Annotated in this window: 58 protein-coding genes and 1 pseudogene (2 of these 59 cut by a window edge); 30 read left to right on the forward strand and 29 right to left on the reverse strand. The window is 60.0% G+C overall.

The window, feature by feature from the left end:
• Positions 1-861, forward strand: the 3' portion of a protein-coding gene (locus AC0QDI_RS00300; protein ID WP_474664114.1) for a DUF4350 domain-containing protein. The gene continues 261 nt to the left of window position 1, outside the view; only the last 861 of its 1122 coding nucleotides appear in the window; the start codon falls outside the window, past its left edge; it ends in the stop codon at positions 859-861.
• Entirely contained in the window at positions 858-1895 is a 1038-nt protein-coding gene (locus tag AC0QDI_RS00305) for an AAA family ATPase (RefSeq protein ID WP_474664116.1), read from the forward strand. The genes AC0QDI_RS00300 and AC0QDI_RS00305 overlap by 4 nt, the downstream gene beginning before the upstream one ends.
• A gap of 107 nt (positions 1896-2002) precedes the next feature.
• Here AC0QDI_RS00305 and AC0QDI_RS00310 read toward each other — a convergent pair whose 3' ends face one another.
• The 3 genes from AC0QDI_RS00310 to AC0QDI_RS00320 are packed head-to-tail and all read right to left on the reverse strand — an operon-like array spanning position 2003 to position 5084.
• Positions 2003-2932 (reverse strand): DUF7982 domain-containing protein, encoded by a 930-nt coding sequence (locus AC0QDI_RS00310; protein WP_474664118.1) that lies wholly within the window; start codon positions 2930-2932, stop codon positions 2003-2005.
• On the reverse strand, positions 2929-3498 hold the full coding sequence (locus tag AC0QDI_RS00315; protein WP_474664120.1) for a DUF8163 family membrane protein: 570 nt from the start codon (positions 3496-3498) through the stop codon (positions 2929-2931). Before AC0QDI_RS00315 ends, AC0QDI_RS00310 begins: the two co-directional genes overlap by 4 nt.
• Complete coding sequence (locus AC0QDI_RS00320) at positions 3495-5084, reverse strand: DUF58 domain-containing protein (protein WP_474664122.1); 1590 nt, start codon at positions 5082-5084, stop codon at positions 3495-3497. Before AC0QDI_RS00320 ends, AC0QDI_RS00315 begins: the two co-directional genes overlap by 4 nt.
• Positions 5085-5251: 167 nt before the next feature.
• On the opposite strand from AC0QDI_RS00320, the gene AC0QDI_RS00325 reads away from it, so the two are divergent.
• Positions 5252-7351 (forward strand): DUF4129 domain-containing protein, encoded by a 2100-nt coding sequence (locus AC0QDI_RS00325; protein ID WP_474664124.1) that lies wholly within the window; start codon positions 5252-5254, stop codon positions 7349-7351.
• Between the two features lie 196 nt (positions 7352-7547).
• The gene (locus AC0QDI_RS00330; protein ID WP_474664126.1) at positions 7548-8870 is read left to right on the forward strand and encodes a MarR family transcriptional regulator; all 1323 of its coding nucleotides are present in this window, start codon (positions 7548-7550) and stop codon (positions 8868-8870) included.
• Positions 8871-9111: 241 nt separating this feature from the next.
• Here AC0QDI_RS00330 and AC0QDI_RS00335 read toward each other — a convergent pair whose 3' ends face one another.
• Both AC0QDI_RS00335 and AC0QDI_RS00340 read right to left on the reverse strand, forming a co-directional pair.
• The gene (locus AC0QDI_RS00335; RefSeq protein WP_474664127.1) at positions 9112-9513 is read right to left on the reverse strand and encodes a PIN domain-containing protein; all 402 of its coding nucleotides are present in this window, start codon (positions 9511-9513) and stop codon (positions 9112-9114) included.
• On the reverse strand, positions 9510-9758 hold the full coding sequence (locus AC0QDI_RS00340) for an antitoxin VapB family protein (protein WP_474664129.1): 249 nt from the start codon (positions 9756-9758) through the stop codon (positions 9510-9512). The genes AC0QDI_RS00335 and AC0QDI_RS00340 overlap by 4 nt, the downstream gene beginning before the upstream one ends.
• A 270-nt stretch (positions 9759-10028) precedes the next feature.
• Here AC0QDI_RS00340 and AC0QDI_RS00345 point away from each other — a divergent pair.
• The 3 genes and pseudogenes from AC0QDI_RS00345 to AC0QDI_RS00355 all read left to right on the forward strand — a co-directional run bounded on the left by AC0QDI_RS00345 (position 10029) and on the right by AC0QDI_RS00355 (position 14062).
• Positions 10029-11259: pseudogene (locus AC0QDI_RS00345) on the forward strand (RNA-guided endonuclease InsQ/TnpB family protein).
• Between the two features lie 88 nt (positions 11260-11347).
• Complete coding sequence (locus AC0QDI_RS00350) at positions 11348-12493, forward strand: DUF1616 domain-containing protein (protein WP_474664131.1); 1146 nt, start codon at positions 11348-11350, stop codon at positions 12491-12493.
• Between the two features lie 300 nt (positions 12494-12793).
• A complete protein-coding gene (locus AC0QDI_RS00355) occupies positions 12794-14062 on the forward strand; it encodes a glycosyltransferase family 2 protein (RefSeq protein WP_474664133.1) in 1269 nt (422 codons plus the stop codon).
• Between the two features lie 285 nt (positions 14063-14347).
• Here AC0QDI_RS00355 and AC0QDI_RS00360 read toward each other — a convergent pair whose 3' ends face one another.
• Together AC0QDI_RS00360 and AC0QDI_RS00365 are read right to left on the reverse strand one after the other, a co-directional pair.
• Entirely contained in the window at positions 14348-14512 is a 165-nt protein-coding gene (locus AC0QDI_RS00360; RefSeq protein WP_474664135.1) for an HVO_A0556 family zinc finger protein, read from the reverse strand.
• A gap of 109 nt (positions 14513-14621) precedes the next feature.
• The gene (locus AC0QDI_RS00365; protein WP_474664137.1) at positions 14622-14813 is read right to left on the reverse strand and encodes a hypothetical protein; all 192 of its coding nucleotides are present in this window, start codon (positions 14811-14813) and stop codon (positions 14622-14624) included.
• Positions 14814-15036: 223 nt separating this feature from the next.
• On the opposite strand from AC0QDI_RS00365, the gene AC0QDI_RS00370 reads away from it, so the two are divergent.
• Both AC0QDI_RS00370 and AC0QDI_RS00375 read left to right on the forward strand, forming a co-directional pair.
• Positions 15037-15810 carry an SDR family NAD(P)-dependent oxidoreductase gene (locus AC0QDI_RS00370; protein ID WP_474664139.1) on the forward strand — a complete coding sequence of 258 codons (774 nt, stop codon included), beginning with the start codon at positions 15037-15039 and terminating at the stop codon, positions 15808-15810.
• A 251-nt stretch (positions 15811-16061) separates the two neighbouring features.
• Positions 16062-16409, forward strand: coding sequence for a hypothetical protein (locus AC0QDI_RS00375; protein ID WP_474664141.1), 348 nt, complete (start codon positions 16062-16064; stop codon positions 16407-16409).
• 246 nt (positions 16410-16655) lie between these two features.
• Here the strand turns inward: AC0QDI_RS00375 and AC0QDI_RS00380 are convergent, their stop codons facing one another.
• Together AC0QDI_RS00380 and AC0QDI_RS00385 are read right to left on the reverse strand one after the other, a co-directional pair.
• A complete protein-coding gene (locus AC0QDI_RS00380; protein WP_474664143.1) occupies positions 16656-17675 on the reverse strand; it encodes an NADP-dependent oxidoreductase in 1020 nt (339 codons plus the stop codon).
• A gap of 101 nt (positions 17676-17776) precedes the next feature.
• Positions 17777-18178: a hypothetical protein gene (locus tag AC0QDI_RS00385; RefSeq protein WP_474664145.1), complete on the reverse strand. Its 402-nt coding sequence runs from the start codon at positions 18176-18178 to the stop codon at positions 17777-17779.
• A gap of 505 nt (positions 18179-18683) precedes the next feature.
• Here AC0QDI_RS00385 and aglF point away from each other — a divergent pair.
• A complete protein-coding gene (aglF, locus tag AC0QDI_RS00390; RefSeq protein ID WP_474664147.1) occupies positions 18684-19427 on the forward strand; it encodes a UTP--glucose-1-phosphate uridylyltransferase AglF in 744 nt (247 codons plus the stop codon).
• 9 nt (positions 19428-19436) lie between these two features.
• Here aglF and AC0QDI_RS00395 read toward each other — a convergent pair whose 3' ends face one another.
• Together AC0QDI_RS00395 and rfbB are read right to left on the reverse strand one after the other, a co-directional pair.
• A complete protein-coding gene (locus AC0QDI_RS00395) occupies positions 19437-19904 on the reverse strand; it encodes a GDP-mannose mannosyl hydrolase (RefSeq protein WP_474664149.1) in 468 nt (155 codons plus the stop codon).
• A 13-nt stretch (positions 19905-19917) separates the two neighbouring features.
• Positions 19918-20838 carry a dTDP-glucose 4,6-dehydratase gene (gene rfbB / locus AC0QDI_RS00400; RefSeq protein ID WP_474664151.1) on the reverse strand — a complete coding sequence of 307 codons (921 nt, stop codon included), beginning with the start codon at positions 20836-20838 and terminating at the stop codon, positions 19918-19920.
• Between the two features lie 53 nt (positions 20839-20891).
• Here rfbB and rfbD point away from each other — a divergent pair, with 53 nt between their 5' ends.
• Positions 20892-21785 (forward strand): dTDP-4-dehydrorhamnose reductase, encoded by an 894-nt coding sequence (rfbD, locus tag AC0QDI_RS00405; RefSeq protein WP_474664153.1) that lies wholly within the window; start codon positions 20892-20894, stop codon positions 21783-21785.
• A gap of 9 nt (positions 21786-21794) precedes the next feature.
• On the opposite strand, the gene AC0QDI_RS00410 is transcribed toward rfbD, so the two are convergent.
• The 4 genes from AC0QDI_RS00410 to AC0QDI_RS00425 form a co-directional block, all read right to left on the reverse strand.
• On the reverse strand, positions 21795-21974 hold the full coding sequence (locus AC0QDI_RS00410; RefSeq protein ID WP_474664154.1) for a hypothetical protein: 180 nt from the start codon (positions 21972-21974) through the stop codon (positions 21795-21797).
• A 2-nt stretch (positions 21975-21976) separates the two neighbouring features.
• Positions 21977-23050, reverse strand: coding sequence for a glucose-1-phosphate thymidylyltransferase (locus AC0QDI_RS00415; protein ID WP_474664160.1), 1074 nt, complete (start codon positions 23048-23050; stop codon positions 21977-21979).
• A gap of 3 nt (positions 23051-23053) precedes the next feature.
• A complete protein-coding gene (locus AC0QDI_RS00420; protein WP_474664164.1) occupies positions 23054-23524 on the reverse strand; it encodes a dTDP-4-dehydrorhamnose 3,5-epimerase family protein in 471 nt (156 codons plus the stop codon).
• A gap of 173 nt (positions 23525-23697) precedes the next feature.
• On the reverse strand, positions 23698-25143 hold the full coding sequence (locus AC0QDI_RS00425) for an oligosaccharide flippase family protein (RefSeq protein ID WP_474664166.1): 1446 nt from the start codon (positions 25141-25143) through the stop codon (positions 23698-23700).
• 523 nt (positions 25144-25666) lie between these two features.
• Here AC0QDI_RS00425 and AC0QDI_RS00430 point away from each other — a divergent pair.
• Both AC0QDI_RS00430 and AC0QDI_RS00435 read left to right on the forward strand, forming a co-directional pair.
• Positions 25667-27235 carry a hypothetical protein gene (locus tag AC0QDI_RS00430; protein WP_474665667.1) on the forward strand — a complete coding sequence of 523 codons (1569 nt, stop codon included), beginning with the start codon at positions 25667-25669 and terminating at the stop codon, positions 27233-27235.
• 155 nt (positions 27236-27390) lie between these two features.
• A complete protein-coding gene (locus tag AC0QDI_RS00435; RefSeq protein ID WP_474664168.1) occupies positions 27391-28086 on the forward strand; it encodes a class I SAM-dependent methyltransferase in 696 nt (231 codons plus the stop codon).
• 25 nt (positions 28087-28111) lie between these two features.
• Here AC0QDI_RS00435 and AC0QDI_RS00440 read toward each other — a convergent pair whose 3' ends face one another.
• Positions 28112-29245, reverse strand: coding sequence for a glycosyltransferase family 4 protein (locus AC0QDI_RS00440; protein ID WP_474664170.1), 1134 nt, complete (start codon positions 29243-29245; stop codon positions 28112-28114).
• Between the two features lie 202 nt (positions 29246-29447).
• Between AC0QDI_RS00440 and AC0QDI_RS00445 the strand changes: the two genes are divergently transcribed.
• Positions 29448-30632 carry a glycosyltransferase gene (locus tag AC0QDI_RS00445; protein ID WP_474664172.1) on the forward strand — a complete coding sequence of 395 codons (1185 nt, stop codon included), beginning with the start codon at positions 29448-29450 and terminating at the stop codon, positions 30630-30632.
• A gap of 156 nt (positions 30633-30788) precedes the next feature.
• A complete protein-coding gene (locus AC0QDI_RS00450) occupies positions 30789-31676 on the forward strand; it encodes a hypothetical protein (protein WP_474664174.1) in 888 nt (295 codons plus the stop codon).
• Here AC0QDI_RS00450 and AC0QDI_RS00455 read toward each other — a convergent pair.
• Positions 31667-32716, reverse strand: a complete 1050-nt coding sequence (locus AC0QDI_RS00455; RefSeq protein WP_474664176.1) for a glycosyltransferase family 4 protein — start codon at positions 32714-32716, stop codon at positions 31667-31669. The genes AC0QDI_RS00450 and AC0QDI_RS00455 overlap by 10 nt on opposite strands.
• A gap of 19 nt (positions 32717-32735) precedes the next feature.
• Positions 32736-34001 (reverse strand): sulfatase, encoded by a 1266-nt coding sequence (locus AC0QDI_RS00460; RefSeq protein ID WP_474664178.1) that lies wholly within the window; start codon positions 33999-34001, stop codon positions 32736-32738.
• A 104-nt stretch (positions 34002-34105) separates the two neighbouring features.
• On the opposite strand from AC0QDI_RS00460, the gene AC0QDI_RS00465 reads away from it, so the two are divergent.
• Positions 34106-35242, forward strand: a complete 1137-nt coding sequence (locus AC0QDI_RS00465; RefSeq protein WP_474664180.1) for a glycosyltransferase family 4 protein — start codon at positions 34106-34108, stop codon at positions 35240-35242.
• 31 nt (positions 35243-35273) lie between these two features.
• Here AC0QDI_RS00465 and AC0QDI_RS00470 read toward each other — a convergent pair whose 3' ends face one another.
• Entirely contained in the window at positions 35274-35453 is a 180-nt protein-coding gene (locus AC0QDI_RS00470) for a hypothetical protein (RefSeq protein WP_226042353.1), read from the reverse strand.
• A 349-nt stretch (positions 35454-35802) separates the two neighbouring features.
• Between AC0QDI_RS00470 and AC0QDI_RS00475 the strand changes: the two genes are divergently transcribed.
• On the forward strand, positions 35803-36849 hold the full coding sequence (locus AC0QDI_RS00475) for a hypothetical protein (protein WP_474664182.1): 1047 nt from the start codon (positions 35803-35805) through the stop codon (positions 36847-36849).
• Between the two features lie 367 nt (positions 36850-37216).
• On the opposite strand, the gene AC0QDI_RS00480 is transcribed toward AC0QDI_RS00475, so the two are convergent.
• Positions 37217-37453 (reverse strand): hypothetical protein, encoded by a 237-nt coding sequence (locus AC0QDI_RS00480; RefSeq protein WP_474664184.1) that lies wholly within the window; start codon positions 37451-37453, stop codon positions 37217-37219.
• A gap of 250 nt (positions 37454-37703) precedes the next feature.
• Here AC0QDI_RS00480 and AC0QDI_RS00485 point away from each other — a divergent pair, with 250 nt between their 5' ends.
• Both AC0QDI_RS00485 and AC0QDI_RS00490 read left to right on the forward strand, forming a co-directional pair.
• Complete coding sequence (locus AC0QDI_RS00485) at positions 37704-38228, forward strand: hypothetical protein (protein ID WP_474664186.1); 525 nt, start codon at positions 37704-37706, stop codon at positions 38226-38228.
• Positions 38218-39240 carry a DUF8008 family protein gene (locus AC0QDI_RS00490; protein WP_474664187.1) on the forward strand — a complete coding sequence of 341 codons (1023 nt, stop codon included), beginning with the start codon at positions 38218-38220 and terminating at the stop codon, positions 39238-39240. Before AC0QDI_RS00485 ends, AC0QDI_RS00490 begins: the two co-directional genes overlap by 11 nt.
• A gap of 359 nt (positions 39241-39599) precedes the next feature.
• On the opposite strand, the gene AC0QDI_RS00495 is transcribed toward AC0QDI_RS00490, so the two are convergent.
• Positions 39600-39722, reverse strand: coding sequence for a hypothetical protein (locus AC0QDI_RS00495; RefSeq protein WP_474664189.1), 123 nt, complete (start codon positions 39720-39722; stop codon positions 39600-39602).
• Between the two features lie 365 nt (positions 39723-40087).
• Here AC0QDI_RS00495 and AC0QDI_RS00500 point away from each other — a divergent pair, with 365 nt between their 5' ends.
• Positions 40088-40270, forward strand: coding sequence for an HVO_A0556 family zinc finger protein (locus tag AC0QDI_RS00500; RefSeq protein ID WP_474664190.1), 183 nt, complete (start codon positions 40088-40090; stop codon positions 40268-40270).
• Positions 40271-40397: 127 nt separating this feature from the next.
• On the opposite strand, the gene AC0QDI_RS00505 is transcribed toward AC0QDI_RS00500, so the two are convergent.
• A complete protein-coding gene (locus AC0QDI_RS00505; protein ID WP_474664191.1) occupies positions 40398-40922 on the reverse strand; it encodes a metal-dependent hydrolase in 525 nt (174 codons plus the stop codon).
• 5 nt (positions 40923-40927) lie between these two features.
• On the reverse strand, positions 40928-41434 hold the full coding sequence (locus tag AC0QDI_RS00510; RefSeq protein WP_474664193.1) for an OB-like fold-containing membrane protein: 507 nt from the start codon (positions 41432-41434) through the stop codon (positions 40928-40930).
• A gap of 267 nt (positions 41435-41701) precedes the next feature.
• Between AC0QDI_RS00510 and AC0QDI_RS00515 the strand changes: the two genes are divergently transcribed.
• Positions 41702-42169 carry a hypothetical protein gene (locus AC0QDI_RS00515; RefSeq protein WP_474664195.1) on the forward strand — a complete coding sequence of 156 codons (468 nt, stop codon included), beginning with the start codon at positions 41702-41704 and terminating at the stop codon, positions 42167-42169.
• 76 nt (positions 42170-42245) lie between these two features.
• Here AC0QDI_RS00515 and AC0QDI_RS00520 read toward each other — a convergent pair whose 3' ends face one another.
• Positions 42246-42803, reverse strand: a complete 558-nt coding sequence (locus AC0QDI_RS00520; RefSeq protein ID WP_474664197.1) for a DUF7504 family protein — start codon at positions 42801-42803, stop codon at positions 42246-42248.
• A gap of 578 nt (positions 42804-43381) precedes the next feature.
• Between AC0QDI_RS00520 and AC0QDI_RS00525 the strand changes: the two genes are divergently transcribed.
• Together AC0QDI_RS00525 and AC0QDI_RS00530 are read left to right on the forward strand one after the other, a co-directional pair.
• Positions 43382-43609, forward strand: coding sequence for an antitoxin VapB family protein (locus AC0QDI_RS00525; protein WP_474664199.1), 228 nt, complete (start codon positions 43382-43384; stop codon positions 43607-43609).
• Positions 43596-44006: a type II toxin-antitoxin system VapC family toxin gene (locus AC0QDI_RS00530; protein ID WP_474664201.1), complete on the forward strand. Its 411-nt coding sequence runs from the start codon at positions 43596-43598 to the stop codon at positions 44004-44006. The genes AC0QDI_RS00525 and AC0QDI_RS00530 overlap by 14 nt, the downstream gene beginning before the upstream one ends.
• Positions 44007-44070: 64 nt before the next feature.
• Here the strand turns inward: AC0QDI_RS00530 and AC0QDI_RS00535 are convergent, their stop codons facing one another.
• From AC0QDI_RS00535 to AC0QDI_RS00545, 3 genes are read right to left on the reverse strand one after another with little or no spacing between them, the layout of a single operon-like run.
• The gene (locus tag AC0QDI_RS00535; RefSeq protein ID WP_474665632.1) at positions 44071-45099 is read right to left on the reverse strand and encodes an NAD(P)H-dependent flavin oxidoreductase; all 1029 of its coding nucleotides are present in this window, start codon (positions 45097-45099) and stop codon (positions 44071-44073) included.
• Positions 45100-45121: 22 nt separating this feature from the next.
• Complete coding sequence (gene moaC, locus AC0QDI_RS00540; protein WP_474664203.1) at positions 45122-45643, reverse strand: cyclic pyranopterin monophosphate synthase MoaC; 522 nt, start codon at positions 45641-45643, stop codon at positions 45122-45124.
• Positions 45636-47084: an NAD(P)H-hydrate dehydratase gene (locus tag AC0QDI_RS00545; RefSeq protein ID WP_474664204.1), complete on the reverse strand. Its 1449-nt coding sequence runs from the start codon at positions 47082-47084 to the stop codon at positions 45636-45638. The genes moaC and AC0QDI_RS00545 overlap by 8 nt, the downstream gene beginning before the upstream one ends.
• A gap of 160 nt (positions 47085-47244) precedes the next feature.
• Between AC0QDI_RS00545 and AC0QDI_RS00550 the strand changes: the two genes are divergently transcribed.
• Both AC0QDI_RS00550 and AC0QDI_RS00555 read left to right on the forward strand, forming a co-directional pair.
• Positions 47245-48012 (forward strand): ABC transporter ATP-binding protein, encoded by a 768-nt coding sequence (locus AC0QDI_RS00550; RefSeq protein ID WP_474664206.1) that lies wholly within the window; start codon positions 47245-47247, stop codon positions 48010-48012.
• Positions 48009-49514, forward strand: a complete 1506-nt coding sequence (locus AC0QDI_RS00555; RefSeq protein WP_474664208.1) for a hypothetical protein — start codon at positions 48009-48011, stop codon at positions 49512-49514. The genes AC0QDI_RS00550 and AC0QDI_RS00555 overlap by 4 nt, the downstream gene beginning before the upstream one ends.
• A gap of 55 nt (positions 49515-49569) precedes the next feature.
• Here AC0QDI_RS00555 and AC0QDI_RS00560 read toward each other — a convergent pair whose 3' ends face one another.
• Positions 49570-49776 (reverse strand): hypothetical protein, encoded by a 207-nt coding sequence (locus AC0QDI_RS00560; RefSeq protein ID WP_474664210.1) that lies wholly within the window; start codon positions 49774-49776, stop codon positions 49570-49572.
• A gap of 562 nt (positions 49777-50338) precedes the next feature.
• Here AC0QDI_RS00560 and AC0QDI_RS00565 point away from each other — a divergent pair.
• Together AC0QDI_RS00565 and AC0QDI_RS00570 are read left to right on the forward strand one after the other, a co-directional pair.
• Positions 50339-51910 carry a sensor histidine kinase gene (locus AC0QDI_RS00565; protein WP_474664212.1) on the forward strand — a complete coding sequence of 524 codons (1572 nt, stop codon included), beginning with the start codon at positions 50339-50341 and terminating at the stop codon, positions 51908-51910.
• A 270-nt stretch (positions 51911-52180) separates the two neighbouring features.
• The gene (locus tag AC0QDI_RS00570; RefSeq protein ID WP_474664213.1) at positions 52181-53773 is read left to right on the forward strand and encodes a cobyric acid synthase; all 1593 of its coding nucleotides are present in this window, start codon (positions 52181-52183) and stop codon (positions 53771-53773) included.
• A gap of 57 nt (positions 53774-53830) precedes the next feature.
• Here the strand turns inward: AC0QDI_RS00570 and AC0QDI_RS00575 are convergent, their stop codons facing one another.
• Positions 53831-54220: a CopG family transcriptional regulator gene (locus AC0QDI_RS00575; RefSeq protein ID WP_474664215.1), complete on the reverse strand. Its 390-nt coding sequence runs from the start codon at positions 54218-54220 to the stop codon at positions 53831-53833.
• Between the two features lie 170 nt (positions 54221-54390).
• On the opposite strand from AC0QDI_RS00575, the gene AC0QDI_RS00580 reads away from it, so the two are divergent.
• From AC0QDI_RS00580 to AC0QDI_RS00590, 3 genes are all read left to right on the forward strand, one after another.
• Positions 54391-55089, forward strand: a complete 699-nt coding sequence (locus AC0QDI_RS00580) for a hypothetical protein (protein WP_474664217.1) — start codon at positions 54391-54393, stop codon at positions 55087-55089.
• Positions 55090-55204: 115 nt separating this feature from the next.
• Positions 55205-55456 carry an MTH865 family protein gene (locus AC0QDI_RS00585; RefSeq protein WP_474664219.1) on the forward strand — a complete coding sequence of 84 codons (252 nt, stop codon included), beginning with the start codon at positions 55205-55207 and terminating at the stop codon, positions 55454-55456.
• A 294-nt stretch (positions 55457-55750) separates the two neighbouring features.
• Positions 55751-56114 carry the beginning of a bacterio-opsin activator domain-containing protein gene (locus AC0QDI_RS00590; protein ID WP_474665634.1) on the forward strand. The gene runs 1658 nt beyond the window's last position, so only the first 364 of its 2022 coding nucleotides appear in the window; the start codon lies at positions 55751-55753; the stop codon falls past the right edge of the window.

A 56114-nucleotide genomic window follows, 5' to 3' on the forward strand; every position in this document is an offset into this window, starting at 1 on the left:
GTCATCGCGCCGGACGAACCCTATACAGGGGACGACGCCGAACGCGTTCGAGAGTTCGTCGCCGAGGGTGGAACACTGGTCGTCCTCGAGAACTTCGGTACCGACGGGAACGCCCTTCTCTCCGATGTCGGCGCCGAGGCGCGGGCCGACGGGCAGCTCCTGCGGGACGAACGCCACCACTTCCGCGGGCCGACGATGCCGGTCGCGACGGGCGTCGAGAACCACACGCTCACGGATGGTGTCTCCCAGCTAACTCTCAACTACGGGACGGCGATCGAACCCGGAAACGCGACGGTGCTGGTCGCGACGAGTGACTTCGCGTACCTCGGGCCCGAGGAAGACGAGCTTGACGACCAGGACGAACTCCGATCCTACCCGGTCGCGACGGTGGAGAACGTCAGCGAGGGACAGGTCGTCGTGATCGGCGACCCCAGCATCACGATCAATGCGATGTACGACGAGCCGGATAACGCCCCGTTCGTGCGCGGGCTGTACGCCGACGCCGATCACGTCGTCTTCGACCGCTCACACGCCGCCGACGTTCCCCCACTGACCGGTGCGGTGCTGACGATCCGCGACTCGCCGTTGCTCCAGTTGTTCGTCGGGACCATCGGAATCGGGCTCGTTGCGATACTCTCGCGAGTCAGCGTTCGATCCGGTCTCGAGGCCGCACAGGCCCGTCTTCCCGAGCGATACCGACCGGCCGGGAGTCGCCACAACGGACAGGGAGTCCCGAGCCTCTCGGACGCCGAGCGCGCAGCGTTCCTTCGCAGACGCTATCCCGACTGGGACGAGGACCAGATACAGCGAATGATAACAGCGTTTAACCATCCCCGTTCGGAAGAGGAGACCGACGAATGACCGGTACCACGGACCCGGCCGACGGGACGAGCGGTGATCCCGAAGAAATCTACGAGTCGCTACGCAGTGAGATCGACCGCGTTCTCATCGGCAACGACGAGGCCGTCGAGTACCTGACGATCGCGCTCTTGACCCGTGGGCACCTCCTGCTCGAGGGGGTCCCCGGCATCGCCAAGACGACGCTGGCGAACCTCTTCGCACGGACGACCGGCCTCGACTACAACCGGATCCAGATGACGCCCGACACTCTCCCGGCCGACATCACGGGAACGCACATCTACCGGCAGGGCGCGGGGACGTTCGAACTCCAGCGCGGTCCCGTCTTCGCGAATCTCGCGGTCGCCGACGAGATCAACCGCGCGACGCCGAAGACCCAGAGCGCGTTGCTCGAGGCGATGGAAGAGCGTCGCGTGACGATCGAGGGTGAAACGCTCTCGCTGCCCGACCCGTTTATGGTCGTCGCGACGCAGAACCCGATCGAAACCGAGGGAGTGTACCAGCTCCCGGAGGCCCAGCGCGATCGCTTTCAGTTCAAACTGACGCTGGAGTTGCCGGACCGAACGGACGAACGCGAGCTCCTGGACCGATTCGACGACGAGCCGGATCTCGGGCCCGACGACGTCGAGCAGGTCATCGATCCGCAGGCGCTCGTCGACGCGCGCCGGACCGTCCAGGCGGTTCACGTCGCGCCACCGGTCAAGGAGTACGTGCTCGACGTCGTCGCAGCGACGCGGGACCACGCCGACGTCTCTTACGGAGCCTCACCGCGTGCAACGCTGGCGTTTCTCAACGGTGCCAAGGCACGAGCCGCGATCAACGGCCGCGAGTACGCGATCCCGGACGACATCAAGTCGATGGCGGTGGCGGTGTTGCGCCACCGGCTCGTGCTGAGTACCGACGCCGACCTCAGCGACATCGACTCCGCAGATGTCGTCGCGGAGATCGTCGATACGATCGAGCCGCCGGGTGCTGAGACGGACGAAGCGTTCGACTCGGTCGCAGCGCGTGATGGCGGCAACAATCAGTTCGAATGAGGCGGTGATGTCAACCGACGCCCGTCCGGAGCAGTCCCGACACCGCTCACGCCGCTCCCGATTTCCCTCGCTTATCGCCACCACCGTTCTCGTCGTGTGCAGTCTCTTCACGAGTTGCTGTCTGTACCCACACCTGCCTCATACTCATCATCGTCCCATCGGCAGGTAACCAGCCAGTCCGACCGCTCGTCGCCCGGCGTGACCTCGAGTCGGATCGGTCGCTCGAGGCCGGTGACGAATCCGACTGCGAGGAACGAGGCGATCGGGTGATCGAAGCGGTCAACGGCGCCGAACGCGCTGGCAGTGATCGCGATGGTGGCTCGACCCGATTGGACGTCGACGTCCGGGTCGGCGCTGGCCGCCAGTTCGAACTGCTCGACGAGGCCGTCAGCGAGCTGTGTCGCGAGCGGTGCCGGCGCGGTCGCGAGCTCTGCGGTCAGTGCACGTTCGAACCCCTCGAACAGCGTCCCGCCGGTCGGCTCGAGGGAGAGCCCGCGGTGATCGGGATCGGTCAGGAACGGCCCGTCGAGTTCGTCGGGCGCGGGCAACTCGTCGGTCGATCGCTGGGGGACGTACAGGCGCGCATCCTCGGGCTCACCGGCCGGGACGTAAATGCTGTCGTCGGCGAGGCCGAGCTCACCGGCGATGGCGGCCTCGTTGGCCGCCATCGCGGCGTAGATCCGCTCGCCGACGTCCGCGGCGACGAACGTACCCGGCGTCAGGTAGTACGTGAGTACCCCGCCGAACAGTCCCACCGCGGCGAGCGCGAAGAGCACCTCCCGTCCGTCGGGAAACACGACTGCACCGATGGCCGCGACGACGCCGACGAGGGCCAGTCCCGCTGCGGTTCGACGGTATTGTGACTGTCTGGCGCGAACGTACTCGGTCCGTAACCGTTGGTTTTCAGCCGCCAGGAGTTCCGCCCGCGCCGCGGGCTCGAGCGGGTCCTCGTCCGACCCGTCGGCTCGATCCGCGTCCGGGTCAGTCGTCGCGTCCGGGTCAGTCGTCTCGTCTAGATCCGCGTTACTCCCACTCATGAGTCAGTAGCAGGGTCGGCCGTCGATCGGGTCGTTTCGGCGCTCGAGTCAGCCGTCGGCTCGGTCTCGAGCGGTGTCGATGCGTCTCCGTCGTCGCTCCACGGGACGAGGCCGAGTCGAACGAGTTCGAACCGGTGGAGTCCGTACGCGCCGATCCCGAGGAGCACGAGTACCGCGGTGGCGGCGAGCCCGATCGACTGCGTGTCGAGGACGTGCCACGCGGCACCCGCCAGCACGAGCGCGCTGGTGACGGCGACGAGCGCGGTGTGCCCCGGACTCGCGCCCCGACGCAACGGGACGAGCAAGACGAGGACGAACGCGGCTTCCACGAGCACGACGGCGCTCAGTTCGCTCCCCGCCGGAACGACTGCCACGAGCGCGACGTGGCCGGCCGCGAGCGCGTACGGCGGCCCGAGCACGTATCCGACGAGCGCGGTCGCGAGGCCTGCGAGCAGGCCGAGCGGGCCGGCGACGACGCCGAAGACGACGACGAGCGCGGCGAGGGCAACGCCGGTCGGCCAGTCTCGCCCGGTCGCGGCCGGGACCGAGTCGATGCGGGTGCTCACGCGCGCCCACCTCTCGATCTCGATCGCCCCGCCTCGAGGACAGCCGACAGCCGGTCGGCCGGCCCGACCTCGAGGGCGGTGACGTCGTCGAGTTTCGCGAGTTCGCGACGGAACTCCTCGAACGCGAGATACCTGTCGTAGGCCCGCTCGAGATCCGCGAGTCCACCCGGCTCGTAGAGCACCGCGGGAGCGAGCAGGACCGTTACTCGGGACTCGCTCCGTCGTGCGAGCGAGACCGTTTCGTGCAGTTCCGCCGGCCGCGAATCGTCGGTGCAGATGACGGTCCAGGTCGACCCCTTCGTGTTCGTCACCGTCCGCTCGACCGCTCCGTACAGCGGCGTCTCGGCGATCCGTTCCCGGTACACTTCCCGATCGGTATAGAAGGGGCGTAGCGTCCGCGCAAACGCGTCGTCGATTCCCTCGAGGTCGGCGAGCGATCGTCGCACGGCCGCTGGGGCGGGACGGTCCTGACGCGGTGCAGCGGGCCGTCCGCTCCCGTTGCGTGCGATCGGCGAGGTGGTCGTCTCGTCCGAGGGTTGCGATTCGTGTGTCTCGGCCGACCCCGTCGTGGAGGACGACGCAGCCGTCGCGTCCCCCATCGACTGCGGGCCGTCCGGTCGAGAGGCGGTCGCCACGGGCGTGGTGGCCGCCGCCGTCGGCTCGAGTTCGAGCAGGTGGCGGCGGACCGAGCCGTAGTTGACGACCGACGAGGCTATCCCGATATGGTTCGTGATCCCGCCGTCACCGACCGTCACGAGCCCGAGGGGATCGTTGAGCCGGCGTGCGTTGCCCGCAATAACGAGCGCGATCTCTCGGAGCGCCTCGAGTTGCGTCTCGGCTCGCGGGCCGGTCGCGAGCGAGGCGCGGTGGTCGACGACCAGCAGCGTCCGTCGGTCGGTCTCGGCCTCGTATTCGCGGACGTACGGCATTCCGTGACGTGCCGTTGCCTTCCAGTCGATTTGCTTCTCCGTATCGCCCGGTACGTACTCGCGGAGTTCCGCCAGTTCGATCCCCGACCCCGTCTGCCCGGTCTCGTGGGAGCCGTACGAGGCGGCGATCCGGTCACCGCCTTCACCGACGTGGATCGCGCGGGGGCTGGGCGGTTCGACGGCCACGGTTGGCGTCGTCCCCGCGGTGACCGTCTCGCTGAACAGTCCGTCCGTCGCCGTTACGGTCGCGCGATCGAACGAATGACGGCCGGCGATGGGCCAGCGCATCGTTCGCGTTCGATCCGCTCGCTCGACGCTCGGTGCGAGCGTCACGGCGATGGGTTCGGTCGTCGTGGCGCCGACCGGAAGCCCGGCAGTACTCTCGAGCGAGAGAGCCGTCTCGGTTTCGCGCTTCACAGTGAGCGTGACCGGCATCTCGTCTCCGGTACGGATGCTCGTCCGGGCGGTCCACTGCACGACCGACAGCGAGTCGACCGTTCGCTCGAGGTCCCGGGTGAAGCGGTACTGGTGAGCGAGCAGCCACGCGCCGAGGAGGGCCGACCCGGCGAGCAGGATCGGCCGTGCAAACACGACCGCGAGGACGGCGAGCACTGCGACGAGTGCCCCGACCGTCCAGCCGCGGCGCGTGAGATACATGCCTTGACAGATTCCGGTGACGGTGTTGAAAGTACTGGTTGCACTCGGGATTACGGTCCGCGCTCGGCTATCGAGTCGGGCCACACCGTGCTGACCACGAGGTGATGGCACGTGGGAGGGCACGGATCGAGAGAATACCTTATTGGGATGCGTCGCAACTCTCCGGTGTGAACTACGCCGGTGGTCGAGCACTGATCCTCGCTCTGTTCGTCGTCTCCGTGACGATTACCGGCGGGATCGTCATGACGAGTTCGACCGCCGCAGTCGACGGCGACGCCGCTCAGTTCGTTGTGGCCCAGCAAAACGCCACTGACGAGGATCAAAACGAGACGACCCCCCATCGAAATCCCGATGACTACGCCGAGGACGGCGACCTCGCGAGCGTCGAAGGCTGGCTGGCCGATCGGTTGGCGGCCCAGCTCGGCGACGGCGCGATCCAGCTGAGCGAGGGCGAGTACGAGCTCGCCAGTGAGTACGTCGGAGAGGAGTACCGTGATCGGCTAGGTCAGTACGTCGACGTTGCGGGACAGACCGAGGGAGAGAGTCACGAGGAGCAGTTCGAGGACGCCGGCGAGCAGCAGGCTCGGCTGTCCGAAGCCGTTGCGGAGTATCGGGAGACCAAAGACGAGTACGAGGCGGCCCGCGAAGCGGGGAACGAGGAGCGTGCACGGGAACTCGGCCGGGAACTCGAGACGCTCGCGGACGAAATCGAGTCCCTCGGCGGCTCGGTCCGGGAGCGCTACGACGAGATCGAGGCGGGGACGGGCGCTGATCTCTCGGAGCCTGACGCGGCGATCGAGAACGTGACCACGGAGATCCAATCGGAGCAGGCGATCGTTCGGGAACAACAATTTACGGAGACGGAACTGACGCTCACGCCCGACCAGGAGGCGATCTCGTTCCTCGAGCCGCTGGTCGCGACGGGCGAACTGCGGACGGCGGACGGTGCTCCGATTGCAAACGAGGAGATCCGACTCGACGTCGGCAACCACACGGAGCGGGTCACGACGGATTCGGCCGGTGGATTCACCCTCGAGTATCGACCGACCGACGAGCCGCTATCCGCTGACGAACTCGAGATCCGCTACGTCCCCGAATCCCAATCGGCGTATCTGGGTGACGAGACGAACGTCAGCGTCTCGATCGATCAGGTCGATCCGACCGTCTCGCTGGAGGATGCGCCGAGCGAGCTGTCATACGGCGAGCAACACGCCGTCGCGGGCGAGCTTCGCGTCGATGGAATCGCCGTCGACAACGTCTCCCTCGCGGTGACCGTCGACGGGGAGCGAATCGGCACGGCAGCGGTCCAAAACGGCGTGTTTGAAACCTCGGTCTCGCTGCCGGCGGCCGTCGAAGACGGCCAACAGGAACTGAGCGTCCGGCTGCCGTTCGAGGATCGCGCCCTCGCCGCGGCGACCGACGGAACGAACCTGACGGTCCGCGAGACGGAGAGCGCCCTCTCGATCGAGGGACTGTCGGACGGCGACCGTGCGGTGACGGTCAACGGGACACTTGCCACAGCCGATGGCGACGGCATTCGGGGCGAGTCAGTACAGATTCAAATCGACGGTACGACCGTCGGCACCGTCACGACCACCGGGGGCGGGACGTTCGAGGAACGCGTCGCTGTTCCGAACTCGATCGCTGGGGGCGAGGTGACCGTGACCGCGGTCTACGACGGGAGCGGCTCGAACATCGAGGCCGCGACGGCAGAAACGGTCGTTACGATCGGCGACGCGGACACGAAGCTGTCCTCCCCACTCTGGCTCGTCGCCGGATTCCTCGCCGTGATCGCGGTCGGGTTCGGCGTCTGGTGGTATCGTCGTACCGGCGGACCGGACCCTGGGGACGGTGCCGCGGGCGACGGGGAGCCGACAGCGGGCGGACCGACGGCCGGGACGCGACCGGCGGACGCGTCGTCTCCGTCGTCCGACGCCGTCGAACCCCTCCTCGAGCGAGCGAGCGAACAGCTGTCGAACGGCCGGCCGGACGATGCGGCACGAACAGGGTACGCCGCCGTTCGGCGGGCACTGTCGTCGCGGATCGACGGGCCCGACGCGCTGACCCACTGGGAGTTCTATCAGCGGTTTCGAACTGACGACGCGGCGGACGCCGCGTTACTCCGCGACGTCACGCGGGAGTACGAACGTGCCGCGTTCGATCCCGGCGGCGTGTCTTCGGACGAGGCAGCGAGCGTCCTCGAGCGAGCGCGGCAACTGTGCGATCTCGACGAGTCCTCGGACGGCGGGGTTCCGGCGGACGACTGACGGCCCGTTCGCGGGATGCGTCGTGCCCCGTTTGCGGGACGTTACGTTACTCGTTCGTAGCGCTCCTTGGTTCCCTCCCGCTAGCTCTTATTCAGGGAAATAACCAAGAATATGAATGGTATCAATTGTGTGAAAAAGATATAAGCGAGCGGGTGGAGGACGGGAGACGTAGCGCGAATTACCGTTCGAGGTGAGTATGGGTAATACACAATCAACCGACTCAGCGGGCCGTATCGAGCGGGAAACGACATTTCCGCGAGCGGTCGTCCACAAGCGAATCCTGTCCGTCGCGGAAGCGCGACCGGACGCGTCGATGGAAGCTGTCGCCGACGAGGTCACCGGCGCGACCACGTCGCTCGTCGAGCAGGTACTCGACGAGTACGGCGACCCGGGACGCCTCACTGCCGACGATCCCGCATCGGAACTGGACGACGACGATCGAAGTGATGAGGCCGATCTGAGCAGTGATGCCGATCCGAGCGATGATGTCGATTCGAGCGAGGATGCCAACCTGAACGGGGACGGCGGTCCGAGCAGCGACGACGATCGGGGATCGATCGGGGAGGACGACGATTCGATACCCCTGGGGGAGCAGCGTTCGACAGCGGACGACGACCGCGATTCCGGAGTGACCGATTCAGCTATGAGCACCCACGACAGTCCCGACGAGAGTCGACCGCTCGAGACGGCCGATATCACCGAAAAACAACTGGAGACGCTCCACGAAATCGAGCGGCGGCCGAACGCGACGCAGGCGGAGCTCGCGGAGCGACTCGGCGTGACCAGCGCGACCATCAGTCAGCGTGTAAACGGGATCGACGGTTTCGACTGGTCCGAGCGCCAGACGTTCGTCGCGCGGCTGTTCGACCGGTCGGATCCTCCCCTCGAGACGGACGACGCGAGTGCCGATGGGGAAGCCGACGCAGCCGCGGACGAAACCGCGAGCATCGACAACGATCTCGACGAGGGATCGGTCGAGGACGCGTATACCGACGGGACGGGAACCGACGACACGGAACCCGCGGTCCGTGCCGATAGGCCCGACGCGGACACCGCGGTCAGTGCGAGCGGATCCGACGCGGATAGTACGGGAACGGCGCGCGGAACCGAGGAGACCGACTCATCCGATGAAGTCTCTTTCGGGGGCGACTCGCCCGAGGGCGATGCGCTCGAGGCAGACTCCCTCGAGGCCGGCGAGTCCGCGGATCGCGAGGACCGCGCGTCCGGTTCGGACGCCGCGGCGCACGCGTCGGGTCCCGATGCTCGAGACGGTCATCCCTCGACCGGTAGCCCCCTCGCGGACGAGCGTGAGAGCACGGCGACGGCGACGAACGAGGACGACGAAATCGACGAACTCGCTGCACGGGTCGAGGCGCTCGAACGCCAGCTCGCGAGCGACCAGGCAGTCTTCGCGGATCCCGAACTCGTACACAAGGTCGCACACGCCTGTCTCGAGTCCGAACAGATCTCGGACGCCGAGGAATTGCGTATTCTGAAGCAGTTACTCACGACCCGCTAGTGGTCGTACTCTAGTAGCCACGGACAGCGATAGTACATCTCTCGTACGATAGCGTTGCGATCAGTATGGAACGCGTTTCGGTGGCTACTAGGGCGTGACTCGTTCCCTCGAGTGACCGCTATCGTAGTTGACTCCGTTCATCCGAGCAATTACTAGTGGGCCCCATCTAGAACCAATTCGTTTCACCGAGTACTAGTAGTGCAGTCAGAGGTGACAAAGCTGATTAAAGGTGAACAACACGTCAGTCTCTATATTCATCGACCTCGATGACCTCTTTCGTCTCCGCGTGAGTGAGATCGCCGTCTCCAGAGACGACAGGCGCGTCCAGCTCGCGCCCTACGGCTGCAATCAGCGCGTCTACCCCATCGAGGTAGGGGCCCCCAGGCTCAATCTCGTCAGCGATCTCGCCCGCCAACGTCGCCGTTCGCTCATCGACGGTGTAGACTTCGGCCCAAGAAAGGTCTGCACGGGCTCCGTCGACGTCGCCGTTTGGAAGATTCCCTTCGCCAACGAGGATCTCTGCGTACGCCGGGACAGGCATCACCCAGCGGACATCGCTCCCGCCTGCGGATTCATAGAAGTCGCGGGTCTCTTCGATGCCACCCAAATAGTCGATCAGAAACGATGCATCGAGGACCTTCATGCACTGTTCTCGGCCCGTCGGCGCATCCGCTCCTTGCGCTTTTCTTTGGCTTTCCGGCGACCCTCACGGGCGCTCTGTGCTTCCTCACCGGACCAGCGACCAAACCCATCGTAGAAGTCGCCCGCGGTCTTCTCGCCAAGTACACGCTCAAGGACATCGTTGTAGCTCTCGCCTTCGCGCTTCCGTTTCTCCAGTTCGCGTTTCACCGGGTTGCTCACTCGGATCTGCTCATCGGCCGTGCCCATCTTACGTTGACAATCGCGTTGACGCTACTTCGGTCTTTGGTCGGCCTCGTCGAGAAGTGGTGATATTCCGGCGGGTTTTCCAGAGTAGGAGACCGACTGACCATTCGATCTTCCCCCGCGGCGGTTCATCGGCGGTCGAGGCGGTTATCCCGACCCTTGAGGTCGGGGAGGAAGCCGACACTACCTCTCGCAAACCACGCGCGATAACAAGTCCAACTCCCCATACTTGAATAAAATACTATTAAATATCTTCAATCATACTAATGAAATATTGAGGTTGTTCGGAACATTCAAGTCAAACTCGGCGTTTCCAAAGAGGACTACGAGGTCCTCGAGGAGACGTTCGAGCAATTCCGTCAAGCGGCGCAACACGTCGCTGACCACGGATGGGACGACAACCCCTACGAAATCACGGACACGAAGAATACACTCCATGAGGAAACGTATTCTGACGTTCGTGAAAAACTCACCCTGCAATCCAGCCTCGTTCAAAGTGCCCGCAACCTCGCGGCCACAGCACTCGGAAACTGCAAAGGTCGCATCATCGAAGACGGTGAAAAAGCCAGCAAATCCGAATTCCGAGGGAGCGTCGTCGTGTACAACGGTCGAACCATTACGTACAACGACGACCACGTCTCCCTCGCCACTGTTGACGACCGCGTGACTGCCAAATACGTCACCCCAGTCACCGAGGAGGGGACCCCGTTCGAGGACTACTGGACAGACGAATGGGAGAAAGGCGAAGCAACGCTCCATAAACGCGATGGCACGTACTACCTCCACGTCGCCGTGAAGAAAGAAGTCGAACCCGCTGATTCTAGCGACGATGAGTCCGAGAACGGAGTGGTTCTCGGTGTCGATTTGAACGTGGATGGCTACCTCGCCGTCACGTCAACGGGAGCGTTCCTTGGCAATGCAGACTACTTCAACCACAAGCGCGACGAGTATGAACGTCGTCGCGGGAACCTGCAACAGACAGGGGACTCGTTCGGCGCATCTCACCATCAAAAGTATTGGGTCACGGTTCGCTCGATGGAGTGCTAATTACCTCCACAGAGTGTCAAAAGCACTTGTTCGAGAAGCTGTTGAGAACGACTGTACGGCCATCGCGTTCGAGAACCTGAAGCATATCCGAGAGCGCATCTCGAACGCCTCAAAGTTCCAGCAGTGGGCGTTCCGTGAACTCCAACGCCATGTCGAATACAAAGCCGAAGAATACGGTATCGACGTGGACGATGTTGCACCTGCCTATACGAGTCAACGGTGTAGCCACGGGGAGTGTGGGTTCACGCACGAGGATAATCGTGATGGTGACGAATTCGGGTGTCTGAAATGCGGGAAGCAACTGCACGCCGACTATAACGCCGCTCGAAACGTTGGGTGGCGTCTTGTTCAGCACTGGCTCAAGTCTGGTGCTGGACGAGCCACAAGTCAACTGGCTCTGAAGTCAGGGACGTTGAATGCGAATGGTCGATTTCGACCTACTGCCCTTCGCAGTTAGAGCGGGAGTCCACTGACAAGCCTCGGGGCTTGACCCCGAGGCAGTTGACCGGTTCGTTTTTACCCCCGTTGGCAGTACTAGTGGTCGAATGGTTGCGTTCCGGTCGCTCTGGCTCTTGTTACCACGGCCACTCAGACAGTTACCGGCCGATCTCGCCGCGGTGATCGCGCTCGTCGTCGCGACGAACGTCGCCGCACTGGCACCCGTAATTCGAGAGACGCCTCTCCGGGTCCCGCTCGGCCTCGCGTTCGTGTTGTTCGTGCCCGGTTACGCGTTCATCGCAGCGCTGTTTCCCGAGGCCGGCGAGTCGCCGGACCGCTCCGACGAGCCGGACACACCGACCGAGCGCGAGACGGCTGGGAGTGCCGATTCGGACGGCTGGTACGACTCCATCTCCTCGCGGGCCGGGATCGACGGCCTCGAGCGCGTCGCCCTCTCCTTCGGGCTCAGCATCGCCATCGTTCCCCTGATCGGCCTCGTGCTCAACTTCACGCCCTGGGGCATTCGACTCGTCCCGATCGCGGTCTCCGTCAGCGGGTTCACGCTCGTGTCGGCCGCCGTTGCGGTCGGACGCCGGCGAGAGCTCCCGGTCGAGGAGCGGTTTCAGGTGCCCTATCGGGCGTGGTACGCCGCCGGCCGGACGGAGTTACTCGAGCCGGATACGCGCGCGGACGCCGCGCTAAACGTGCTGCTGGTCGTGTCGGTCGTCTTCGCGGTCGGGACCGTCGGCTACGCGGTGATGGTCCCGCCCGACGGCGAGCAGTTCTCGGCGATCTATCTGTTGACCGAGGACGACGACGGCGAGTTGGTCGCCGACGACTATCCGACCGAATTCGTTCAGGGCGAGAGTCAGGAGCTGATCGTCGGGATCGACAATCACGAAGGTGAGCGAACGGAGTACACGGTGGTGGTCCTCGAGCAGGACGTCGAGGTGGTCGAGAACGAGACGGCCCTCGAGGAGGGCGAGGCGAATGCGACGGTCAACGAAACGGTCGTCCGGGAGCAACGCGAACTCGACCGGTTCGAGACCACGGTCGCGAACAACGAGAGCTGGCACCAGCCGTACGACCTCGAGCCGACGATGACCGGCGACAATCAGCGCGTCGTCTGGTTGCTCTTCCCCGGCGGCGACGTGCCGGCCGAGCCCTCGATGGACGACACGGAGTACTCGGTCCACCTCTGGGTAGACGTCTCCGAATCGACGAACTCGAGTACGCAGCCCGCGGCGTCGTAAGTTGAGGGGGCCGGACGAGAGACGGATCGGACGATCGGTAGAGACCGACTTACGGTCGGCTCGCTCACAGGAAGACATTCCTGTCTTTATTTTTCTCTATCTTCTATTATATGAGACAAACGAGCATCGTTCCGGCTCCCGTACTAGGTGATGTATTGACCTAATACCGAACGTTTATGGAATTGTTTCTGGTACGACATAGCCGTCAACGGATCTGCGGTCTCGAATGACCGCCGACTGGATGAGAGCGACGGGAGTAACCGATCGAACCGCTCGAACGGGGGGACGAGGACAACCAGTATGAGTTCATCAGAACACGGAAATCAGAGCCATCCGACGGCAGGAGAATCGACGGCCCAGTCGTTCGAGGACGACTTCGAGCGGGGGGCGGACAGCGAGATCACCGACGACCACGAAGCCGACGACCTCCTCGTCGGCGCGGACAGCGACCAGAAACCGGTGTTGAGCGTGGTAATGCCGACGCTCAACGAAGAAGACGGCGTCGCGGAGTGCATCACACGGGCAAAGACCGCGATCGCCACACTGGGGATGCCCGCCGAGATCATCCTAAGCGACAGTTCGACCGATCGCACGCCCGAGATCGGACGAGAGTTAGGAGCGATCATCTACGAGCCCGATCAGCCGGGGTACGGCTACGCCTACCGGTACGCGTTCGATCGCGCCCGCGGCGACTACATCGTCATGGGTGACGCCGATACGACCTACGACTTCGAACAGATCCCCCGCCTGCTGTCCCATCTTCGCGACGAGGACGGCGATATGGTGATGGGGAGTCGACTCGACGGTGAAATCAAACCCGGAGCGATGCCGTCACTGCATCAGCATATCGGCAATCCGTTCCTGACGAAGTTTCTAAACGTCTTCTACGGGGCCGGCGTCAGCGACGCGCACAGCGGCTTTCGGATCTTCACGAAAGAGGCCTACGAGACGATGGACCTCGAGACGACCGGGATGGAGTTCGCCAGCGAGATGATCATGGAAGCCGGCGCGAAGGATCTCACGATCGTCGAAACCCCGATCGTCTACCACGAGCGGGAGGGCGAGGAGACCCTCGAGAGCTTCCGCGACGGCTGGCGCCACGTCCACTTCATGCTCGTGAACGCGCCCGGCTACCTGTTCTCGGCGCCTGGACTCCTGATGTGTTTGCTCGGAATCAGCGTGATGGGCGTCACGTTCACCGGCACTGCAGTCAACGGCGTCACCCTCGGGCTCCACTCGATGATCGCCGGGAGCCTGTTGACCATCGTCGGCTATCAGATCTCCAGTCTCGGGGTGTTCGCCGCCGTGACGAGCGATCCCATCCGGAAACCCGAAGATCCGATCACGCAGCGCGTGACGGAGTCGCTGTCGCTCGAACACAGTGCGACGGCCGGCCTACTCGTGTTCGCCGTCGGCGGGCTCTACGCGGTAGGCCTGCTCCTCCAGTGGGCGACGAACGGCTTCGCCTCGCTCGAGTTCACGATGGGCGCGATGGCGGCCTTTACGGCGGTCGTCATCGGGCTCCAGACGGTGTTCTCGTCGTTCTTCCTGAGCGCCGTCAATCGGTAACGACAGGGTTCGGGCTCGCTGTTTGACGTTCGAATCAGACTGCTGCGACTATCGTTTTGTCGGCCATCCAGTCGGTTCAGGTACTAGTAGCGCTCGGGACTGGTCACTAGTGCGCTCGGGTTCCGTTCGTCTTGCGGAACACGTCGGGCGGCGGGCGGCAGTTGCCACCGTTCTCGAGCGTCGACGCAGTCGGTTCGCGGATCGGTGTCTTCGTCGCGTTGTCCGGCGGAGCCGGTCCGAATCGGTTTACAGGTGGTCGAAAACACGGGCGGAACCGGCAGCCGGTCACCAGAACTGCGCGCCGGGCGTGTCGCAGGCGTCGCAGATCACGGCATCGTTTCCCTTGTAGGTGTCGCGGACCAGTTCCCCGTCCTCACAGAACGAACACTCCTGGCCCTCGAGTGCGGCGATCGCCGGCTGCGAGGGCTGATCGCGTTCCTGTCGTTGCATATTATCTCGCACGTCGCCGCAGCCGCGGATAAAACCATGGGCCCGTTCCCAACGATTCCACTCGAGGAACCGGAATACTAGGGCAGCGCGGAATCGCGCGGTGGGCTATTCAGCGCGACGCGTCTGGGTCCGCCGGCGTGACCGGAATGGTGTCGCCCGTCGACTCGGCGGGCGGTTTCGTCTCCCTCCCCGTCGGCGAGTAGTGCTCCCGCACGTACTCCCGTCCGAACGGGTGGTTGAGCAGGCCCCAGTACAGCATCGCCCGGTGCAGTCGGAGCCCGATGCGTTTGCGCACGTTCATGGGTGAACGAGGTCATGGGATCCACTTAGCCGTTCGTAGCGTTTCGAGCCGCGTATCGAGACGTGAGTCGTCGCGAATTGCGGTCGTTCGGGGCTTGCTCTAGTTGTATCCCCCGCTCGGTCGTCGAGGACCGTCCGAACTGTTGGCCACGCACAGATACCGAACGGCGTGGAAATACTCGTCAGAGGCGAACAATTACTTGATGTGTGAACGTATACCACCCATGGAGATGGACGGACGAACGGCGCTCGTCACCGGTGCGAGCAGAAATATCGGACGAGCGATCGCAGTGAAACTGGCCGAACAGGGAGCAGACGTCGGCGTTGTCGCTCACACAAACCGGGAGGGGTGTGAAGAAACCGCCAGACGTGTTCAAGCGGCGGGTGGCGAAGCGGCCATCGCACTTGGCGATTTAGGGGCGCCCAGCGCCGTCGAGGAGTTGGTTCGCACGATCCGTTCGGAACTCGGGCCGATCGACACGCTCGTGAACAACGCCACCTACAGACCGGTAAAACCCCTCCTCGACCTGACCGTTGACGATATCGATCGGGCGATGAACGTGAATTTCCGCGGGAACCTTCTCACGTCTCAGCACGTCATTCCCGACATGCTGGATCACGGTGGCGGTTCGATAGTCAACGTGACCGGTGCGATGGTGTATCTGGGTCGTCCGAATCACGCTCACTCGTACGGAACGAAGTTCGCAATCGAGGGCCTGACCAGACAGTTGGCGAGCGAGTTCGGACGAGACGGCGTCCGCGTCAATGCCGTCTCACCCGGACTCATCGAGGTCGGTCGGGACCAAACCGACGAGTGGGAACGGGCGAAGGACGCGATCCTCGAGGCGACGCCGCTCGGTCGAATCGGAACCGTCGACGAGATCGCCGACGTCTGTTCATTTGTAGCGTCCGAGCGAGCGTCGTTCATTACCGGGCAAGTGATTCACGCCAACGGTGGAACGTATCCGATTCCGCGGATCTTACCGGATCGGTCGTAGATCACGGCAGGCGATTTACCCGTCAGCGCCCTCAAACACCGCTGTCTGGCTCGATTGCTTCGCTCGAGCAGCAGGCAGGGCTCGAGGGTCGGTATACTGTCGCGTGTTCGAGCGTTGAGCTGCAACCGGCGTCCACGGGCGAATGGACTACTCCGTTGGCGGACGGATCTGCCATCAGCTCGAGGGATAATCAGCGCCGCGACGGTCCCACCACCCCCGCTTTGTATCGCAGCGGGTCGAACGATGAACCGATGAGCCTCGCCCTGACACACTTCGCGGTCGGCGCGACCGGTGCAACGCTCCTCCTAGCGTATCTCCCCGTCCGGACGCGATACGACGCCCCGATCGTCGTCGCGAGCGGCTGCTGGGCGCTGTTGCCCGACGTCTGGCGCGTGACGCCGATCTATCGCGGGGCCGTCCGCGAGCTGAGTCACTCGGCGCTGGGGAACGTCTGCTGGCTCCACGCCGTCTTCGACCGCGCCGATCCCACCGAGTCGGCTCGGCTCGCGGCCGTCGCGCTCGGCGTCTATCTGCTAGTTACCGTTATCTACGCCGAACGACGCGGCGACGGGCCGGCCGGCCACCGCGAGCGGCGGTGAGGATGCCCGCTGGCGCGGGGCTCGTCCGGGGATCAGCGGGGACTCTACGGGCGAGAAGCTGTCCCAGCTCGAGCGGCGAGGAGCGCGCACGATCGTCGACCGATCGGTTCCCGGCTCAGCCCGCCGTCGGTGATCCCGTTTCGACGCTCGAGGAGCCGGCGGCCGTCCACGACGACCCGGGTTGCGTCGACCGCTTCGGCGGGGGCGCAGCCCGCGAGCTCGGTCGCGCGGGTAGCCTCGGCTGGATCAGTCGTCGGCGACACGAACGAGTTGTTTGCCCACGTTCGTCCCGTCGAACAGCCCCAGGAACGAGTCGGCAGCGGTTTCGATGCCGTCACTGACCGTCTCGCGATACTGGAGTCGGTCAGCCTCGACCCACCGCCGGAGCCGCGCCTCGATATGGCCGAACCGATCGGCGTGATCGCTGACGATAAACCCCTCGACGCGCGTGCGGGTCCGTTGGTGGAAGTGCCGTGGCCCGGACAGTCGGTCGTCGCCCGCTTCCGCGTTGTAGAGGGCGATCTTCCCGCAGACGGCCACTCGAGAGTGATCGACGAGGTGGTCCATGACGGCATCGCTTACCTCTCCGCCGACGTTCTCGAAGTAGAGGTCGACGCCGCGCGGGCAGGCGTCGGCGACCGCCGCCGAGAGGTCGTCGGTCGTGCGGTAGTTGATCGCCGCGTCGAAGCCGCAATCGCCGGTGAGCCAGTCGGCCTTCTCGTCTCGACCCGTGATCCCGACCACGCGGCAGCCGGCAATCCGCGCGATCTGGCCGGCGACGGAGCCGACCGCGCCGGCCGCGGCGGAGACGACGACCGTGTCACCGGGTTCGACCCCGCCGACGTCGACGGTGCCGACGTAGGCGGTCCGGCCGGGCATGCCCAGGACGTGCAGCGCCGTCGAACTCGGTGCCATCCCCGTGTCGACCGACTCGAGGGCTGTGCCGTCGACGGCCGCGTACTCGGCCCAGTACAGGTTGCCCGAGACGCTGTCGCCGGCCTCGAACGCGGCGTGGTTCGACTCGACGACCGTGCCGACGGCCCGCGCCCGCATCGGCTCGCCGACGGGCCACGGGTCGGCGTAGGACTCGCTGTCGCGCATCCGACCGCGCATATACGGATCGACTGAGAGGTACTCGGTCCGGACGAGGACCTCCTCGGGTCCCGGCTCGGGCATCGGCTCCTCGGTCAGTTCGAAATTCTCGGCCGTCGGTTCGCCGGTCGGTCTGCTCTCGAGGCGCCACTGCCGATTGCTCTTTGATACCATGGCTCTCGACCACTTCGGCGGCCGCGGTCATGACGGTGGTGATAGGAGCAACCGGGACGTGACCACGCACCCTGACGGTGCTCTCGTTTCGTCCGTCGTATTCATTCGGCCACGTCGTCGAGCGTCGCGAGCGCATACAGATCGAGCAGACTGAGCACGAGGATCGCGAGCGGCATGGCCACGTCGCCGAAGTCGACCGTCTCGAGGCGGAGCGCGGTGACGAGGAACGGGTCGGTGACCGACCCCGCAGCGAGGAGCGTGCCGGAGCTGAGAACCACGAACGCAGCCCCGTACAGCGCCACCCAGGTGCAGCCCCGCGCCCACTGGCCGCGGTAGACGTGGCCGGCGCCCGGCCAGCACGCGGCCAGGAGATACGCTGGCCACGGTTGTATCCGCGCACCGAGCCGACCCACGGTCGCCACGGTCCGTCTCGAGAGGGAATCGTCGCCCGTCGGCTGTGATCCGGTCTCCGTTCCGGTGGGTGTCGACCCTGACGTAGCCATACCAACCGCGTCCTCATTCAGGCCCTAAAACGTCAGTCAGACGCTTGCATGACGAGTTCCACACCAGCGAGATCGCTAGTGCTGCACGAAAGACGGCTTGAGTCTGCAACGTGGAAGATACGATCCCGTCGCTTGCGTCGGCAGGCCGCACCGACAACCCGTTCGTTCCCGATATCGTGAGTATGCTCGGCGCAATACGATCGATACTCAAAGAAGCGATCAGCCTCGTTATCGCAATCATCACGTTCCCGCTGCGCGCGCTCCGTCGGTTGCTGTAGCCGACGCGCGGTCGCTTCTCGGTTCCGGCACGCTCCGCATTCTTCCGCCAGTTCGACGCCGACGGCCGCCGCCGCGCTCACCGGTGGCCTCGAGTTGCCCGCGGCGACGATCCGACGACGCTCGTGCTGCCGAGCACGCTTGCGTCTCGCGGTCAGTGTCTACTAGAGGATCTCCTGGGGATACCCGACCGGAACCATCATGTGTCGGCATGGTGCACTCTCTAGCAATGAAAGCCGTCGTACTCGCCGCCGGGGAAGGAACGCGTCTCCGGCCACTGACCGAGGACAAGCCCAAGGGGATGGTCGAGGTCGACGGGGAGCCGATCCTCACCCACTGTTTCGACCAGTTGGCCGCGCTCGGTGCCGACGAGCTGATCGTCGTCGTCGGGTATCTGAAGGAGGTGATCATCGACCACTACGGCGACGAATACGAGGGGATTCCGATCACCTACGCCCACCAGCGCGACCAACAGGGGCTGGCCCACGCGCTGTTGATGGTCGAGGAGCACATCGACGACGACTTCATGCTGATGCTCGGGGACAACGTGTTTCAGGCGAACCTCGAGGACGTCATGCGTCGGCAACAGGAGGACCGCGCGGACGCGGCGTTCCTGGTTGAGGAAGTCCCGTGGGAGGAAGCGGATCGGTACGGGGTCTGTGATACGAATAAGTTCGGCGAGATCACTGACGTGGTGGAGAAACCCGACGATCCGCCATCGAATCTGGTGATGACCGGGTTCTACACGTTTACGCCGGCAATCTTCCACGCCTGTCATTTGGTCCAGCCCTCGAATCGCGGGGAGTACGAGATCAGCGAGGCGATCGATCTGCTGATTCAGAGCGGGCGGACGATCGATGCGATTGGATTGGAAGGGTGGCGGATCGACGTGGGGTATCCGGAGGATCGGGAAGAGGCAGAGGAACGACTGCAAGCGCGCTCCGAATCGGCGACGGAAACGGTCTCCGACTGAGTCAGAGTTCTACTCCTGGCCGATCGACGTGTTTTCGAGATATCGCTCGACGTAGGGATGGAGATCCTCGTCGTCGAACGGCGGCGCGAAGACACGGAACTGGCTGTGTTGATCGTCCGATTCCTCGACGTTCCCGAGGGGTTCGACGATGAACGCAGTGGCGAGGTAGTGTTTGCTGTCGACGCCGTCGACGTCTGACGTCTCGTAGAAGTGTTCGAACGTCCCGAGTTGTTCCTGAATCTCGACCTCACAGCCGAGTTCCATCTCCGCGACTCGCTGCACGGCGTCGGTCAATCGTTCGTTTTTGAGGACGGTCCCACCGGGGACGAACCACTCGCCCTTGGCCGGTTCGTTTTCACGCAATCCCAGTAGCACGCCGTCATCGTATTTCACGACGAGGTCGACCGAGACGATCGGGACGTTCTCGACGATCGTTTCCCAGTTGTCACCTTGCACCCACCGCTCATCTTCTGGCATTTGTTCTCGGGGGTTAGAGATAGTATTCGACGGCTCGTTCGAGCCCCGCTTCGAACGACCACGACGGTTCCCAGCCGAGGCGTTCGATTTTGGCCGTTTCAAGCGCATACCGCTGGTCGTGGCCCGCGCGGTCCTCGACGAAGGAAATCTGGTCTTCGGAGCCACCGACCGCGTCGAGAATCGCCTCGGTTACCTCGAGGTTCGTCCGCTCTTCGCCCGAGCCGATGTTGTACACCTCGCCGGGGACACCCTTGCGGAGGACGAGGTCGAGCGCCTGACAGTTGTCCTCGACGTAGATCCACTCACGGATGTTCGATCCATCACCGTACACGGGAAGGTCGTCACCGGCTGCCCCGTTTCGGATGAACTTCGGGATGAGTTTCTCGGGGTGCTGGCGGGGACCGAAGTTGTTACAGGTTCGGGTGATCAGCACGGGCAGCCCATGGGTCGTTTCGTAGCTCTTGGCCAGTAGATCGGCGCTGGCTTTCGTCGCGGCGTAGGGATTTCGCGGATTCAGTCGGTCGTCCTCGCTGAAGGTGCCATCGAGGATCTGGCCGTACACTTCGTCGGTCGAGATCTGGAGGAATCGATCAATATCCGTATCAACGGCGGCGTCAAGGAGGACTTGGGTTCCCTCGACGTTCGTCGAGACGAACGGGGCCGCTCCTTCGATGGACCGATCAACGTGCGATTCGGCGGCGAAGTTGACGATTGCGTCCACATCCGAAACGAGATCCTCGACGAGCTCTCGATCACGGATGTCTCCCTCGACGAACTTGTGCTGTGGATGATCAAGGACTCCTTCGAGATTGTCGAGCGATCCCGCGTAGGTCAGCGCGTCGAGCGTGACGACATCGTCCTCGCGGTTCTCAAGGAGATAGCGGACGTAGTTGGAGCCGATAAAGCCTGCTCCCCCAGTAACGAGTATTCGCATACGATCATGTGCACCCCAGCACATATTTACAGTTTCGGGAAGGGGATTCGGATATGTCGATGCTCGTACTCGGCTCGGGGGGATTACTCGGAAGTACACTGGTGAGACGGTGTCTCGAGCGCTCGGTCGATGTGGTCGGAACGTATCACTCGACAGCGCCGGCGTTCGAGATTCCGCTGGAGCAACACGACGTTCGAGAGACGGATGCGTTCCGAACGATTCTGGACGACTATCAACCGGACGTCGTGGTCAACTGTGCCGCCATGACGGATGTCGACGGCTGCGAGTCGGATCGCGAGGCTGCGTTCGACGTCAACGGGACCGCTCCGGGAGACCTCGCCAGTTGCTGTGCAGCGCGCGACGTTCCGTTTGTTCACGTGTCGACAGACTACGTCTTCGACGGCGAGGCAACGGCGCCGTACGACGAAGCGGCGTCGACGGATCCGATCCAGGTCTACGGCGAATCGAAACTCGCCGGCGAGGAAGCCGTCCAGAACGTTGACGGCGACGTACTAGTAGCGCGGCTCTCGTTCGTGTACGGAGTCCGCGGTGATACAGACGAACTCGTCGGTTTCCCTGCCTGGGTGCGGAAGACGTTGGCCAACGGTGACAACGTGCCCCTGTTCGTCGACCAGCATCTGACGCCGACTCGAGCGGGCCAGGCCGCAAGCACGATCCTCGACCTACTCGAGGCGGAGGCCGAGGGCCTGTATCATGTCGCGTGTCGGTCGTGCGTGACTCCGTACACGTTCGGCCACGAAATCGCGCGGTTACAGGGGGCGGACGAGACGCTGATCAATGAGAGCGAACAGGCGGACGTCTCGAGAGCTGCGGCACGACCGTCGTACACATGTCTCAACGTGATGGCAGTTGAGGAGGAACTCGGGCGTCGACAACCGACACTCGCGGAGGATCTCCGCGCGGTCGAGGCGCAGTTCGAACCGTAAGATCGCGGCTTAGAGCTCGTACTGCTCGGCGTGTTCGAGGAAGAACTGGCGGTCCTCCTGCGGAAGGTCAGCGAACCGGAGGACGTTCTCACAGTCGAGTCCCGGACACTTCATGACGCGATTCCCTTCGAGTTCGTTCGCCGAGACGACGGTCCCACACTCCGTGCAGGTGTGCGTAATTATTCTCATGGTTAGAGTTTGAGCTGCGAGTTCTCACCGACAACGAGGCGCCGTCCCTCCGGGAGTTCGTCGTCGGCGCGGCCGACGTTCGCGCCCCGGCCGAGGAGACTGTCCACGATCTTCCCGCTCGTGGTGATCGTCGACTCGCCAATGACGACGCTGTTCTCGATGTGGACGCCCGCGAGCGTCGTGTCCGGGCCGATCGAGGTGTACGGGCCGACGTACGTCCCGGACTCGATCACGGTGTTTTCGGCGATCGAGACCGGGCCGCGGACGACCGCGCCGTCTTCGATGGTCGCCGTCTCGTGGAGATCGACTCGGCCGTCCACGGTAGCGTCGGGTGCGACGCTACCGTTCCGTTCGAGGTGGTCGTCTTCTAGTACTAGGCGATTGGCCTCAAGGATGTCCTCGGGTTTGCCCGTGTCCTTCCACCAGCCGCGCACGACGTGAGAGTCGATTGCGTGGCCGTCCTCGAGCAGCGTTTGGATCGCGTCGGTGATCTCGAGTTCCCCGCGCCAGGAGGGTTCTAATCGTTCGATGACGTCGAAGACTTCGTTGGAGAAGACGTAGATTCCGATGAGCGCGAGATTGGTTGGGGGGTCGTCGGGTTTCTCGATGAGTTGTGTGACGGCACCGTCGTCGTCGACGTCGGCAATCCCAAACTGCTGGGGGTTGTCGACCTCTTGGAGCGCGATGCCGGCCCCGTAGTCGCCGCGCTCGAAGCTCTCGACGAGTTCCGCGATCCCCTGTTTGAGGATATTGTCCCCGAGATACATCACGAAGTCGTCGTCACCGACGAAGTCGCGGGCACAGCCAGCGGCGTGGGCGAGTCCCAGTGGGTTCCCCTGGACGATGTACGTGATTTCAACGCCGTAGTCGCTGCCGTCGCCGAGCAGTTCCTGTATCTCCTCGCGGCCCTTGTGGCCGAGGACAACGCCGATTTCGGTGACGCCGGCTTCCTTGAGGTCCTCGATTGCGTACTCGAGGACCGGCTTGTTCGCGACGGGCACGAGCTGTTTCGGGCCGGTGTGGGTGATCGGGCGGAGCCGCGACCCAGTCCCACCCGACAAAAGGACGCCTTTCATTGGTTATCCGCTCGGTTCTGCGTCCCAGTCCAAAGGTATTTTGTCTGTGTCATATGGAATGCGCTCCTCGTCGGGCTCGTCGTAGTCATAGAGTTTCGACGGGAAGTTGAGGAGGAATGCCGGTTCGTCTCCGATCGCCTTGAACCCGTGCCAGCAGTCACCCGGAATGCGGATGGCCTTTTGGTTGTGTTCGCCGATGATGAACGTGTCGAGCTCGCCCTGCGTGGGGGAGTCGTCGCGGTCGTCGTAGATTCCGACTTTGATCCGTCCCTTCGGGCAGATGAAGTGGTCGATCTGGCCCTCGAGGTGGCGATGCCAAGCTCTAGTAATGCCGGGGTATGTCATCGAATAGTAGGACATCGCGGGATCTGGATCGTACAGCTCCCAGTCCTCGCGGAAGACTTCCACGAGGTGGCCACGTTCGTCGGTATTTACTTGGAGAGTTTTGACCTCTACGTCATGGATTGACGCCATGCATATTATATCGCGACGAAAGGGATTTAGAGGTTTATGATCCGATAAGTGTATTCTCCATCTGTAAGGATGAGGTAATAACCTCTGTTCTAATGCGGTAGATTACAATGACCGTATCGTTCAATACATTGTGTGATATAGGGGCGTAATAATCCTTCTCGGAATTATCATGGTCAAGCAACCCATTTGGGGAGCGCTGGGCCAACGACATCTAGTATTCGCGTTCTGATCTGGCTGGATGTGAGTGCAAGAGTCCCATAGACGACTATACCAAAGCCAATCACGGCAAAAAGGTGAATTATCGTATTCATTGCTATTACTGATTGAACCCAAAAGACAGCGATACCCATTACGATTGATGCTCCAATAGACCAAACTGCTTCATGGATTGGAAAACGAATTGTAAGGAATTGATTCAGATAATATGCATGGAGGCCTGTATTCACAGCAAATGAAATTGCTGTTGCCATAGCGGCGCCTACAATACCAAATTGCCAAATCAGTACAATATTTAGCACTAAATTCACTATAACGGATACGACAGTCGCATACGCAGCAAGATCAGGTCGATCAATCGCTTGGAGAGATCGTCCGAGGACAACGTGAATTGCTTGGAGGATCTTCTCACCTGATAGGATTATTAACGCAAGCCACGCCACGGTGAACTCTGGAGTGAACAGGATTCGAAGCAAATCTTCTGCAAGAACGGCTATACCAGCGAACCCCGGTATAACAATTAGCACAGCGGGAAGTAGCGCAGTCGGAAGGATCGCTTCAATCTGCTCAGTCGCATTCTCGGTATCCCATTTGCTAATCTGGGGAAAGATAGTTGTCGCAATTGATTGGCTGAGCATCAAAACTATTGTCGATACGCGCCATGCATTCTCATAGGCGCCAATCTCTCCTCGAGTAGAGGCAATTCCTAGAGAAACAAATAGCGTTAAAATTCCCACATCCATCCAACTATAGAAATAACCACCAATTGACGAAATGATACTGAACTTTCCATAATCAATGAGAGATCGCGCGTGTTGAAATGTTGGACGGGAAAACGATATAGAGACTTTCCACCATCCAACAACTAGCATAGCAGTAGTTCCAGCGAGATATCCGTAGATGAGTCCCCTAATGCCATATCCTTGAGTGAGAAATGCATATCCAACTATGAGCCATCCAAGAGGCCTGAGTACCTGGACAATAGCTGTCTCTCCAACACGAAGTTCGCCACGAAGAACAACTAATGACATCTTAGCCCCTTCTTGAAGAAACAGAGTTAGGATAAGAAGAAGAGTCAGTTCTGCTCCTAGATACTGGTCGATATACTCCCGAATTAGTAGAATTCCTATCGCAGTAAATACCAGTGGTGGAAGTTTTAGCGCGATTGCCGTAGCGAGATACGAACCAGCATCTTTTCCCTCGCTAAGACGCTTTTCGCTGGCACTACTGATTCCAAAATCACCAGGTAGTGCGAAAATCCCTAATAATGCGATAAAGGGGTAATACGTACCCAGTGGTGATGCACCAAGCTCTCGGGAAAATATTACGACTGCTAAGAATGACGCTACTGATGAGATAGATTTGGCAAGGAAAATCTTCAGACTCGACTGAACAAGATTCATACCAAGTAATGGTCACAGAAACAGGGCAAGCGTTTGTAGATTACGAAATGAACAGATGGTGCCCAGGGAGGTGCTATAAATAATACAACATTTCCCTACTTTCGGACCATTTATATTTATTAAAATTCATCAGATATAAATACTAAAACAATATTATATAGTCTGAAAGTGATAATCCGCATAGTTAGAGCTGGATACTCAACTGCATAAGCTCGCGCGATGTCTGTTCGCGCTCCACAAAATCAAACTCAATCTCGATGCTAGCGCCATTGAGCCGATGGAACTCAGGCATAGGCACCGTGAACTACAACTGCCTCGTTCTTCAAACTCTAATCTGAACTGCGCCGGACCCAGCTATCGTAAAGAGAGTATCTGATTCTACACTCCGGTATCGTTAAGGCAATTAGCTCGGATAATGTAGATGATGGATACCCGGAGCCGCAAACGCCAGACGAAGGCACTTGCGGTCCTATGTCTATTATTCTGCGCGGGTGTTATTCTCATTGCCCGATTCCGCTTACCCGTGCATCAACTTCCGCTTGGATATTTACTTCTTGCTGCAGCCATTACTTGTGTTGGATTAAGCCATTTTTATACTCCATACCCATACGTTCCGGTCATCTTGAGCGGGTGTGTAGTCGTTAGTATCGTAGCGGCCGTCCTTGCCCCCGCATCTAATAACCAGTTGATTGCATACGACCCACACGGGACGCTTTACCATGTTAACTGGATTCAGGATACGGGGAAAATCTTGATGGAACATACGGGATTCCGTGGTGGAGGGCGGGGGATTGCCTACCCAGGACTGTTTTCGTTTGCATCGATCTGGGTGCTGGTGACCGGAATCGAAATCGAACTAGCACTGTCCATCCTCCCACTCGTTCTTCTCCCGTTTCTCCCGCTTGGACTCTATCTTATTGGCGGATCTCGATGGGCTATTGTTAGCCTTCTTGGCGTCATTCCCGGGTTTCATGTGTTCTTTGGAACGGTTCCGGTAGCTCAAATGGTTGCCTACCCATTGGTCGTGTTTGTTTGCCTCTTGGCCTTCAAAGTACACCGGTCACCTGATCAATGGCACATGCTATTATTGCTCGTTCTGGGAATAACTACTCTCGCATTTACGCACACCTATACAGCAGTTGTCGCCGTTGTTGCGCTGGTTGGGCTTGCACTCACGCCTACCCAGCGTATTCGCGAGACAATAACCACCCCTATCCTTGCTGCTATTATAATTGTTGGTATTTGGATGGCGCAAGAAAACTCTCCCATGCTTGAGCAGACTGCAGGAGTGATTGTTCTCCTTGCAACTGGGGTCGGGGCCGAAGAGCCACCGGCACCACCTGAACTCATCTCAAAGCATCCTGCAGAAATCGAGATTTTATTTATGACCCGGTTTGCGCCCGACTGGTTTGCGTTCGGTGTCCGCATGGCGTTTTTCTTACTATTAGGAGGCCTGTTTGTGTATACGGGTGGTAGAGCACTCGCCAGATTCGACCCCGATATCTGGTCTGACGAGATTCGACTGTTCGGCTTTGGAGCTATTGGGGCATTACTATTCGCTCAAATTGTCCCTGATGTGAACTTCAATCGATTCTGGGTTCTCGCGATGCTCCTTGCCCCATCAGCGATCGTAGCTCTCCGAAGACGGATTCCGATCAAGGGCCAGCACATCCTTGCAGTTTGTGTCGTCCTCGTTGTCGTCGCGCAGTCGTTTGCACTGGCGCCCGCCGTCTTTTCCGATACTGCTGATCCACAATCGTATGCGGACGGGGGTCGCCCCGTCTATCACAGTGGCGCAGAATATGCAACCGCCGAGTTCGTTGCCGATCACGAGTTGGCGCCAGTCGCATCTGATATCCGAATGTTCTTCATTGAACCACGGTATCAACTGCAGTCCTGGCAAGGGAGTGAATGTTATGTAGATTCCTGTTCGGCCCCTGTAGTAATTTGGCAAAATCAGTATTCCGAGTTCTGGACCTCGAGCCAAGGTCATGCCGCCTTCTCAGAGGGCAAAAAACGATTAGATGCTAACCGAAACGCAATATATTCCGCGGGAGAGATAACACTATATTCAGAGACAGAGGGTCAATAGAATGACGCCATAAGCCATCTTCTAAGAGTAGGTGTCTCAGTTCACATTATTCTTGGTTACAATTCTGTTTCTGTTCGCCTTCCCTATTTAAGCACATTCAATATGTGAGTGATACCGCCAACGGTATTTACCCGTGTAGCAAAACTGGGAATAACATGCTGAAAAAAGAAAAAATGACCAAATTTGCTGCAAGTATGTTCGGAAGTGTAATTCCGGATCGTGTGCAATGGGAGTTGATGTCACTACCCGGTGTTCCATATAATGGACCAGAACTGAACGAGGCATCTATCAAAGAGGGGGAAAAAATAGCACACCGTATCAAAACTAGCGTTCAAAGAAGGCATGAAATAGAAATTGATAATGAAGATGTATTAGAGATTGGTAGTGGTCCAGGTAGAATTGCAGTACCTATGGCGCTATCCGGGGCGAATATGTATACTACAGATATTTCAAGAGGATTGCTAGCAAGGTGTCGTTCTGTTGCTGATAACTACGGAGTGAAAATCATTACGAAAAGATCAGAAAGTAGACTACCGGAATTCAATACTAAGTTCAAACTCATCTATATATTCCGTGTGTTTCAGCATATCAAAAGACGTGATTCAGTGAGATATATTTTTAATTCTTTTGAGCACCTTCAATCCGGTGGAGTACTCTTCATTACTGTTCCTAGCCTACATACATCTAGAAATCAAAAGGAATTCTGTAAATCCTTAGCCGATACCTCTTCATTTCGCATGCGCTATTTTACAAGTGATGAAATAAGAACGTATCTTGAGATGGTGGGTTATGAGAATATAACTATTATAGAAAATGGTAACGAATTAGATGTCTCAGCAATTAAGCCATAATATTACTTTCTTATCTATGATATCCTCACACACATGCCGCACCATATACAATACTCCTTATTTGTTCACTTCTAGATTGAAAGCTGTAGTTGTCTATACACCGCTCTCGCAAACCTTCTCCTAGTTTCTCTCTTTCACGGGGGTTATTAACCAGATATTCTATTTTTTGTGCTAAATCAATTGGTGACTGTGGTTCTGCTATTATCCCCCATTCACCTAGTATCGAAGGCATATCGGATACGTTTGTTGCCACAATTGGTTTACCCATAGCCATTGCGTCAAATAATTTTGCAGGAAGTTGTCCTTTCGTCGCGAGACCATCTCTTTGTGGTACGGACACAATGTCTGCAGTCGCGATCCACTTTGGAATCGCTTCAAAGGGTTGTCTTCCACGAAAAATAGTTTTCTCACCATACTTGTTATTCAATGACGAGGAATACGCGTCAGTACCCAATCCAACAATAAGTGCTCGGACGTTGTCGTTCTCAAGACTATTTACTGCCTGAATTAGATCTTCGACTCCCTTGTAGGGGTGGGGGGTTCCGAAGAATAAGACTAAATCTTTATTCATCGGTAAATCTAACTCTTTTCGAAGATCTCGAGAGTTGTATTCCGACGGGTCATATCGGTTTGGATCTCGGAGATGGGGGATACACTCACCACCGAATTTAGATTGAAGGAACGAATTCGAAACAGTAATTCCATCAGCAAGAGTGGAAAGTTTTTCTAGTATCCTTGTATGATAGTATGAATTCACGTTAATCATATGAGGGATCTGTTTGATGTGGAAGAGTGTTCCTCCTTCATGAAGTTTGAAACCAGTCTCCCAATCGTCAATATCCAAAATCAGTGGTCTATCGTCGATATACTTTGACAGTAGAGATATCCCAAAACTCCCCATACGAGGCTTACTGGCGAAGATCAGGTCTCCTTCTATTTTATCTGTGAGATTCTTCACTTCTGTAGCAAACTGGTATGATCGATAGGTTGTCTGGACTGTCTTATAATCATATTCATTGCGAAGTGGCTCCCATATTTGACCCTGATACATTGGGCCGATAACTTCCACATCAAATTCGATAGAAGCTAACTTTGCTAAAACATGAGCTCTTCCGAGGCAGTTTTGGGATAGGTCGGGGCACACAATGGAGATGAGCATATGATATTTATGAAAAGTAGTACTTTTATATCTTCGTGCTCTCGTTATTGAAACGTCATCTATGTCGAACAAGCGAAGACCTCAAATAATTATCCATATTTTTGTGTCAACAATACTGTTTATTCTAGCATACGTGGGTGTAATGATATACTGTATGGCTGCTTATGTTAAATCTTATATGGGTCTATAGGAGAGTGGTTAAATGGGAAAAGTACTAGTAATCAGTAAATCGTTTTATCCAGATTCGTCGGTTAGTAGTTTCCGTAGTTCCCGGCTTGTAGAGCAGCTACCTGATCTAGACTGGGAACCATACGTTCTAACACTTTCAGATGGTGAGGCTGGCGATAAATACCAAGATTCACACATAGAACGCCATAAAGTTCCGTTTGAAGACGTATCAATCAAAAATGATTCAGGAATTCGATGGGTTCCATCCCTGATAAAGAGAGCAGTTCAGATTATTAATGAGGTGGGAATTGACGTCTTTCTCGTTACTGGGCCACCATTCATGATATTTTCTGCAGCACCTGTCATAAAAAATCTTACAGAAACACCTTATGTGTTAGATCTACGTGATCCATGGTCACTCGGACTTGATGAACGAGATAATAATACGCTCGAAAAAATATTTAAAGCATTAACAATATCCATAGAACCTCTTACGTTCCACTATGCTGACCAGATAATTATGAATTCTGAACAGATGATGGATGAATATGAGAGCATATATGATGGAACAATATATAATGTTACTTCAAAGAAATTGTCTGTAGTCCGTAATGGGTATAATGAAGAAGACTTAGTGAGAGAAAATAGCCCTGATCGATCATTCGATCCATTTGTACTAATATATCCGGGAAAATTCAGAGACCCAATGAGAGACGTATTAATAGCTTTTAAAGACATCTGCCAGGATATAAATTCGTGTAAATTCACTCACTTTGGAGATGAACATGGTCAATATACGGAAGATGTTCGTAATAATATCGCTGAACTTGATTTAGTAGAAGAATTTAGCTTCGAGGGTTTTGTCGACCATAGTGTAGTCATGTCAGCTTTGAATGAAGCTAACGTTGGAATTGTGGTAACTAGAAAAACCGACTTAAGTCATATACCAATGAAGATTTACGATTATATTGCTAGAAATTTACCAATTATCGTCCTTGATGACCCAGATGGGGCAGCTGCGCAATTAGTCAACAACTTCAAACATGGATACGTTGCTTCCCATGGTGAATCTAGTGAGATGAAAGACATTCTATTTAATATATACGATTGTGGTATAGATTCTTTGGACGATACCAGAACTAGAGCTATGTATAGTATGACTCATCGGGTCTCAGAGATGGCTAAAATATTAGAAAAGGTACATTCTGACACTAACTAGCTAAGAAGTGATCTATGATTTTCTCACTGATTATGCCACTATAAGAATCAAAGCATATAGGTATGAAAGAGTAGAACTAGTCCCACGATGAACCAGAAACGTATTATCAAATCATTTTATAACAATAATTTCACACGGTCGCTCTACAAGTACTATGTGGGACTGTGGACGACTATTACTTCAAGGAAGCCAATTGGAACAAATATTTATGAACGTGACTGGGATATCCTCATACTACTCGATACTTGTCGAATTGATGCGCTAGAGAATTTGCAACCAGAGTATAGCTTCATTTCTGATGTTAATAGTATGATCTCTGTAGGAAGCACTTCAAATGAATGGATGGCAAATACGTTCACGGATGATTATATTAACGAAGTGAATAGCACGGCCTACGTTTCTGCAAATGGTTATTCTAGCCGAGTATTCGAAGAACGGCTCTATCCCGAAATCCATATGGGTACAAAACAACGGCCTCCAGCATGGACAAAAGACAATATTTGCTATCCAGAGGACTTCTATGAATTGGATCAGGTTTGGAGATACGCTCCCCGAAATAACCCTGGCCATACACTTCCGGAATACGTAATGGATCGTGCAATTACACATAACCGGACTACTGATGCTAACCGACTTATTGTCCATTTCAACCAGCCACACGCACCATACATTGCAAAAGCTATTGAAAATAACCGAGATCTTCACTCCTATGAAGAATCGCCGTTTAAGGCACTTCGGAATGGTGAGTCCAAATCAAAAGTCTGGGACGCCTATCTTGATAATCTTCGAATGGTTCTTGATAGTGTCGAAATTCTGTTGAAAAATGTCTCAGCTGATAAGGTTGCTATTAGTGCAGACCATGGAGAAGCCTTCGGGGAGTGGGGCATGTATGGTCATTTACCAGGAATGATCCATCCGCATGTGAAGCGTGTTCCCTGGCTCATTACATCTGCTACGGATACAGGTGAGTACACACCTACACTTGAACAAAAAGAAACCAATCGAGATACTGAGGAACATCTACGAGCGCTCGGTTACAAATAGACTTTAGCTACACTTTTGAAGATATCTAACGTGTCTCTGGAAACATAAGGCCACTTGTGTTTTTCGGCAACAGACCTACACGCTTTGGGGCTAAAAGTGGCTGCCTCTTCAACACCTTCATGAAGGTTCTCCGTTACTATACCTGTTTCGTCTGTTAATACTTCAGACGCGCCACATTTAGGAGTAGTGACAACTGGAGTTCCACAGGCTAGTGATTCCAGAACAGCATTCCCGAATGATTCAAAGCGCGCAGGGTGAATAGTCACAGCAGCCTTCGCATAGAGTTCACAAAGTTCCTTCTGAGAGACACGGCCATGACAGATGATATTCGGATGGTCAATTTTAATTTCGCCTACAATATGAACTGGTCGCCGATCCTCATTTGCATATTCGATAACTGACCCCAATCCTTTTTGTTCGGTTGTACCAACGAAGAGAACATACCTTTCTTGGGAACAATTAATTTGTGAGAACAACTCTGTGTCGACGCCGTTATGAATAACTGAATAAGACTCATAAAAATCATAATTACTAGTCCAACCTTCTTTATTGACATGGCTATTGAAAATTGCATAGTCCGTTCTCAATAGCGATCGTTGGTCAATTAGTCTCCGGAATGGGTGTAAGAGTGAATCACCAATTTTCTCAGAGAACGTCAACTGTTTGCGCATATATTGGCGGGTCTCAGCAACACAGTCGTGGTATTTCGTGATTAGCGGTAGATTCGGAATTTGGAATGGGAGTGGAGTATGTGCAACTGCCAAATCAAAACTATCAGTTTTTATTGACAGTAATTTCTTCCTTAATGCTAGCGGATATAGCAAATAATATCCTTTTCTAAATCCGAATTCAATTGGCTTGACTTTAATTTGATCTGACACAGTCTTGCCAGCATCTTCCCAAGACTGAGGGCATTTTCCAGCTAGAACTGTGATTTCATGCCCTCTTTGTGCCATTTCATTGTATAGATTTCGAAGGTGATACGAAATCCCCCCCAGAACATATGGTGGGAATTCTCTTGAAAGTACCAGTATTTTCATAATTTTCCACCAGATATTGCTACTCCTTGTAGCCTAATGCCTCCAGACGACGGTTAATTTCTTCATCAACATTCCTACATTCTGTTTCCTCTTTCCCAATCTCTTGTTGGAGACGCATTTCGATGTGTGTCTCTAGCTGGTTTCGAAGAGACCGTGATGTGCAACTGGAGAAGTCAAGGCCATTGGTTTCACGATTACGCTCACAAAAACACGCCCCCCCTTGAGTCCGGAGTGCGTATTGCCGGACATGACTCTCGTCGTCTTCACCGCGGGCCTGCATGAACACGGTTCGATCTTCTTCGAATGATCCGAGCAGGGAAATCCCATCATGATCACTGCGAGCATCAACGGACTGTTCGACCGTCGCAGCGATATCCAGCGTACTGGCTGGTATCGAAACTTCGTCGTCAGCACCTTCAGGAGGTCGAACGATCAATGGGACGTGGGTGATCTCATCGTGAAGGTATCGTGGATGTTCATAGTACCCATGCTCGCCGAATGCATCACCGTGATCGGCAGTGAAGATGAGCAAGGATCGTTTAAGTAACCCCCGCTCTCGCAACGACTCGAGGAACTCTCCAATCCGCTTGTCGTTGTACCGAATCTCAGCATCATAGAGAGAGATCAACAGTTTCTGCTCTTCCTCGGTGATTGAGTCAGGATCTTTGATCGCCCGTCGGTACAACGACTGTGCATCTCGGCCCGATAATCCCTCGTCGTGGTACAACTGCTCGTACTCTCCCGGCGGCTCGTACGGGCCGTGCGTATCCATGTAGTGATTCCAGAGGAAGAATGGTTGATTATCCTTTAAAGAATCAACCCAGGACAGGGACCGTTCGTTGATCTCCTCGGCTCGAGCGTAGTGGCGATTCCGCAACTTGTCGAGCGCCCGCTGGGCCAGTGCGACGAGCTTGTGCTGGCCGAAGTGGAGATCGTCATCGAACTCGTCGAACCCGCGATCGAAGCCATAGGCTCTCGAGACGAACGGGTTCGAGTGAAAGCCACCGGTCGCGAACCCTTCCGCCGAAAGTCGAGACGCGATCGTATCCGTTGCGAGCCGATAGTTCGAATCGATAGCGACGTCGGGATACTCCCCTGTCAGTAGTGCCGGAACCGCCTCGCGCGTATGCGAACTCGCGCTGTAGGCCTGGGTGAACCGAATCGACTCGTCGGCGAGTTCGTCCAACACGGGCGACGTGTCCCGGTGATAGCCATAACAGGAGAGGTGATCCGCGCGGAGGGCGTCCGCCGAAAGCAGGATCACGTTGTCCGGCTCGACACTCATTATGCGTGAGAACTGGAGGGAGGGAGTTATAATTTTAGACTTCAAGACAAAATGCTGGTAGCACATCGTAAACGCATTAGCGTACGTCCACCTACCTGTCAGTGATGGACATCGCTTTCGTGACGAATGTGGTGTTCCCGTTCGTGAAAGGCGGCGCGGAAAAGCGTATCCACGAAATCGGTACTCGCCTTGCAGCAGACGGACACGATGTCACAATTTATGGCCGACACTTCTGGGACGGTCCGCAGGTGATGGACTACGAGGGGATGACACTCTACGGCGTCGCACCGGCACAAGAACTCTACGCCGACGAACGCCGCTCGATCACAGAAGCGATCGACTTCTCCGCTCGGCTACTCCCACATCTCCGCCGAAACGCCGACGATCACGATATCATCGTTGCATCCCTCTTTCCCTACTTCCCTGTTCTCGCATCCAAGCTCAGTACTCTTGGAACCGATACGCCACTAATCACCACCTGGCACGAGGTCTGGCTCGACTACTGGGACGACTACCTCGGTCGGCTCGCGCCGTTCGGCAAGGGCATCGAACGACTCACCGCAAACACGCCACACTATCCGATCGCCGTCTCGAGCGTCACTGCCAATCGACTCACCGAAATCGGCCCGTCCCGGGACCGAATCGAGGTCGTCCCGAACGGAATCGACGTGACCCAGATCGAATCGACAGAGCCGATAAATGACGGCTTCACCGTCCTCTATGCAGGCCGCCTGATCGAGGACAAGCACGCCGATCTGCTCCTCGAGGCCTTCGACCGAATCGCACACACTGTCCCCGACGCGACTCTCGGCATCATCGGTGATGGGCCGGAACGCGAACGCCTCGAGAAACAAACCCAGACCCTCGAGCACGCAGACCGCGTAACCATGCTCGGATTTCTCGAGGAGTACGACGACGTGCTCGCTCACATGCGCGCGGCAGACGTCTTCGCCTCGCCCTCGACCCGCGAAGGGTTCGGGATCACGTTCGCGGAGGCGATGGCCGCGGACTGTACCGTTATCGCAGCGAGACATCCCGAATCAGCTGCCTCCGAGGTCATCGGTGACGCGGGCTTTCTCGCATCTCCGACCGTCGACGACCTCGCCGCAGTACTCGAGCGCGCACTAGCAGGTGAGCGTCCTCGTACGGACCCCACCGCTCGAGCACAACAATTCGACTGGGATACCGTCGCCGATCAGGCGGCGCAGTGTTACCGCCGCGCGATCGACGGGACGTGGTAGCGTCTCGAACGACCGGATTACAGAAAACGCGTCACTCCTCAGTGCTACCGTTTTCGTTGAGAAACTCCGCCTCCCGTTTCGCGCTGTCACTCTCTCCACCGAGCGGTGTGTACCGTTCTTTCGCATAGTCGCGGCCGCGCGGGTGTTCCAGGAGCCCCCAGTACAGGAGCGCCCGGTGGAGACGCAACCCCAGGCGCTTTCGGAGGTCCATGTGACATTCTCGCGAGTGTGCCACATACGGATCGTCCCGACTACTGCAACGAGACTATACTAGGGCCGATCCTAGTACTAGGGTCGGCATCTCACACTGATTTGCTAGAGCTGACCGATCGAACCACCGCGGGTGGGACTGAAAGGGGCGACGGATTTCGAGGTCGGCGGCATTGTGCGCCAGTCGCTGGAGAAACAGAACACGGAGAATCGTGAGTGAGAACGCGGAGTTCGATCGCGGACTGTTCAGAAAACTACCAATATGAAAAACCGTCATCGATCCCGATTCGCTACTCGTGACCGTGATACGCGTTCAAAAATATAAAGTATCGTGAATGTGATAGCGACGTATGGATCGACGACAGTTTCTCGTCGGACTGGGTGGCACGACGGCCGTGCTCGCAGGGTGTACTAGGGGAGCGGACGATCCGGAAGAGTCGACCGAATCCGAGGGGAAGTATTCCGAACTCCCTGAGGCGGAGGAGTTGCTGGACCAGCATTATAACGCGTTGCGTGACATGGCGTTCGCCTCCGAAGAGAAATTCGTCAATCGCGATAGTACCCTGACTGACCGGACAATCCGCAGGGGCGATACTGGCACGCTCGTCAAAGGGAATGACGCTGCTCCGAATATCAATAGCGATGGGAAGCAACGGGTGTGGTTCACTGGAAACGCACGGATCAGTCGGGAGACACACAGGTTCAACCCCACCGGCATTACACCGCCGTTTACTGACAGAACAGTCGTCACCTCCCTTATCGAGTTGACGACGTTCGAACGGGTGGACGTGAGCGAAAACGACGAGCGCGTCTTCGTGTTCGAGGGAACCGAAATCGACGAAGAGACCGAACAGGAGGTCGAATTAAATATTCGATCGATCGACGTTCGGATCGCAGTCGCCGAGTCGGGCTATATTCGCTCGATGGACGCAGAACTGACCACCGCGAAGTCTTCCGATGCCGACCAAACGGCCAGCAGCAGCTACGAGTACGAGGTGTCGGAGGTGGGAGACGTAACGGTCTCAGCGCCGGCGTTCGTCGACGACGCCGTCCGAATCGAGGGTGACCTCTCCGAGGACCAGTCCGCGATCGTCCTGCAACATACGGGCGGACCCACCGTGGCGGCCGACACGAAACTAGTGGTTGAGGACAACGAGGGGAGCACGAATCCGAACTATCCGAACGGGCTGGCGTTCCCGACGGCGTTCGAGTCGGGTGACGAAGCGTACGTTTATTGGACCGCGGCCAACCGGGCAGCGATTAGCATCGGCGAGGAGCCGTCGAACGTCGCCCGCGAGTTCGCCCTCCTGTCCGAGGACAGTGACAGGGGCATCTACCTCGCAGAGATAGGGGCTGGCCCCGATCGTTTTTCGGTCGCGATCGACCCGCAGGAGTAATCCGCACCACTCGGACCGGTCTCCGACAACTATCCTGATCGGTTCCACGTCGGAGGCACGGCGCAGTTAGCTTGAGACCAAGGGACAGCCGAGACGAGATCTCGGAGGCTGTGATCAACGCCGCCGAGATGGTTTCTTAATCCGCATGTACCACACTCTACTCATAGTAGCTTGTCGACCACCCCGTCCCACAGCTTCCCAGCCAAACCACCGCGGGTGGGACTGAAAGGGGCGACGGCTCTCGAGGTGCGAGACGAAGTAAGCACCGCAGCCGAACGCAGTGAGGCGAGGCGCGCAACGAGTCGCAGCGCTCGAGAGTCGTCGGGGCTTTCTGGGTGGTAGTCTCAGAGAATAGTTCCGCTCGAGGCTATTCGTCAGTCTCGAGTTCGCTCACGTCGAGGTCTCCCTCGAGATATTCCTCACCGGAGTCAGTAAGGACATAGAATCCTCGAGAGGGCTTTTCGACAAGCCCGTACGAATCGAGCTTTCGACAACGAACCCCGATATAGTCGTTGTTCCGTTTGATTTGATCTGCGATAGACTTGGGTGTTCCGGCGCCATTCGTTTCGAGATATTCAAGAATTTCATCATCTGCCCGGGTCATCCACTCGGCACGCTTTCGCATCTCTGTAGCACTGCTAAAGGGAGTTCCATCAATCTAAACTGAAGCGTTGCTATGGCAACCTAAAGGCTATCTCAAAATATGCTAAGCATAGTTTTATGTAATCAAGAAATGAAATAGTGGCCAACGGGATATAATCTGGAGTCAAGAGCACGGATCCAGACGAAAATCGCGGTCCAGTGGTAGAAGCACTGAATCCGCGAGAAGCTCCCGTAATCCAGCTACGGAAGCCATGACGAACGACGATTCGCGGGGTCTTGAAAGCCCCGACCGACCGCACGCATCGACGCCGAACGACAGAGTCGCTTGTGACGGCGGAACGACCGACGAGTCCGTCCGCGAGCGCCTCGAGACGATCACCGAACTCACGAACAGCATCCTCGAGGAGGTGCGGAACCCCGACACCGCGAGTGATCTCGAGGACCTTACCGACGAGACGCGCCGTGGCGCGACGCGTCGGTTGCGAGAGATCGACGCGGAAGCGAGGCGCGTGGGCCTCGAACTGTTCGGGCCGGGAATGTTGATTCCGAGTCGATCAGCCGAGGAGATTGACAACAACCGACAGACCGACGACCTGCCGACGGTCGTCGGCTGTGACTCGCTCACGACGACCTTTCGGGGACCGGTCCCGGGAGCCCTCGAGCACGCGACCGGCGACCGCGAACCCGCTAGTATAGACGAACTCCTCGATCGAGAAGTCGGAACTACCGACGACACCCCCAACGAACCAGACAACGGTGATCGCGATGGGGAGTGACTCGAGCGCGAGCCCCGCCCCTCCCGAACCCCTCGCACGCGAACTTGAGGCCCTCCACGACCACGTAACAACCCTCGAGGACCGAGTCGCGGACCTCGAGGCGGAGTGCAGCCGGAAGAACGATCGCATCGACTCGCTCGAGGCGGAGCACCAACAAAAGGACAACAGAATCGCGGACCTGGAACGACGACTGAGCGAGTGCGAGTCCCGGACGACCGAAACGAGCCGCGCGGCCGACGCCGCGCTCAAGAAGGCGGACGCCAACAAGGATCGCGTCCGCGAGCTTCAGGGTCGCGAACTCGAGAAGGGGGCGCACCTCCGAACGGAGAGCGTCGACCCCCACGAAATACACATCACGAGCGATCGCCTCGAGAAGCTCACCAGGGACGACGGACGAACGTACTACCGCGTTCCGGACTCGAGTGATCCGCTGGATCGAACCGACAGTGTCGCGCTCGCCCACGGGGACCTCCTGCCGATCCAGCAGCTCGCGCGGATGGACGCGGACATGCGCCGCTCGACCGCCAACTCCCTCCCCACCCGACTGGCCGCGAAACTCTGGCAGGCCAGGACCGACCCCGCGATCGGCGATGATCCCTGGACGGACGGCTGCAAGTCCCTCGCCGAGTACGTCACCGCGGGCGACCTCAAACACTGGATCCGCAGGCGGGAAGACGGGATCAGCGAGACGTACGCCAAGAAACACGTCTCGAGGACGATCGACGCGATCCTCGAGCTCTCCGACCACCGCCTCGCGGTTCGCAAGCGCACCCAGCGAAAGAACGGGCTCGAGTACACCGAGCGCCGACTCCTCCTCCCGACGGACGCCGAGATTCCCGGGGAAGCGACCGGCTCGAGTTCCACCAACGCGACGGAAGGAACCGCAAGCGGCGGCCGAGAGCGAGACTCGAGACTGAACGATAAAACGGCCTCGACCGGTGCCACGGCGACAGCCTCGAGCAACTCGACGCCGATGACCGCGAGCGACCCGACACCCTCCGGAGACAGCTGACGTCCTCGGATGACCGTGGACGGCCCCGCCTGACCAGCCTCGAGAGAGGTCCCGTCTCTCACGCGACCCACTCAGCCACCCGCCGCGAGCCGCTGTGTATCGGGTCCAGTAGTTGTGGGTGCACCTCCTCGAGCAGTCCTCGGCAGTCCGGAATGAGACGGCCTCGAGTGGCTGTCCGGGGACGACAGTTGTCCACCGACGTTCGATTCGACGAATGGAGCGGACGACGTCGCTGTGACGCGAACCTATCGATCGGCCAGAGGCTCCGTCTGAGAGTGAGTAACTCGAGTGTGACGCTTTTCGCTATCCAGACCCTCGCTCGAGAGTCCCGGTCGAAGAGACGGAGGCTTCCGAACCACCTAATCGACGTTCTCACCGCACCGGATACAGAGATCGTCCTGCCAGGGGACGGTGATCCGTACCTCGCCCTCCGTGTCACAGTTCGGACAGTAGGCTGTTCTGGTAGTCGTATCGTTGGTCACAGGTGCCCCACCCGCATTCAGTCCGGCTGCGCCGGGTCTAATACCAGCATCGATACCGTATTACTTAACAGTTATCTATTTCTGATTTATCATATAGAATGGTAATAACCGCCGAGCCAGAACTGGTTGCTATATCGACTACCAACCGTTCAGAGACGCACCGGAGAAAGTAACTCTCCGAGACGTCAAATCGAACTGAAAGTTGGCAGGGTGTCTGTCGATGGCCAGCCCCGACTGGCGCGCTGTCGCTCGTCACACTCGATAGCGACTGGCCCTCCCGAACCGACCTTGCATGCAATCGCACGGCCGAAGTGTACCGCCACCCAAAAGTTCACCCATCTGAGAGGTGACGGTCCCCCCACGGTATGAAAGGGGTGGAAGACATTCGTTCGGACGAAGAAACGCTTCTGTCGCGCCTCGAGGGGGATTCGTGTCCGCAGTGTGCCGCGGGGACGCTCGAGCGTGGCACGTACAAGGAGAACGTCGCCATCGTCTGTCCGACGTGCGAGACGCCCCAGGTGCAGCTCTGGGACGCGCGCTCTCGCTGACCGGAGGGGGAGCTGTTCAGTCTCCATTTTTTTCTCGAGACCTGCCGTCTCGCGTCCAGACGGAGATGAGATGCGTTCGAGATGCATCCGCCGAGTCTCGTTCACTCATCCAATTGGCCCCGATCGCTTAGCCGTCGGCCCGTACCGCGGGCTCCGTCTCGAGCGATCGGTGCCGGCGTCGTTGTGCGAGCGATCGGGAACCGAGTGCGAGTACGATCGCAACGAGTGCCGGCCATCGGTCGTGACTGGTGTAGAAGCCGGGGAGGACGATGTCCGCACTCGTTATCGGCCAGAGATACCGGTACGAGCCCGCCGGCGGCACTAACAGGAGGTCCAGCACGAAGTGAGACAGCGCACCAAGGGTGAGCAATAGCACAACCGCTCGTCGATACCGGGGACGGACGAGGAGCGCCCCGATGCACACCGCGACTGCCACGCCGCCGATCGAGTGCATCGGCCGCCAGGAGACGGACACGCCGAGCAGGGCTTCGACCGTCTCGGGTGGGATCACCCACTTCAATCGATTGAGATCGGGAATCATCGCGCCGACCATCGCGACGGTCGCCAGTCGGGGCGAGAGCCAGTGATAGCGAAGCGAGAGCAGCGTCGCGAGCGTGAACGCGATCAGAACGTGGGTCAGTCCGTCGGCCACGGTGATCAGTCCTCGCGTTGCGATCCGCGAGTGGCAAGGGGAGTCGAGCGGCGGGGCCGCTCGCCACCGCGCTCGACGAGACGCCGATTCCGCGGCTCGAGTGCTAGCCCTCGAATATCGATTCGCCAACCGACGAGTGCCCGGCCCGCAACGACTGCGGCCCCGACGATCGAAATCGCGTGGACGTACAGGAGGCCGCCGATCCGGGGGTTAGCGCGCCGGTCGGCGGGGGCGACGAGCGCCGCCGCGATTGCGGAACCGTCCCCGACACCGGCGGTCGTGACCCGTTCGGATGTGGACCCCTCGTCGGCGGCCGCCGGCGTCGACGCACGATAGTCGGCTCCGAGATCGAAGTTCGCGTCCGCGAGCACCACGATTTCGTCTGCCCCGCTCGAGTCGCCTGCAACGGCTGCATCGACCGACCAGCCGGCGCCGCCGAGGACGAAGAGTCCGACGAGGCCGACGGTCAGGACGATGATACCGAGGCAGCGACGGAGCGGGGTCTCTAACACGACTCCTCCTTCGAAGTGATCCGGATTAACAGTCAGTATGGTTTCACGTTCCGACTCGGGGAGCGAATCACAACTCGACTCGGCTATCGTTTCGACACGCGAGTCGGATCGTGAACCCGATTCGATACGACTCGCGGCATCCGGGAACCCTCCTTCGCTACTCGAGAAACTCACGCTCGACTGTCGGTGGCTGCGGTCCTCGAATAGATATCAAGTATTGATAAAAACATATATAAAAACGGAAAGAAATAACTGCACCAGGGGACAATGAGCGGACAGTACTCGAGGCGGGAATCCCTCGACGGTGGGGAGATAGACGTACTCGCGATTGTGATAGCCGGACTCGCTGGGGGACTCGCGTTCGGGGCCATCCTGCTTGCACTCGGATTGCTCGACTCGGTGGGTCGGCTGCTCGGAGCGCCCGGCATGCTGGTCGGCATTGTCCTCCTGATACTGGCCAGTGTCGCCGGCGGGCTCGTCTACTGGGGACTCGGAAAGACGAGGCCGTTCGCGGACGACGTAACCGATCCGGTCACGGGCGTCACGATGGGGCTCTCGTTCGGACTGCTCGTCTGGCTCGTCGGAGTCGTCGTCGTGCTCCCCCTGTGGCTTCGCCTCTTCGAGTACACTCCGCCAGTTCCGTTCGTCCACTGGGAGAGTCTACTCGGACTGCTCGTCTACGGCGGATTCGTTGGAACGCTGTATCCGATACTGAGTACTCGACTCGGACAGTGAGTCGCGCCGACGATCGACGCCGCGGGCGGACGTTTTGTCGCGTTATGTACCCACCACTGGGGCGAGTCGGTCAGCTTCAGTCTATCTCGAGAACGGTGTCGAACAGGTACGTGAGGCTCGTCACGGTCTGTGGATCGTGGGCCGTTGGATCGATGAGGTAGAACGCGGTGGCACCTGTGCGCTCGACGCGAGCGGTGAGAATGTGGAGAAACCTGAATACCCGTTCGAAATCGATGGCGCGGATCACCGACGTTACCGAATCGAACCAGAGTTCCACCGGAGCGTCGTGATCGCGTCGTGAGAGCGATTCACTGATCTCGATTCCCAGACCAGTCAAATCGCTTTCGTTGACCGTACTCAGCTGTCCGGTATGCCTCTCAGTCACGTCAGGATGTGCCAGTGAAGCGTGATTCAGATCACTGACTGAAATGATGTCTATCCTCGAGGAACAGGATTCGCTGGTCTGTCGGCAATCGAGAATCGTCGACGGCGGGTGACGAGTCGAAATGACCACTTTCGACGCGGCCCGGTCAGACGGTCGTACACGCTCGAGATACGAGGCGATCTCCCCCTCGTCCGGCAGTGGGCCGAGCAGTAATCGATTCGATCCCCGCTCCGAAGTAACCCCATCCATATCGTATTCCCTACTATGGTACTGTTGTTGATAAGTACGTGCAAAAGGGCAAGCGAGAGAGTTGGTACGAATCTAAAAATAATAGAAATAGTAGTAACACTTACCGGAACCCCCTCTATTTCCGAACAGCCTCGATGGGACATTGGAACAGCCGGTGATGCGAACTAGATCGCGGCGTCCGACCGCCTTCTCTCGCCACCGACTTCGATCTATCTCGTCCCGACTGAGGACCGGGAAACGAGCGTCGTCGTAGACGGAATTGACCGCGGACGGCTGGTCAATCAGCGCACGCATTTCGTGACTCACGCCCCGTCCGCGTCTCCTCGAGGTCGCGCCACGTGACCGCGTGGTGGCTGAGACCGCCAGCGTTCGAGACGGCCGTTGCGAGTTCGAGGACCGTCGTGTTGCCAACCGATGTCTATGCGATTGAAAGCGACACCTCGAGGAGCGCTCTCGCCGTTCGAACGGTATCGGTCAGTCCGATCATCGAATGGTTGACTTGTGACCGCTCGTCGATCTACTGCCAACAGTCTCTACGTCCCGCAAATGATTTGCGTATGGGTACCCATACATATAGCATGAGCAAGAACATCTCGATCTCGGACGATGTCTATCGGGAGCTAAAACGAGAGAAGGGCGACCGGAGTTTCAGTGACGTCATTCGAGACAATCTCGAGGAGCGGCGGAAACTGGCCGACGTCACGGGGGCCGGGGTCCTTGACCGGGAGACACACGAAGACGTGAAAGACGGTATCGAGCAGTTGAGCCGCGGGACGCTCTCGAGAATGGACGATGAAACTCTGTGACACGTCCGTCCTCGTCGATATCGATCGCGGTGGCGTCGCTGATCGAGTGACGAAACTCGACGACGAGGGCCGCCACGCAATCAGTAGCGTCACGGTCACCGAACTCCGCCACGGTGTCAACAAACGGTATGAAGACGATTCGTCACAGGAGTGCGCTCTGGAGGACCTCGACCGACTCCTTGCCCGATTCGAACTCGTCGAGGTCGATCGATCGGTCGCGACCGCGGCGGCGGATATCATCACCGACCTCCAGCGGCGTGGAAAGCCGTTACACGATCTTCACGATGTCTACGTCGGCGCGACTGCAGCGGTCGAACGGCTCCCGGTACTTACCGCGAACGTCGATCACTTCGAGCGGATGGACGACGTTTCCGTCGTCGACTGGACGTCGTTTTAGCTGAATATCGTGCGACATCCGCTTCTCGAGGAGGAGGAACCCGGCGCACACTCACGGCGACCGATCAGCCGTGACGGGCCGCCGGCAACCCCGAGAGCGTCTCGATCGTCTCCGCGACGAGTTCCTCGAGCAGCGCTCCCGCCGGTCGAACGTCGTCGGTCAGCCCGACGCTCTGGCCGGCGAACAGCGCCATGTCCTCGATATCGCCCTCGACGCACGGCGTCGCGAGGGCCTCGTCGTAGCGCTCGATCGGCTCGCCGTCACCGTCGTCGGTCCGCGCGACGACGTCGTCCTCGCCGGGGCGGTCACCCGCGGGTGGCCGCCCCGCCGACTCCCATCGCTCGAGCGTGTCGTTTCGCAGCACTCGATGCGGGGTTCCGGGCCAGCCCTTGTCGAAGAGGGTCGTGTACGCGGTATCGGCTTCGTCGCTCTCGCGGAGCCGTCGCCGATACGTCTCGTGGACGTTGGCCTCTTCGGTCGCGACGAACCGCGTGCCGAGCCACGCGCCGTCAGCCCCCAGCGCGAGCGCGGCCGCGATTCCCCGTCCGTCGGCGATGCCGCCGGCGGCGACGATCGGCACCTCGCCACCGACCGCGTCCGCGACCCGGGGCACGAGCGCCGTCGTCGCGACCTCGCTCTGGACGTGGCCGCCGGCCTCGAGGCCTTGCGTGACGACGGCGTCGACCCCGGCGTCGACCGCCTCGCGTGCAGCAGCAGCGCTGCCGACGGTCTGAAACACGAGCGCACCTGCCTCGTGAATCCGCTCGACGCAGGGCGCTGCCTCGCCGAAGGAAAGCGTGACGACATCGGCCCCGGCATCGAGAATCGCCTTGAGGTGCTCGCCCGTATCCACGATCGTCGTCGCGTCGTCGCACACGAGGTTGACCGCGAACGGCCGGTCAGTCAGTTCGCGCGTTTCGCGGATCACGTCCCGCGTTTCTTCGAGATCGCGCCACGTGACCGCGAGGTGGCCGAGGCCGCCGGCGTTCGAGACGGCCGCGGCGAGTTCGGGGGTCGTCGCGCTCCCGATCGGTGCTTGCACGATCGGATACTCGATCTCGAGCAGGTCACAGAGCGGCGTCTGCAACGTCATTTCGTCAGCACCACTCATCCGCTCACGCTCGCTCCTTCTCCTTCGCGAGCACCCGAACGTTCTCGATACCCGTGTCGGGATACTGCCCGTCTTCGTTCTTTTCGACGGCTTTCACCATGTCCCAGACGACGTTGAGGCCGGTCGTCACGCCCTCGAGGGCCTCCATCTCGCAGCCCGTCTTCCCGGTGGTTTCGACGGCGACCCGGAGTTCGATCCGGTCCTCGGCGAGCGAGAAGTCGGTGTCGACGTTGGTGATCGGAATCTGGTGACACATCGGGATCGTCTCCCAGGTGTGCTTGACGGCCTGGATCGCGCCGACGCGGGCGGTCGCGAGGACGTCTCCCTTGCCGATCCCGTCGTCCCGGATGGCCTCTATCGTCGACGGCTGGAGCCGAATTTCGCCGACGGCGACCGCGCGTCGCTCGCTGTCGGGTTTGTCGCCGACGTCGACCATCTGGACGTCGCCCTCGTCGGTCGTGTGCGTGAGGTCGTCGGCGTCCGCTGCCCCCTCCGGCGTCGGCCGCTCGTCGGGGGTCTCACTCATCCGTACCACCCCACAGGGCCGCGGGAATTTCCTCGAGCATCTCGGACGCGAGAAAGCCGAAGGCCTGGGTTTCCGCCAGCCGTTCGCCCGCGAGGCCGTTGACGTGGGCCCCCGCTGCGGCGGCCTCGAGCGGTTCGGCGTGTTCCAGCAGCGCGGCGACGATTCCGGCGAGCGTATCGCCGGTGCCCCCGACTTTCATCCCCTGTGTTCCCGAGCGACTGATCCGCGTGCGTTCGCCGTCAGTAACCACGTCCGTCGCCCCTTTCGCCAGCACGACGTGACCCAACTCGGCCGCGAACGCTTCGACCTCGTCGGCCGCGTCGGCCAGCTCGTCGACATCTGGCCCGCCCATTCTCGCGAGTTCCCGTCTGTTGGGCGTACAGACCAGCGTCGCCTCGGTCTCGAGGTCGGGGACGACCGCGAGCGCGTCCGCGTCGACGACGACGCGACCGGCGTACGACTCGAGGAACTGCCGGGCCGCCTCGAGGGTTTCGTCGGCGGTGCCGAGCCCCGGGCCCAGCACGACCACGTTGTCGTACTCTTGGGCCGTCTCGAGGAGGCCCTCGGCCTGCTCGGGCGTGAGAACGTCGCTCTCGTACGACTGGACGATGAGGTCCTCGGCGTAGCCCTGAATCTCGCCGGCGACGGACTCGGGCGCGGCGACGAAGGAGAGTTCGGCGCTGGCGCGAAGCGCGGCCTGCGCCGCGAGCGCCGGCGCGCCGGTGTAGGGACCGCCGCCGATGATGTAGGGCCGACCCGCGCGGCCGTCGGGTCGCGCGAGGTCGATATCGCCGGGACCGACGAACCGCTCCGCCGCGGCCGGAATGCCGATGTCCGCGACGGTGACGTCGGCCGCGAGGTCGTCCAATCCCGGTTTCGTATCGTGGAAGGTGACGACGCGGTCGGCCTCCACGGCATCGTCCGCGTGGTCGCCCCCGTCGGCGTCGAACCCGGAGGGAACGTCGACGGAGACGACGGTCGTATCGGCGTCGTTGATCGCCCGCGCCGCGGTCGCCGCCGGCTCCCGAAGGTCGCCGCTGATCCCCGTTCCCAGCATCGCGTCGACGATCACGTCCGCGTCGGCGAGGCCGAACCCACTCGATTCGGACGCGAACTCGCTCGAGTCGGTTACTTCGCGCGTCTCGTACTCGGACCGCTGCAGGGCGTCCCAGTTCTCGCGAGCGATCTCGGTGCCGATCAGCTCCGCGCGGCCGAGCAGCAGCGTCGTAACGTCGTATTCGTCCAAAAACCGGGCCGCGACAAACGCGTCCCCGCCGTTGTTCCCGCGGCCGGCGACGACGACGACTCGAGCGCCCGGCTCCGCACCGTCCCGAACCGCCCGGGCGACGGCGTGTCCGCTCGACTCCATCAGCTGCTTTCGCGGCACGCCGAGCGCCGCGGCGTTCGCGTCGACGGCGGCCATTCGCTCGCCTGTGATCATGGGCGAGCGTTCGACCGGCCGACCGTTGAAGATTGCGGACAGCGGGCCGGGCGGGGTTCGACCTCGAGAGGGTGGGCCGCGACCCCCGTTCGAATCAACAACTCGTCGGTTCCGCTACCAGCATTGTTATTATCAATTCGCGAGAATAGTTCGTCGTTCAATGGCTGCAATTCGCGTGGACGGACTGCGGAAGTCCTACGGATCGGTCGAGGCGGTGGCCGGGATGGAGTTTACCGTCGACCGGGGGGAGCTGTACGGCTTTCTCGGGCCGAACGGTGCCGGCAAGACGACGACGATCCGGACGCTGACGGGACAGATTCGGCCGGACGCGGGCACGGTACGCGTCCTCGAGACCGATCCGACGACGGAGCCGATCGAGACGCGCCGGCGGGTCGGCATCCTGCCGGAACAGGGATCGCCGCCGAGCTTTCTCACGCCCCGCGAGTACCTCGAGTTCGTCGGCGAGGTCCGCGACCTCTCCTCGAAGCGGGTCGCCGACCAGACGGCGGCGTGGGCCGAGCGACTCGGATTCGAGAGCAAGCTCGACACGCTGCACACCGATCTCTCCCGCGGGCAACGACAGAAGGTGATGATCGCGCAGGCGTTCGTCCACGAGCCGGACGTGGTCTTCATCGACGAGCCGCTGGCGAATCTGGATCCGCTCGTCCAGGAGCAGGTCAAGCGGTTCCTCGTCTCCTACGCGGCCGGCGACAACGCCGTCTTCGTCTCGACGCACAACATCGACGTCGCCGCGGACATCTGCACCCGCGTGGGCATCGTCGCCGACGGTCGCCTCGTCACGGAACGATCGATTAGCGACGGCGACGCGGGCGACGAATCGCTGCTCGAGCTCTTCCTCGACCGCGTCAACGGGGCCGACGCGCGGGACGTGCCGACGCTCGAGCGGATGGACGGGCCGGACGCATGAGTGGAACCGAAACCGAAACTGGAACCAGAACCGGAACCGAGCCCGCGGCTCGAGGGGGTTCGAATCGCGCCAGTTCGGGGCTCTCGTTCCGACGGCTGCTCGCGATTCTCTTCCGCGAGGAGTGGCGCATGCACACCCGGCTGTTCGGGGGCTGGCGCTTCGCGCTCTTCCCGTTCGTGATCGCGCTGCTCACCGTGGGTGCGACGGTCGTACTCGTCGAAACCGGCACCGCGCCGGGGGCGATCGTGAGCGCTCTCCACGTCATGGCCCTCGCCTTCGGGCTCTACAGCGGCACCGCCGGCTTCGCCGGCTCCGATATGCTCGAGAACGTCTTCGGACGGCTCTCCTTACTGCTCTCCTCGTCGACGACGCTGCCGCTCTCGCGGCGGCGGTTGCTCGGCGCGTTCCTCCTGAAGGACGCGCTGTTCTACGGCGTCGCGTTCGTGCTGCCGATGGCGCTCGGGAGCGTAGCTCTGGACGGGCTGTCGGCCGCGACGCCGCTCGAGGTCGGGCTGTTCTGGCTCTCGCTCTTCCTCGTTTTCGCCGTCGGAATGGCCGTCACCGTCGCGCTGATCGCCGTCCGAACCCGGGGCGCGCCGACGTGGGCCATCGGGCCGGCGATCGGCCTCGCCGTCGTCGGCGGCTGGGCGGCGGGCGGACTCGGTCTCGTCGGGTCCGTTCTCGTTCCGCTGCGCGGATCCGCGATCACCGCGGGCGGGCTGACCGTCGGGACCCTCGTCGTCGCGACGGGAGCGCTCGCGATCTACGATCCGACCTACGGTCGGCCCTCGCGGACGGCGACCGATCGCTTCGCAGGACTCAGTGATGCGCTCCCCGTCGACGACGCGCCGCTGGTCACGAAGACGCTGCTCGACCTCGCGCGCTCCTCCGGCGGCGTCTGGAAGCCGTTCGTCTCGGCGAGCATTCTGCTCGCGCTCGTCGCCGCGCTCGTCGGCGTCGTCGACTCGATCACCGGCATCGCGCCCGCGCCGGGGATCTTCTTCGGCGGCGTCCTCGGCCTCTCGGCCTTTACGACCTACAACTGGCTGACGCAGTTCGACTCGCTCGAGGACTATCTGACCTACCCCGTCTCGATCGCGGACGTCTTCCGGGCGAAGCGGATCGCGTTCGTCCTGGTCGGCGCGCCGACGGTCGCGGTGCCCTACCTCGCGGCCGTCATCTGGTTCGACGCGACGCTCGTCGACGCCGTCATCGGGGCCATTTTGCTGGCCGGCTACGCGCTGTACTACTACGGCCTGACCGTCTATATCGCCGGCTTCGATCCCAACGAGTTCCTCTTCGACGCCGTCCGGTTCGTGACGTTCACCGTCGGCGTCGCCGTCGCGCTCGTCCCGACGCTGGTCGCCGGCTTCGTCGTCGTCCCGCCGTCCATGGAACTCGCTGCCGTCCTCGCGCTGGCTGGAATCGGATTGGGGATCGTCGGTCTCGTGCTTTCGAGTCGCGCCGGGCCGCGCTGGGACGCGCGATATCGGATGGAATAGTCGCCCGCAAACGTCTCGAATCGGAACCCCCGATCGCTTTAGGAAAATATGGCACTCAACGGTAACCGGTGGCGATGAGGAAGAGTCCATAGAGGACACCGAGTGTGATAAACACACCACCGCTTATCCCATAGAGCTCTCCTGAGGTATACTCGAATCGTCCGCCGTATCTCAGTATCCCCGCAGATATCAAGAGTGTCAGCCCCGACCCGGTGAGAACTGTTGCGACGTCGAACCCGAACGGATCACCGATGTCAGTCACACGCGATATAATCCATTGGCAATAAATAGGACTGCTGCTTGTAGAACCACTGAAGCGGACGAGAAGCGGCTGTCGTTTCCGAAAGCGCTGTGTCCGAGAACACGGACAGAGCCGGACAGGCAATCGTGAGTAGCAGTAAGTACGGCTCAAGGAGTTTCCGCTGCGGTCGAGTTGCAAGGAGTGTACCCGCGAGCGACCGAAGGGAGCGAGCGGCCTTTTTAGCGTAGATTTTTGCGCCAGCGCGGGACCTTCGGTCCCGCGAATCATGCGAATAGTGCGAGACCTTCGGTCTCGCATACCATGCGAACGGCGGCTCCGCCGCCGTGAGCAGACGGGCGCTATGCGCCCGTGAGCAGACGAGCGGTTCCGAACGAAGTCGTTCGAAAGACGCTTCGCGTCTTTCGTGACTGAGCGAATCGAAGATTCGCGAGGTCCGCGAAGCCTTCGGTTTCGCTTGATGACGAGAGACCTTCGGTCTCTCGAACCACGAGGAATCCCGAGGCGGAAAACGGTACTTGCACATGCGTAATGCCCATGTCTCTCAAAGCACTGAGTGCATCTAATGACGGACCCGGAGACGCCGAGTGAACCCCGCAATCAAAGTTCTCCAGAAGCGGTCTTGGAGCGCGTAACCGACGCTGTCTTCGCGCTTGACGAAGACTGGCGGTTCACCTATTGCAACGACCAAGCTGAAACCCTGTTCCAGCGAGACCAAGCGGATCTCCACGGGGAAATCATCTGGGAGGAGTTTCCCGCGTTGACCGACTCGCTGTTCCAGTGGGAGCATGAGCGTGCGATGGAGACCCAGGAAGCGGTCACATTTGAGACGCACTATCCGCCACAGGACGGGTGGTTTGAAATCCATGTCTATCCCTCTGAAACCGGACTTTCAGTGTACGTCCGCGACATCACCGACCCGGATGACCGTCAGCAAGAAGTCGAGAAACGGGAGCAAGCGCTCCGACGTGCGAATGAGGTAATGGCAGCCACAGACCGGCCGTTCTCCCAGCAGATAGACTCGCTCCTTGAAGTAGTCCGGACGACGGTCGGAACCGAATTTGCGACGCTCTCACGTGTCAATGAAGATGCCGGTGAATACATCTTTGAACACGTGGCCGCGCCGGAAGATGTGGACCTCGAACCGGGTGATACGACGCCGCTGGAGACCCTTCCCAACTGCTCACGCGTCGTCGAGACTGCGGAGACGCTCGTTCTGCAGGACGTGAAGTCCGAGGCTCCGGAACTGGTCGACCCCGAGTGGGGTATCGCCTGTTATCTCGGGACGCCGATCATCGTCCATGGAGAAGTGTACGGGACGTTCTGCTTCTACGGGATGGAGGCCCAGACCGAGGCGTTCTCTGATTGGGAAGTCTCGTTCATTGGTCTGCTCAGCAACTGGGTGAGCAATGAACTCGAGCACACGGTGTATAAACAGCAACTCGAGGAGTCTAACGAACGCTTGGAGCAGTTCGCCTACGCCGCCTCGCACGACCTCCAAGAGCCCCTGCGGATGGTGACGAGTTACCTCCAGTTACTGGAGTCGCGGTATACCGACGACCTCGACGAGGACGGCCGGGAGTTCATCGAGTTTGCGGTCGATGGTGCCGACCGGATGCGCGACATGATCGATGGGTTACTCGAGTATTCGCGAGTCGAAACGCGTGGGGACCCCTTGGAGCCAGTTGAGTTAGATACCGTTCTCGAAGACGTTCGCAAGGACCTCCAAGTGAAAATCGAGGAGACGGATGCGGAGATCGTCACGGAGACGCTCCCCCGGGTCGAAGGCGACGCCGACCAACTCCGGGAGGTGTTCCAAAACCTGCTCGACAACGCGATTGAGTACAGCGGCGACGAGCCACCGCGAGTGCACGTCTCGGCCGAACGAACGGGCGACGAGTGGATGGTATCGGTTCGCGATGAGGGCGTCGGTATCGACCCCGCTGACGCCGACCGCGTCTTCGAGGTGTTTCAGAGCCTCCACACGCAAGAGGAAGGCGCGGGGACGGGAATTGGGCTGGCGCTGTGTGAGCGCATCATCGAGCGCCACGGCGGGGACATCCGGGTCGAGCCCGACCCTCGTGATGGAACAATGTTTGCGTTTCCGCTGCCGGTAGCAGACGAGTCCGATAACTGAGCGCACTGTACGGAGCGATCACCACGTTCCAAATCAAGCCGGATCTCGTGTTCCATTCGCGCCTTCTATTCAGCACCGCTCTCTGAAAATCGATTTCTCTCGATAAGAGTCGCAGTGCTCAGTTCGCCAACGTACTTACCGAATTCGACGCATCGGTTCCACACCTCATACTGAGTGAAGAAGCCATCGTCTCAATTACTGGTGACGAGTACGGATGAGCACGAACCGATAGGACGATACTCTCCGCTACTCGAGTATCGCCCAACGCGGATGACCAGAACCCTCCTCGTCGCCGGAACCGCGAGCCACGTCGGCAAGTCGACGGTCGCCGCCGGCCTCTGCAGGCTGCTCGCCGATCGCGGAGTCGACGTCGCGCCGTTCAAGGGCCAGAACATGAGTAACAACGCTCGAGTCGTCGTTCGGCCGGACGCGGACGGCCGGCAGCGCGTCGAAGCGGACGACGGTCCCGACGGCCAGTGGGGCGAAATCGGCGTCTCGCAGTTCGTCCAGGCTCGAGCGGCCCGAACCACTCCGACCACGGACTGCAACCCGGTGCTCCTCAAGCCCCGCGGCGACGGGGAGAGCCAACTGGTGGTTCAGGGCGAGGCCCGCGAGCACGTGCCCGCCGGCACGTACTACGAGGAGCACTGGGAGCGGGCGCGCGAGGCGGCCGAGGAATCGTATCGCAGACTCGCGGCCGACAACGACGTGATCGTCGCCGAGGGCGCGGGCAGTATTGGCGAGATCAACCTCCACGACCGGGACCTCGCGAACGTCGAGACCGCGCGGTTCGCCGACGCCGACATCCTCCTGCTGGTCGACATCGAACGCGGCGGGGCCTTCGCCAGCCTCTACGGGACGATCGAACTCGTTCCCGACTCTCTCCGCGAGCGCATCGTCGGCGCGCTCATCACCAAGTTCCGGGGCGATCCGTCGCTGCTCGAGCCCGGTATCGAGGAGATCGAATCGAGGACCGGGGTGCCGATTCTGGGCGTGCTCCCCTACGACGATCCAGGCCTTCCCGAGGAGGACAGCGTCGGCCTCCCCGGGAGCGAAGAGCGGGGCGTCGTCGGCGACGACGACGGCGTCCCCGCGGATCGCCGGATTCGGATCGCCGTCCCCCGACTGCCCCGGATCTCGAACGCGACCGACCTCGAGGCGCTGGCGGCCGAACCCGGCGTCTCGGTGGTGTACGTGCCGGTCGACGGCAACGCGGCCGATCCGCTCGAGGGCGCCGACGCCGACGCGGTCGTCCTCCCGGGCACGAAGAACACGGTCGACGACCTGCTGGCGCTCCACGACGCCGGCTTCGCCGACGCGCTCGCGGGGTTCGACGGGCCGATCGTCGGCGTCTGCGGCGGCTATCAGCTGCTCGGCGAGCGGATCACCAACGCCGCGCTCGAGGGGACCGGCGAGGCCGACGTCGTCGAGGGACTGGGCCTGCTGCCGGTCGAGACGCGCTTCGAGGGGGACAAGCGCCTCGAGCGGACGACGGTTCCCGTCGACGGGGACGCATCGCCGCTGCTCGAGGGGGCCACGGGTCCCGCGTCGGGCTACGAGATCCACGCCGGCCGGACCCGCGCGCTCGAGGACGTGAGCCGACCGCTCGGGGACTCGAGCGCGGCCGAGGGGCGAGTACTGGGAACCTACCTGCACGGCCTGTTCGACAACGGGTCGGTCCGAACGGCGTTTCTCGCATACGTTGCGCAGACGGCCGGCGTCGATCGATCGTCGCTCGAGGACGCGACAGCGGTATCGGTGGCGGCGAACGGAACGGGATCGACGCCGTCCGATCGAGCGGCGCGACTCGTCGGCGAGCACGTCGATCTGGCGGCGCTCGGCGAACCGTTTCAGGAGCGATGAAGAACGGCGGTGACAGAGAACGGTGGAAACGCCGGTCGCGGAGTAGCACTCGACCGACTACGGCGAGTCGCTGCGGTAGGTCCCGAGCAGTTCCTCGAGAATGATACACTCCTGGTCGGTCTCGTCGTAGTGGGTGTCGATGAAGCGTTCGGCGGCCTCGTAGTTGCCCCGCAGGCCGTACTTTCGGACGTTTATCACGGCGTCGAGGAAGAAGGTCCCGCCGTCGGCGCCCAGCGCTTCGGCGTGGTCGCGGTCGCTGATGTCGAGTTCGGACTTGATCTCGTCGAAGTTGAACGTCTTGACCTCGTGGTCCGAATCGATCAGGCTGAGGACGTACTCCGCTGAGAACCGATAGAACTCCGACTTGCTCTCGAACATACCGTCGTCGACGAGCGTGTCGATCTCCGTGACCACGTCGTCGGGGTACCTGACGGTATCTTTTGCCATACCGACACACTGTTCGCCGATGACTAATTATTGTTTCGACCGTCCGTCGATCGTCGTCCTGCCAGTTGGTCATCGGACCCGTCGACCGTCGGGGCTCGTATCGAGTCTCGAAACGGAACGAACGTTAAAGGTACGGGGCCGACTCCACTCGGACGAGTGGTGTAATCGACGTGTCTTATGGCGTTCTCTTCAGTTCCCTCCCGTGGTGGCTTGCAGCCCCGCTGATCGAGCTCTCGGTGCTCGTGTTCGGAATGGCGCTCGACGAGACCTACGTCAACAGAACGACGGTGCTCACGGGCGCGATCGCGGTCCACATCCACGGATTCGTCGCGGGCGACGTCGGACTGCTCGTCGGGCTCTACGCTGACGTCGGCTTGCTGGTCGGTGCGTACGGACTCTACGCGTACGTCGTCGACGGCTACGTCGGTGACGCCTTCCGGGTCGTCGCCTTTTTCCTCTACTCGCCGCTGTCGGTCTTTCTCGTCATCCTGACCGCCGGACCGACGGTGTTCGGGATCGAGCCGCTTTTCGTTCCCGCGCTGGCGCTGGCCGGCTACGCGAACGTCCGACTCCGGGGCTCGCTTCCCGCCGATCCCTACTACTTCGGTCCCGAATCCGAAGCCGAGTTCCAGGCGACCGTCGACGCCGAGTCCGACGCCTCGAGCGGAACGGCGACGGCGGGAACCGACGGCGGGACCCCGGCCGAAACCGACGGCACGTCAGCCGGCTCCGCGCGCGCCGGCGATGGGGATCCCGACTCGTTCGAAGACGCCGGCGACGCGGAGATCGACCCGCCCGGTGCCGAGCCGGCCGCGGCGACCGACTCGAGCGAGCGCGGGATCCTCCCCGAGTTCATGCGACGGCTCTAGTCGCTCTCGGCCGGTGAGTGGCCGTCCGCGACCGACTCCGATCGAGGTCCTCGATCGCCGACCGGTCGACGGGCTCCCTGTAGAGTTATTGGTGTTCGCGCGGAAACACGAACTCATGACGGACGAAGCCGAACTCCGCGAACAGCTGACCGATGCGTTCGAGAACGCCGACTATCCGGTTTCGGGGCCGATGGAACTCGTGCCGGCGCTACCCGACGGGCCGGGGACGAGGTTCGAGTCCGGCGACTTTTCGATGACCGCGATGGAGCTCAACGCCAAAACAGACGGCGGGGAGTTCCCCTACGGGGACGTCGACTCCCTCGTCGACGACCTGATCGCGGAACTGAAAGCCGCGGACGAACTGTGAGATGGACTCCTATCAGTCCGGCGCGCCCATACGGCGGGTTTCGAGCGTGCTGGGACACGGTGATAGCCAGACCGTCTGCCCGCACGAGCAGTCGATCCGATAGATCGATAGACTCGAGTTCTCGATGGCGGGTGTCGCATCGCGAATCCGGAAGCGACGCCTCTCGAGACGTCGATCACCGGCCGTGAGATGTCTGCCGGTCGAACGGCGACCAGCAGGTTTTTATTTCACAGCGTAGTTGTGGGAGAAAGAGTGCGGAAACGGACCGATCAGGTTGCGAACTGGGACACACGGATGAACGCTGCACATCGATCGAGACCGATCATCATCGTAACTGACGGGCAGGGCCAGGAGAGCCGTCTTCGGGCCCGTCTCGAGCGGGTTACCGAGTACGACGTTCGAACGGCTCCCGCGAGTGCGGATCTCGAGTCCGTCCTCGAGCCGGCGACGGAGCGACGCGACGCCGAGCCGGCATCGACCGCGCCGAGCGCCGTCGTCATCGAACTCGACTGTCCCGGCGAGATCGAGACCGTCCTCCGGCGCGTCCACACCAGCCTGGTTGGCGTGCCGACGATCGTTGCGCCACGCGAAGGCACCGAACGACTCGCCACGGTCGCGCTTCGGGCCGACGCAACCGAGTACGTGCCGACGACGCGCG

The organism is Natrinema sp. LJW11, assembly GCF_056135975.1.

Bases quoted from the DNA above. Each gene is read 5' to 3' on its own strand.
- AC0QDI_RS00310 (WP_474664118.1), bottom strand. From the start codon at position 2,932: ATGAGTGGGAGTAACGCGGATCTAGACGAGACGACTGACCCGGACGCG.
- AC0QDI_RS00370 (WP_474664139.1), top strand. From the start codon at position 15,037: ATGGAGATGGACGGACGAACGGCGCTCGTCACCGGTGCGAGCAGAAAT.
- AC0QDI_RS00410 (WP_474664154.1), bottom strand. From the start codon at position 21,974: ATGAGAATAATTACGCACACCTGCACGGAGTGTGGGACCGTCGTCTCG.
- AC0QDI_RS00470 (WP_226042353.1), bottom strand. From the start codon at position 35,453: ATGGACCTCCGAAAGCGCCTGGGGTTGCGTCTCCACCGGGCGCTCCTG.
- AC0QDI_RS00545 (WP_474664204.1), bottom strand. From the start codon at position 47,084: ATGATCACAGGCGAGCGAATGGCCGCCGTCGACGCGAACGCCGCGGCG.
- AC0QDI_RS00330 (WP_474664126.1), top strand. From the start codon at position 7,548: ATGGGTAATACACAATCAACCGACTCAGCGGGCCGTATCGAGCGGGAA.
- AC0QDI_RS00385 (WP_474664145.1), bottom strand. From the start codon at position 18,178: ATGGCTACGTCAGGGTCGACACCCACCGGAACGGAGACCGGATCACAG.
- AC0QDI_RS00480 (WP_474664184.1), bottom strand. From the start codon at position 37,453: ATGACCCGGGCAGATGATGAAATTCTTGAATATCTCGAAACGAATGGC.
- AC0QDI_RS00515 (WP_474664195.1), top strand. From the start codon at position 41,702: ATGAGCGGACAGTACTCGAGGCGGGAATCCCTCGACGGTGGGGAGATA.
- AC0QDI_RS00320 (WP_474664122.1), bottom strand. From the start codon at position 5,084: ATGTATCTCACGCGCCGCGGCTGGACGGTCGGGGCACTCGTCGCAGTG.
- rfbD (WP_474664153.1), top strand. From the start codon at position 20,892: ATGTCGATGCTCGTACTCGGCTCGGGGGGATTACTCGGAAGTACACTG.
- AC0QDI_RS00565 (WP_474664212.1), top strand. From the start codon at position 50,339: ATGACGGACCCGGAGACGCCGAGTGAACCCCGCAATCAAAGTTCTCCA.
- AC0QDI_RS00570 (WP_474664213.1), top strand. From the start codon at position 52,181: ATGACCAGAACCCTCCTCGTCGCCGGAACCGCGAGCCACGTCGGCAAG.
- AC0QDI_RS00555 (WP_474664208.1), top strand. From the start codon at position 48,009: ATGAGTGGAACCGAAACCGAAACTGGAACCAGAACCGGAACCGAGCCC.
- aglF (WP_474664147.1), top strand. From the start codon at position 18,684: ATGAAAGCCGTCGTACTCGCCGCCGGGGAAGGAACGCGTCTCCGGCCA.
- AC0QDI_RS00435 (WP_474664168.1), top strand. From the start codon at position 27,391: ATGCTGAAAAAAGAAAAAATGACCAAATTTGCTGCAAGTATGTTCGGA.
- AC0QDI_RS00350 (WP_474664131.1), top strand. From the start codon at position 11,348: ATGGTTGCGTTCCGGTCGCTCTGGCTCTTGTTACCACGGCCACTCAGA.
- AC0QDI_RS00585 (WP_474664219.1), top strand. From the start codon at position 55,205: ATGACGGACGAAGCCGAACTCCGCGAACAGCTGACCGATGCGTTCGAG.
- moaC (WP_474664203.1), bottom strand. From the start codon at position 45,643: ATGAGTGAGACCCCCGACGAGCGGCCGACGCCGGAGGGGGCAGCGGAC.
- AC0QDI_RS00485 (WP_474664186.1), top strand. From the start codon at position 37,704: ATGACGAACGACGATTCGCGGGGTCTTGAAAGCCCCGACCGACCGCAC.
- AC0QDI_RS00360 (WP_474664135.1), bottom strand. From the start codon at position 14,512: ATGCAACGACAGGAACGCGATCAGCCCTCGCAGCCGGCGATCGCCGCA.
- AC0QDI_RS00375 (WP_474664141.1), top strand. From the start codon at position 16,062: ATGAGCCTCGCCCTGACACACTTCGCGGTCGGCGCGACCGGTGCAACG.
- AC0QDI_RS00365 (WP_474664137.1), bottom strand. From the start codon at position 14,813: ATGAACGTGCGCAAACGCATCGGGCTCCGACTGCACCGGGCGATGCTG.
- AC0QDI_RS00525 (WP_474664199.1), top strand. From the start codon at position 43,382: ATGAGCAAGAACATCTCGATCTCGGACGATGTCTATCGGGAGCTAAAA.
- AC0QDI_RS00575 (WP_474664215.1), bottom strand. From the start codon at position 54,220: ATGGCAAAAGATACCGTCAGGTACCCCGACGACGTGGTCACGGAGATC.
- AC0QDI_RS00460 (WP_474664178.1), bottom strand. From the start codon at position 34,001: ATGAGTGTCGAGCCGGACAACGTGATCCTGCTTTCGGCGGACGCCCTC.
- rfbB (WP_474664151.1), bottom strand. From the start codon at position 20,838: ATGCGAATACTCGTTACTGGGGGAGCAGGCTTTATCGGCTCCAACTAC.
- AC0QDI_RS00395 (WP_474664149.1), bottom strand. From the start codon at position 19,904: ATGCCAGAAGATGAGCGGTGGGTGCAAGGTGACAACTGGGAAACGATC.
- AC0QDI_RS00500 (WP_474664190.1), top strand. From the start codon at position 40,088: ATGAAAGGGGTGGAAGACATTCGTTCGGACGAAGAAACGCTTCTGTCG.
- AC0QDI_RS00550 (WP_474664206.1), top strand. From the start codon at position 47,245: ATGGCTGCAATTCGCGTGGACGGACTGCGGAAGTCCTACGGATCGGTC.
- AC0QDI_RS00380 (WP_474664143.1), bottom strand. From the start codon at position 17,675: ATGGTATCAAAGAGCAATCGGCAGTGGCGCCTCGAGAGCAGACCGACC.
- AC0QDI_RS00425 (WP_474664166.1), bottom strand. From the start codon at position 25,143: ATGAATCTTGTTCAGTCGAGTCTGAAGATTTTCCTTGCCAAATCTATC.
- AC0QDI_RS00465 (WP_474664180.1), top strand. From the start codon at position 34,106: ATGGACATCGCTTTCGTGACGAATGTGGTGTTCCCGTTCGTGAAAGGC.
- AC0QDI_RS00415 (WP_474664160.1), bottom strand. From the start codon at position 23,050: ATGAAAGGCGTCCTTTTGTCGGGTGGGACTGGGTCGCGGCTCCGCCCG.
- AC0QDI_RS00535 (WP_474665632.1), bottom strand. From the start codon at position 45,099: ATGACGTTGCAGACGCCGCTCTGTGACCTGCTCGAGATCGAGTATCCG.
- AC0QDI_RS00355 (WP_474664133.1), top strand. From the start codon at position 12,794: ATGAGTTCATCAGAACACGGAAATCAGAGCCATCCGACGGCAGGAGAA.
- AC0QDI_RS00305 (WP_474664116.1), top strand. From the start codon at position 858: ATGACCGGTACCACGGACCCGGCCGACGGGACGAGCGGTGATCCCGAA.
- AC0QDI_RS00335 (WP_474664127.1), bottom strand. From the start codon at position 9,513: ATGAAGGTCCTCGATGCATCGTTTCTGATCGACTATTTGGGTGGCATC.
- AC0QDI_RS00455 (WP_474664176.1), bottom strand. From the start codon at position 32,716: ATGAAAATACTGGTACTTTCAAGAGAATTCCCACCATATGTTCTGGGG.
- AC0QDI_RS00445 (WP_474664172.1), top strand. From the start codon at position 29,448: ATGGGAAAAGTACTAGTAATCAGTAAATCGTTTTATCCAGATTCGTCG.
- AC0QDI_RS00490 (WP_474664187.1), top strand. From the start codon at position 38,218: ATGGGGAGTGACTCGAGCGCGAGCCCCGCCCCTCCCGAACCCCTCGCA.
- AC0QDI_RS00530 (WP_474664201.1), top strand. From the start codon at position 43,596: ATGAAACTCTGTGACACGTCCGTCCTCGTCGATATCGATCGCGGTGGC.
- AC0QDI_RS00420 (WP_474664164.1), bottom strand. From the start codon at position 23,524: ATGGCGTCAATCCATGACGTAGAGGTCAAAACTCTCCAAGTAAATACC.
- AC0QDI_RS00440 (WP_474664170.1), bottom strand. From the start codon at position 29,245: ATGCTCATCTCCATTGTGTGCCCCGACCTATCCCAAAACTGCCTCGGA.
- AC0QDI_RS00520 (WP_474664197.1), bottom strand. From the start codon at position 42,803: ATGGATGGGGTTACTTCGGAGCGGGGATCGAATCGATTACTGCTCGGC.
- AC0QDI_RS00475 (WP_474664182.1), top strand. From the start codon at position 35,803: ATGGATCGACGACAGTTTCTCGTCGGACTGGGTGGCACGACGGCCGTG.
- AC0QDI_RS00340 (WP_474664129.1), bottom strand. From the start codon at position 9,758: ATGGGCACGGCCGATGAGCAGATCCGAGTGAGCAACCCGGTGAAACGC.